This is a genomic window from Actinomadura opuntiae, assembly GCF_030283205.1.
Taxonomy (GTDB): Bacteria; Actinomycetota; Actinomycetes; order Streptosporangiales; family Streptosporangiaceae; genus Spirillospora.
Window position 1 is genome coordinate 56,397 of sequence record NZ_JASNWF010000026.1, and the last position, 55,551, is coordinate 111,947.

Annotated in this window: 55 protein-coding genes and 1 tRNA gene (2 of these 56 running past the window's edge); 33 read left to right on the forward strand and 23 right to left on the reverse strand. The window is 74.0% G+C overall.

The genetic code is table 11. The annotated features are described in order from the left end of the window. The 3 genes from QP089_RS40935 to QP089_RS40945 form a co-directional block, all read left to right on the forward strand. Positions 1-1,011 carry the 3' portion of a cysteine desulfurase gene (locus QP089_RS40935; protein WP_285919637.1) on the forward strand. It extends 273 nt beyond the left edge of the window, so 1,011 of the gene's 1,284 nt are visible here — the last part of the coding sequence; its start codon lies beyond the left edge, outside the window; the stop codon is at positions 1,009-1,011. A 62-nt stretch (positions 1,012-1,073) separates the two neighbouring features. Continuing rightward, positions 1,074-1,532 carry a Fe-S cluster assembly sulfur transfer protein SufU gene (gene sufU, locus QP089_RS40940; protein WP_285919639.1) on the forward strand — a complete coding sequence of 153 codons (459 nt, stop codon included), beginning with the start codon at positions 1,074-1,076 and terminating at the stop codon, positions 1,530-1,532. Beyond that, positions 1,529-1,882 (forward strand): metal-sulfur cluster assembly factor, encoded by a 354-nt coding sequence (locus QP089_RS40945; protein WP_285919641.1) that lies wholly within the window; start codon positions 1,529-1,531, stop codon positions 1,880-1,882. The genes sufU and QP089_RS40945 overlap by 4 nt, the downstream gene beginning before the upstream one ends. A gap of 42 nt (positions 1,883-1,924) precedes the next feature. On the opposite strand, the gene QP089_RS40950 is transcribed toward QP089_RS40945, so the two are convergent. Then, a complete protein-coding gene (locus QP089_RS40950) occupies positions 1,925-2,497 on the reverse strand; it encodes a Uma2 family endonuclease (RefSeq protein WP_285919643.1) in 573 nt (190 codons plus the stop codon). A gap of 64 nt (positions 2,498-2,561) precedes the next feature. On the opposite strand from QP089_RS40950, the gene QP089_RS40955 reads away from it, so the two are divergent. After that, a complete protein-coding gene (locus QP089_RS40955) occupies positions 2,562-3,350 on the forward strand; it encodes a class I SAM-dependent methyltransferase (RefSeq protein ID WP_285919645.1) in 789 nt (262 codons plus the stop codon). Here QP089_RS40955 and QP089_RS40960 read toward each other — a convergent pair. Both QP089_RS40960 and QP089_RS40965 read right to left on the reverse strand, forming a co-directional pair. Continuing rightward, positions 3,313-3,891, reverse strand: a complete 579-nt coding sequence (locus QP089_RS40960) for a hypothetical protein (RefSeq protein WP_285919647.1) — start codon at positions 3,889-3,891, stop codon at positions 3,313-3,315. The genes QP089_RS40955 and QP089_RS40960 overlap by 38 nt on opposite strands. 4 nt (positions 3,892-3,895) lie before the next feature. Continuing rightward, positions 3,896-4,081 (reverse strand): hypothetical protein, encoded by a 186-nt coding sequence (locus QP089_RS40965; protein WP_285919649.1) that lies wholly within the window; start codon positions 4,079-4,081, stop codon positions 3,896-3,898. Between the two features lie 158 nt (positions 4,082-4,239). Between QP089_RS40965 and QP089_RS40970 the strand changes: the two genes are divergently transcribed. Together QP089_RS40970 and QP089_RS40975 are read left to right on the forward strand one after the other, a co-directional pair. After that, positions 4,240-5,430 carry a sensor histidine kinase gene (locus QP089_RS40970; protein WP_285919650.1) on the forward strand — a complete coding sequence of 397 codons (1,191 nt, stop codon included), beginning with the start codon at positions 4,240-4,242 and terminating at the stop codon, positions 5,428-5,430. Positions 5,431-5,444: 14 nt separating this feature from the next. Continuing rightward, complete coding sequence (locus QP089_RS40975) at positions 5,445-6,155, forward strand: response regulator (RefSeq protein ID WP_285919773.1); 711 nt, start codon at positions 5,445-5,447, stop codon at positions 6,153-6,155. Positions 6,156-6,186: 31 nt separating this feature from the next. Here the strand turns inward: QP089_RS40975 and QP089_RS40980 are convergent, their stop codons facing one another. After that, positions 6,187-7,314, reverse strand: a complete 1,128-nt coding sequence (locus QP089_RS40980; protein WP_285919651.1) for an EAL domain-containing protein — start codon at positions 7,312-7,314, stop codon at positions 6,187-6,189. Positions 7,315-7,418: 104 nt separating this feature from the next. Beyond that, positions 7,419-7,814: an ABC transporter permease gene (locus tag QP089_RS40985; protein ID WP_285919652.1), complete on the reverse strand. Its 396-nt coding sequence runs from the start codon at positions 7,812-7,814 to the stop codon at positions 7,419-7,421. A gap of 135 nt (positions 7,815-7,949) precedes the next feature. Between QP089_RS40985 and QP089_RS40990 the strand changes: the two genes are divergently transcribed. From QP089_RS40990 to QP089_RS41000, 3 genes are read left to right on the forward strand one after another with little or no spacing between them, the layout of a single operon-like run. Continuing rightward, on the forward strand, positions 7,950-8,588 hold the full coding sequence (locus QP089_RS40990) for an AIM24 family protein (protein WP_285919653.1): 639 nt from the start codon (positions 7,950-7,952) through the stop codon (positions 8,586-8,588). 55 nt (positions 8,589-8,643) lie between these two features. Next, the gene (locus QP089_RS40995) at positions 8,644-9,297 is read left to right on the forward strand and encodes an AIM24 family protein (protein ID WP_285919654.1); all 654 of its coding nucleotides are present in this window, start codon (positions 8,644-8,646) and stop codon (positions 9,295-9,297) included. A 3-nt stretch (positions 9,298-9,300) separates the two neighbouring features. Then, positions 9,301-10,062: an AIM24 family protein gene (locus tag QP089_RS41000; RefSeq protein ID WP_285919655.1), complete on the forward strand. Its 762-nt coding sequence runs from the start codon at positions 9,301-9,303 to the stop codon at positions 10,060-10,062. A 109-nt stretch (positions 10,063-10,171) separates the two neighbouring features. On the opposite strand, the gene QP089_RS41005 is transcribed toward QP089_RS41000, so the two are convergent. Then, positions 10,172-10,966, reverse strand: coding sequence for a VOC family protein (locus tag QP089_RS41005; RefSeq protein ID WP_285919656.1), 795 nt, complete (start codon positions 10,964-10,966; stop codon positions 10,172-10,174). Positions 10,967-11,235: 269 nt separating this feature from the next. Between QP089_RS41005 and abc-f the strand changes: the two genes are divergently transcribed. The 3 genes from abc-f to QP089_RS41020 all read left to right on the forward strand — a co-directional run bounded on the left by abc-f (position 11,236) and on the right by QP089_RS41020 (position 14,214). Further along, a complete protein-coding gene (abc-f, locus tag QP089_RS41010; RefSeq protein ID WP_285919657.1) occupies positions 11,236-12,834 on the forward strand; it encodes a ribosomal protection-like ABC-F family protein in 1,599 nt (532 codons plus the stop codon). A 116-nt stretch (positions 12,835-12,950) separates the two neighbouring features. Further along, on the forward strand, positions 12,951-13,163 hold the full coding sequence (locus QP089_RS41015; RefSeq protein ID WP_021596738.1) for a helix-turn-helix domain-containing protein: 213 nt from the start codon (positions 12,951-12,953) through the stop codon (positions 13,161-13,163). A gap of 196 nt (positions 13,164-13,359) precedes the next feature. Then, positions 13,360-14,214, forward strand: a complete 855-nt coding sequence (locus QP089_RS41020) for an enoyl-CoA hydratase/isomerase family protein (RefSeq protein WP_285919666.1) — start codon at positions 13,360-13,362, stop codon at positions 14,212-14,214. 109 nt (positions 14,215-14,323) lie between these two features. Here the strand turns inward: QP089_RS41020 and QP089_RS41025 are convergent, their stop codons facing one another. After that, positions 14,324-16,264 carry a Xaa-Pro dipeptidyl-peptidase gene (locus QP089_RS41025; protein ID WP_285919668.1) on the reverse strand — a complete coding sequence of 647 codons (1,941 nt, stop codon included), beginning with the start codon at positions 16,262-16,264 and terminating at the stop codon, positions 14,324-14,326. A gap of 248 nt (positions 16,265-16,512) precedes the next feature. Between QP089_RS41025 and QP089_RS41030 the strand changes: the two genes are divergently transcribed. Beyond that, positions 16,513-18,480, forward strand: coding sequence for an ABC transporter ATP-binding protein (locus QP089_RS41030; RefSeq protein WP_446474134.1), 1,968 nt, complete (start codon positions 16,513-16,515; stop codon positions 18,478-18,480). Between the two features lie 9 nt (positions 18,481-18,489). On the opposite strand, the gene QP089_RS41035 is transcribed toward QP089_RS41030, so the two are convergent. Further along, positions 18,490-19,476: a sulfotransferase family protein gene (locus tag QP089_RS41035; RefSeq protein ID WP_285919670.1), complete on the reverse strand. Its 987-nt coding sequence runs from the start codon at positions 19,474-19,476 to the stop codon at positions 18,490-18,492. 107 nt (positions 19,477-19,583) lie between these two features. Here QP089_RS41035 and QP089_RS41040 point away from each other — a divergent pair, with 107 nt between their 5' ends. The 4 genes from QP089_RS41040 to QP089_RS41055 all read left to right on the forward strand — a co-directional run bounded on the left by QP089_RS41040 (position 19,584) and on the right by QP089_RS41055 (position 23,662). Further along, positions 19,584-20,351, forward strand: coding sequence for an SIR2 family NAD-dependent protein deacylase (locus tag QP089_RS41040; RefSeq protein ID WP_285919671.1), 768 nt, complete (start codon positions 19,584-19,586; stop codon positions 20,349-20,351). A gap of 91 nt (positions 20,352-20,442) precedes the next feature. Continuing rightward, a complete protein-coding gene (locus tag QP089_RS41045) occupies positions 20,443-21,552 on the forward strand; it encodes a S66 peptidase family protein (RefSeq protein ID WP_285919673.1) in 1,110 nt (369 codons plus the stop codon). After that, the gene (locus tag QP089_RS41050) at positions 21,549-22,439 is read left to right on the forward strand and encodes a hypothetical protein (protein ID WP_285919675.1); all 891 of its coding nucleotides are present in this window, start codon (positions 21,549-21,551) and stop codon (positions 22,437-22,439) included. Before QP089_RS41045 ends, QP089_RS41050 begins: the two co-directional genes overlap by 4 nt. A 92-nt stretch (positions 22,440-22,531) precedes the next feature. After that, on the forward strand, positions 22,532-23,662 hold the full coding sequence (locus QP089_RS41055; protein ID WP_285919677.1) for a glycerate kinase: 1,131 nt from the start codon (positions 22,532-22,534) through the stop codon (positions 23,660-23,662). Positions 23,663-23,702: 40 nt separating this feature from the next. Here the strand turns inward: QP089_RS41055 and yczE are convergent, their stop codons facing one another. Next, entirely contained in the window at positions 23,703-24,335 is a 633-nt protein-coding gene (gene yczE, locus QP089_RS41060; RefSeq protein WP_285919679.1) for a membrane protein YczE, read from the reverse strand. Between the two features lie 99 nt (positions 24,336-24,434). Between yczE and yczR the strand changes: the two genes are divergently transcribed. Further along, a complete protein-coding gene (gene yczR, locus QP089_RS41065) occupies positions 24,435-25,898 on the forward strand; it encodes a MocR-like transcription factor YczR (protein ID WP_285919777.1) in 1,464 nt (487 codons plus the stop codon). Between the two features lie 200 nt (positions 25,899-26,098). On the opposite strand, the gene QP089_RS41070 is transcribed toward yczR, so the two are convergent. Next, the gene (locus QP089_RS41070; RefSeq protein ID WP_285919680.1) at positions 26,099-26,533 is read right to left on the reverse strand and encodes a CBS domain-containing protein; all 435 of its coding nucleotides are present in this window, start codon (positions 26,531-26,533) and stop codon (positions 26,099-26,101) included. Between the two features lie 274 nt (positions 26,534-26,807). On the opposite strand from QP089_RS41070, the gene QP089_RS41075 reads away from it, so the two are divergent. From QP089_RS41075 to QP089_RS41095, 5 genes are read left to right on the forward strand one after another with little or no spacing between them, the layout of a single operon-like run. Continuing rightward, positions 26,808-28,109: an NAD(P)/FAD-dependent oxidoreductase gene (locus QP089_RS41075; RefSeq protein ID WP_285919682.1), complete on the forward strand. Its 1,302-nt coding sequence runs from the start codon at positions 26,808-26,810 to the stop codon at positions 28,107-28,109. A gap of 14 nt (positions 28,110-28,123) precedes the next feature. Next, the gene (locus QP089_RS41080) at positions 28,124-29,398 is read left to right on the forward strand and encodes an ABC transporter substrate-binding protein (RefSeq protein WP_285919685.1); all 1,275 of its coding nucleotides are present in this window, start codon (positions 28,124-28,126) and stop codon (positions 29,396-29,398) included. Further along, complete coding sequence (locus QP089_RS41085) at positions 29,395-30,330, forward strand: carbohydrate ABC transporter permease (protein WP_285919687.1); 936 nt, start codon at positions 29,395-29,397, stop codon at positions 30,328-30,330. Before QP089_RS41080 ends, QP089_RS41085 begins: the two co-directional genes overlap by 4 nt. Further along, positions 30,330-31,160, forward strand: coding sequence for a carbohydrate ABC transporter permease (locus QP089_RS41090; protein ID WP_285919689.1), 831 nt, complete (start codon positions 30,330-30,332; stop codon positions 31,158-31,160). Before QP089_RS41085 ends, QP089_RS41090 begins: the two co-directional genes overlap by 1 nt. A gap of 9 nt (positions 31,161-31,169) precedes the next feature. Next, complete coding sequence (locus QP089_RS41095) at positions 31,170-32,339, forward strand: ABC transporter ATP-binding protein (RefSeq protein WP_285919691.1); 1,170 nt, start codon at positions 31,170-31,172, stop codon at positions 32,337-32,339. Between the two features lie 7 nt (positions 32,340-32,346). On the opposite strand, the gene QP089_RS41100 is transcribed toward QP089_RS41095, so the two are convergent. The 9 genes from QP089_RS41100 to QP089_RS41140 form a co-directional block, all read right to left on the reverse strand. Continuing rightward, a complete protein-coding gene (locus tag QP089_RS41100) occupies positions 32,347-33,960 on the reverse strand; it encodes a phytoene desaturase family protein (protein WP_285919693.1) in 1,614 nt (537 codons plus the stop codon). Positions 33,961-34,023: 63 nt separating this feature from the next. Beyond that, a complete protein-coding gene (locus QP089_RS41105; protein ID WP_285919695.1) occupies positions 34,024-35,841 on the reverse strand; it encodes an SDR family oxidoreductase in 1,818 nt (605 codons plus the stop codon). After that, positions 35,838-36,680, reverse strand: coding sequence for a M24 family metallopeptidase (locus tag QP089_RS41110; RefSeq protein ID WP_285919697.1), 843 nt, complete (start codon positions 36,678-36,680; stop codon positions 35,838-35,840). The genes QP089_RS41105 and QP089_RS41110 overlap by 4 nt, the downstream gene beginning before the upstream one ends. Positions 36,681-36,851: 171 nt before the next feature. Then, positions 36,852-37,787, reverse strand: a complete 936-nt coding sequence (locus QP089_RS41115; protein ID WP_285919699.1) for a metal-dependent hydrolase — start codon at positions 37,785-37,787, stop codon at positions 36,852-36,854. A gap of 178 nt (positions 37,788-37,965) precedes the next feature. After that, positions 37,966-38,778 carry a formate dehydrogenase accessory sulfurtransferase FdhD gene (fdhD, locus tag QP089_RS41120; protein WP_285919700.1) on the reverse strand — a complete coding sequence of 271 codons (813 nt, stop codon included), beginning with the start codon at positions 38,776-38,778 and terminating at the stop codon, positions 37,966-37,968. Positions 38,779-38,863: 85 nt separating this feature from the next. Beyond that, on the reverse strand, positions 38,864-39,490 hold the full coding sequence (locus QP089_RS41125) for a trimeric intracellular cation channel family protein (protein WP_285919702.1): 627 nt from the start codon (positions 39,488-39,490) through the stop codon (positions 38,864-38,866). A 37-nt stretch (positions 39,491-39,527) separates the two neighbouring features. Next, positions 39,528-39,719, reverse strand: coding sequence for a DUF3099 domain-containing protein (locus tag QP089_RS41130; protein WP_285919704.1), 192 nt, complete (start codon positions 39,717-39,719; stop codon positions 39,528-39,530). 91 nt (positions 39,720-39,810) lie between these two features. Then, positions 39,811-39,903: transfer RNA gene (locus QP089_RS41135), tRNA-Sec, on the reverse strand. A gap of 17 nt (positions 39,904-39,920) precedes the next feature. Then, positions 39,921-41,765: an AMP-dependent synthetase/ligase gene (locus QP089_RS41140; RefSeq protein WP_285919705.1), complete on the reverse strand. Its 1,845-nt coding sequence runs from the start codon at positions 41,763-41,765 to the stop codon at positions 39,921-39,923. Positions 41,766-41,942: 177 nt separating this feature from the next. Here QP089_RS41140 and selD point away from each other — a divergent pair, with 177 nt between their 5' ends. Both selD and QP089_RS41150 read left to right on the forward strand, forming a co-directional pair. After that, positions 41,943-42,935: a selenide, water dikinase SelD gene (gene selD / locus QP089_RS41145; protein WP_285919707.1), complete on the forward strand. Its 993-nt coding sequence runs from the start codon at positions 41,943-41,945 to the stop codon at positions 42,933-42,935. Between the two features lie 135 nt (positions 42,936-43,070). Further along, positions 43,071-43,340, forward strand: coding sequence for a GlsB/YeaQ/YmgE family stress response membrane protein (locus tag QP089_RS41150; protein ID WP_285919708.1), 270 nt, complete (start codon positions 43,071-43,073; stop codon positions 43,338-43,340). Positions 43,341-43,370: 30 nt separating this feature from the next. On the opposite strand, the gene QP089_RS41155 is transcribed toward QP089_RS41150, so the two are convergent. Both QP089_RS41155 and QP089_RS41160 read right to left on the reverse strand, forming a co-directional pair. After that, positions 43,371-45,257 carry a propionyl-CoA synthetase gene (locus QP089_RS41155; RefSeq protein ID WP_285919709.1) on the reverse strand — a complete coding sequence of 629 codons (1,887 nt, stop codon included), beginning with the start codon at positions 45,255-45,257 and terminating at the stop codon, positions 43,371-43,373. Between the two features lie 140 nt (positions 45,258-45,397). Further along, positions 45,398-46,840 (reverse strand): MFS transporter, encoded by a 1,443-nt coding sequence (locus QP089_RS41160; RefSeq protein ID WP_285919711.1) that lies wholly within the window; start codon positions 46,838-46,840, stop codon positions 45,398-45,400. A gap of 98 nt (positions 46,841-46,938) precedes the next feature. Between QP089_RS41160 and QP089_RS41165 the strand changes: the two genes are divergently transcribed. The 4 genes from QP089_RS41165 (at position 46,939) to QP089_RS41180 (ending at position 51,909) form a co-directional block, all read left to right on the forward strand. Continuing rightward, complete coding sequence (locus tag QP089_RS41165) at positions 46,939-47,472, forward strand: MarR family winged helix-turn-helix transcriptional regulator (RefSeq protein ID WP_285919713.1); 534 nt, start codon at positions 46,939-46,941, stop codon at positions 47,470-47,472. 241 nt (positions 47,473-47,713) lie between these two features. Then, positions 47,714-49,762, forward strand: coding sequence for a selenocysteine-specific translation elongation factor (locus QP089_RS41170; RefSeq protein WP_285919715.1), 2,049 nt, complete (start codon positions 47,714-47,716; stop codon positions 49,760-49,762). A gap of 106 nt (positions 49,763-49,868) precedes the next feature. Further along, the gene (locus QP089_RS41175) at positions 49,869-51,062 is read left to right on the forward strand and encodes an RtcB family protein (protein ID WP_285919717.1); all 1,194 of its coding nucleotides are present in this window, start codon (positions 49,869-49,871) and stop codon (positions 51,060-51,062) included. Between the two features lie 4 nt (positions 51,063-51,066). Further along, on the forward strand, positions 51,067-51,909 hold the full coding sequence (locus QP089_RS41180; RefSeq protein ID WP_285919719.1) for a hypothetical protein: 843 nt from the start codon (positions 51,067-51,069) through the stop codon (positions 51,907-51,909). On the opposite strand, the gene QP089_RS41185 is transcribed toward QP089_RS41180, so the two are convergent. Then, complete coding sequence (locus QP089_RS41185) at positions 51,910-52,716, reverse strand: alpha/beta hydrolase (RefSeq protein ID WP_285919721.1); 807 nt, start codon at positions 52,714-52,716, stop codon at positions 51,910-51,912. Between the two features lie 140 nt (positions 52,717-52,856). Here QP089_RS41185 and moaA point away from each other — a divergent pair, with 140 nt between their 5' ends. The 3 genes from moaA (at position 52,857) to QP089_RS41200 (ending at position 54,858) form a co-directional block, all read left to right on the forward strand. Then, complete coding sequence (moaA, locus tag QP089_RS41190) at positions 52,857-53,846, forward strand: GTP 3',8-cyclase MoaA (RefSeq protein WP_285919723.1); 990 nt, start codon at positions 52,857-52,859, stop codon at positions 53,844-53,846. 65 nt (positions 53,847-53,911) lie between these two features. Further along, positions 53,912-54,499: a molybdenum cofactor guanylyltransferase gene (gene mobA / locus QP089_RS41195; RefSeq protein WP_285919778.1), complete on the forward strand. Its 588-nt coding sequence runs from the start codon at positions 53,912-53,914 to the stop codon at positions 54,497-54,499. A 50-nt stretch (positions 54,500-54,549) separates the two neighbouring features. Further along, entirely contained in the window at positions 54,550-54,858 is a 309-nt protein-coding gene (locus QP089_RS41200) for a DUF6457 domain-containing protein (RefSeq protein ID WP_446474133.1), read from the forward strand. Positions 54,859-54,874: 16 nt separating this feature from the next. Here QP089_RS41200 and QP089_RS41205 read toward each other — a convergent pair whose 3' ends face one another. Then, complete coding sequence (locus QP089_RS41205; protein WP_285919725.1) at positions 54,875-55,102, reverse strand: hypothetical protein; 228 nt, start codon at positions 55,100-55,102, stop codon at positions 54,875-54,877. A gap of 77 nt (positions 55,103-55,179) precedes the next feature. Between QP089_RS41205 and QP089_RS41210 the strand changes: the two genes are divergently transcribed. Beyond that, positions 55,180-55,551 carry the 5' portion of an MFS transporter gene (locus QP089_RS41210; RefSeq protein WP_285919728.1) on the forward strand. The gene runs 1,107 nt beyond the window's last position, so 372 of the gene's 1,479 nt are visible here — the first part of the coding sequence; it begins with the start codon at positions 55,180-55,182; its stop codon lies beyond the right edge, outside the window.

Here is a 55,551-nt window from a genome sequence, read left to right on the forward strand (position 1 = left end):
GCCGAGATCGTGTTCACCAAGAACGCGACCGAGGGCATCAACCTGGTGGCGTACGCGATGAGCAACGCCGCCACGGCGGGCCCCGAGGCCGAGCGGTTCAGGGTCGGCCCGGGCGACGAGATCGTGGTCTCGGAGATGGAGCACCACGCCAACCTCGTCCCGTGGCAGCAGCTGTGCCAGCGGACGGGCGCGACCCTGCGCTGGTTCGGCATCACCGACGAGGGCCGCCTCGACCTGGAGGACCTCGACGAACTGGTCAACGAGCGCACGAAGATCGTCGCGCTGACGCACCAGTCGAACGTCCTCGGAACGGTCCCGCCGATCAAGCTGATCGCCGAGCGGGCGCACGCCGTCGGCGCGCTCGTCCTGCTGGACGGCGCGCAGTCGGTCCCGCACCAGCCGGTGGACGTCGCCCGGCTGGGTGCTGATTTTCTGGCGTTCTCCGGGCACAAGATGCTCGGCCCGACCGGCATCGGCGTGCTGTGGGGCCGCTCGGAGCTGCTGGAGGCGATGCCGCCGTTCATCACCGGCGGATCCATGATCGAGGTCGTGCACATGGAGGCGACCACGTTCATGCCGCCGCCGCAGCGGTTCGAGGCCGGCGTCCCGATGACCGCGCAGGCGATCGGGCTCGGCGCGGCCTGCGACTACCTGGCCGAGATCGGCATGGACCGCGTGCACGCCCACGAGGAGGCGCTGGTCGCCTACTCGCTGGAGCGGCTCGGCGAGATCCCCGGCGTCCGGATCATCGGCCCGGGCACCACCGAGGCGCGCGGCGGCGCGGTGGCGTTCACGGTCGAGGACATCCACCCGCACGACGTCGGCCAGGTGCTGGACGAGCTCGGCGTCGAGGTGCGCGTCGGGCACCACTGCGCGTGGCCGATCTGCCGCCGCTTCGGCATCCCGGCCACCACCCGCGCGACGTTCTACCTCTACAACACGCTGTCGGACATCGACGCGCTCGCCGACGGGGTCAGGCAGGCGCAGAAGTTCTTCGGCACCGTCTCGTGACGGCCGCAGGAACAGCCCGCGCCGGGACCGGGTTGTAGCGAGAAAGGCTGGGAAAGGACGCCATGCAGCTGGAGGCGATGTACCAGGAGGTCATCCTGGACCACTACCGCAACCCCCTGCACAAGGGGCTGCGGGAGCCGTACGAGGGCGAGGCGCACCACGTCAACCCGACCTGCGGTGACGAGGTCACGCTCCGCGTCCATCTGGACGGCGACGGCCAGGACGCCACGGTGGCGGACGTCTCCTACGACGCCATGGGCTGCTCGATCAGCCAGGCCAGCGCGTCGGTGATGTCCGATCTGATCATCGGCAAGTCCGTCAAGGAGGCGATGGCGGTCCAGGAGGAGTTCCTGGCGCTGATGCAGTCGCGCGGCCGGGAGGCCGAGCCGGACGAGGACGTCCTGGAGGACGCCGTCGCCTTCGCCGGGGTCTCGAAGTACCCCGCCAGGATCAAGTGCGCCCTGCTCGCCTGGATGGCGTGGAAGGACGCGACCGCCCGCGCACTCGGAGAGGCATCATGAGCGACACCGCACCGGAGACCGCCGACGGCACCGCCGCGGCGGGCACCGTCCCCGAGGAGGAGATCCTCGAGGCGCTGAAGGACGTCGTCGACCCCGAACTCGGCATCAACGTGGTCGACCTCGGCCTGGTCTACGGGGTGGACCTGGCCGACGAGGTCGCCACCCTGGACATGACCCTCACCAGCGCCGCCTGCCCGCTCACCGACGTGATCGAGGACCAGGCGCACAGCGCGCTGGAGGGCCTGGTCAAGGACGTCAGGATCAACTGGGTCTGGCTGCCGCCGTGGGGCCCGGACAAGATCACCGACGAGGGTCGCGACCAGCTCCGCGCCCTCGGCTTCAACGTCTGACCCGCACGCCTCCGAGGCCGCGCCCCACCCCGGGGCGCGGCCTCACGTGTACCTGAGGAACTCCGAGGTGTCGAGGTCGGCCCCGTCCATGCACAGCACGCCCCGGATCGGCTCACCGAAGTCGGTGGTCACGATCTCCTTGTAGGTGCCCTCGGCCTTGACGGGCTCCGTGTAGAGCAGGCAGACCCCGTCACGCGGATCCACGAGCAGGTACTGGGGCGCACCCGACATCGCGTACCGCCGCCGCTTGCCCTCGTAGTCCTCGCGGTAGTTGCGCTGCGAGACGACCTCCACCAGGAGCTCGGTCTCGTGAGCCCACGGCTTCGCGCCGGGCGCCAGAGGTTCCGGCACGATGATCAGATCGGGTATCGGCTCGCGGGGCTCGGAAGTGAGCTGCAGGTCGACGTTCGTGAGCTGGCAGAAGATCCCCCGGGGCACCTGCCTCTTGATCAGTGCGACGATCGCGTCGTGCTCCCAACGGGTGCCCGCGAGCATGACGATCTCGTCGCCGAGCGACTCGAACTTGGCGAACGTGAAGCCCTTTGCCTCGGCGAACTCCGATAGCTGCTCCAGTGCTTTGGCGACGGTGTCCGCCTCGAACACATGCCCGTCCATACCGCCCACCTTAGTCAGGGTACTGAGCGGGGGCCTCTTCCACGGGCGCTTAGGGTGGGGCGGTGTGAAGGATGCCTTTCCCGACAGTGAGCCCGGTTTGGTGGCCCGGCGGGCCTCGTCGTTCGGCGGGAGCGCGGCGGCGTACGCGCGGGAGCGGCCGGACTACCCGGACGCGGCGGTCACGTGGGCGCTGGAGCCCGTGGCGGGGCGGACGCCGCTGCGCGTGCTGGATCTGGCGGCCGGGACCGGCAAGCTGACGCAGGTGCTGGTCCGCAACGGGGTCGAGGCGGGCCGTCTCGTCGCGGTGGAGCCGGATGCGGCGATGCTGGACGAGCTGCGGCGCGCGGCGCCGGGTGTGCGGGCGCTGGAGGGCAGCGCGGAGGCGATCCCGCTGCCGGACGGCGCGGTCGACGCGGTGCTGGTCGGGCAGGCGATGCACTGGTTCGACCTCGACCGGGCGCTGCCGGAGATCCACCGGGTCCTCGCGGACGGCGGGGTGCTCGCCGGCCTGTGGAACACCGACGACGACCGGGTGCCGTGGGTCGCGGAACTGAAGCGGATCTCCCGCAGCAGCGTGTCGTTCCGGAACTGGCGTCCGAAGGGGCTGCCCGAGAGCGACTGGTTCCCGGCGTTCGAGCGGGCGGAGTTCCCGCACGCGCAGCGCCGGACCGCCGAGTCGATGGCGGCCACGATCGGGACCCACTCGCACATGCTGGTGCTCGACGAGCCGGAGCGGGCGGCCGTGACCGAGAGGATCATCGGCTACCTGCGGGCGACGCCGGAGACCGCCGACGGCGAGTTCGACCTGCCGATCGTCACCTTGGTCGCGCGCGCTCGGCGGGCGGGCGCCTAGCCTCGGGCCTCTTCGGCTTGGCCGGCCAGAGCGTGTGGGTGATCGGCCACAGCGACCAGACCGCGAGGACCAGCCCCAGCCGGGCCAGCCAGCCGGTCAGGGCGGCGGTGCGGTCGGGGTCGCCGACCAGCGCGATCATCGCGAGCAGCAGGCCGCAGCCGACGGCGGTGGCGATCGCGGCCTTGCCGAATTCGACCCACTCGTAGCGGATGCGGGCCCGGCCGTACCGCGGCTTGCGGCGCGGCGGCGGGCCGCCGGCGAAGCGGTGCGCGAACCGCTCGTCGGCCCAGCGGACCATGCTGTGCCCGAACGCCACCGAGTAGCCGAGGTAGGCCGCCGCCAGACCGTGCGGGAAGCCGGCGGTCGTCCCGCTCCGCAGGTCCACCACGGTGGCCGCCAGCAGCACCAGGTCGACGAGCGGAACACACAGCAGGAGCGCCGCACCGGTCCTGCGCATCCGCAGCGGATAGCGGGCCAGCAGGCCCGCGGCGAGGACGACCCAGAAACCGATCTCGCAGCCCGCGATGACGCCGACGAGCATCGCGTCACCGGTCCCGGGACAGGGCCGCGCCCGTGGCGGCGACGAGCAGCCCGGCGACGCCGACGCCGAGGCCGGCGAGCGGCTGGTGGCCCTCCGACCACTTCATCAGCTCGATGTTCTCGCCGCCCGTGTAGTGGTACGCGGCCGAGATGAACCCGACGGCGGCGACGATGACCCCGATGGTCCGCATGGCGTGCTCCTCTCGGTAGAGCCTGCCTTTCGATGGTCGGGGACGCGGCGGCGGCCCGGCCTCGTCGGCGATGAGGTTCCGCGGGTCCTCCGAAGGATGTACGCGCCACCCTCAGCGAGGTGGACGAGGCGGTCCCGGCGGGATGCTGAGATGGGTGCGTGCTCTCGAAGGTCCGCCGTCTCACCACGCCGCAGGACGCGCTCATCGTGGCGGGGTCCCTGGCCGCCGGGCTGGTGCTGCTGGCGGCGCACGGCTACAGCACGTGGACCGACCACTGGCCGCCGTTCTGGGCGAGACTGATCCCGCTGCTCGGGCTGTGCGCGGCGATGCTGCTGCGGCGCACCGCGCCGCTCACCGCGCTGGCGGTCTCGACGCCGTTCAACTTCCTGGACGTGGCGTTCGGGCCGTCCATCGCGACCGCGATGATCTACGGGGACGCGCTGTACGCGGCGAGCCTGTACGGGCGGCGGCGGAGCACCGCGGAATGGCTGCTCGGCGCGACCATCGGCGCGACGGCGGCGGCGACGGTCGGCACGGCCGTGGCGGCGCGCGACCTCGCCCTCGGCGTCGTCGCCGGCGCGCTCGCCGCGGCGGTGTGGGCGACGCCGGTGCTCACCGCGATGCTCGTCCGGGAGCACCGGTCCCGGGCGGAGGCGGAGCGGCAGCGCGCCGAGCAGGTGGCGCGGCTGGCCGAGCTGGACCGGCGCGCCGCCGTCGGCGCCGAGCGGGCCCGGATGGCGCGCGAGCTGCACGATGTGATCGCCAACCATCTGAGCGCCGTCGCGCTGCACTCCTCGGCCGTGCTGAAGGTCCGCGACCTGGACCGCGACGGCCTGGACCGGGCCATGACGGTGATCCGGGAGAACAGCGTGCAGGGCCTGGCGGAGATGCGGCGGATGATCGGGCTGCTGCGCGAGGGGGAGGGCGACGACCCGGCGGAGGCGCCGCGGCTGGCCGGCCTCGGCCCGCTCGTGGAGCGGACCGCCCGCCCGGACCTGTCGGTCCGGCTGCGGCCGGCCGGCGAGCTGCCGGAGCTGCCGGCGCCGGTGGAGCTGGCGGCCTACCGGATCGTCCAGGAGTCGCTGACCAACGCGCTGAAGCACGCCGGGCCGGGCAGCGCGGAGGTGTCGGTCCGGTACGCGGGGGGACGGGTGGTGATCGACGTGCTGAGCCCCCTCGGGGACGGCGCCGGGCTGCCGGGGTCGGGCAGCGGGCTGATCGGCATGCGGGAGCGGGCGGCGATCCTCGGCGGGGAGTTCTCCGCCGGGCCCGACGGCGGCCGGTGGCTGGTGCACGCCGAGCTTCCGGTGGACGCCGAGCCCGCGCGCGGCGGGGAGGGGGCCCTGTGAACGCGGGCGACGGCATGATCGAGGTGCTGGTGGCCGACGACCAGGCGGCGGTGCGCGCGGGCCTGGTGCTGATCCTCGGCGCGGCGCCGGACGTGCGGGTGGTCGGCGAGGCGGCCGACGGCGAGCGGGCCGTCGAGCTGGCCCGGGAGCTGCGCCCGGACGTGGTGCTGATGGACGTGCGGATGCCGCGGCTGGACGGCATCAGCGCCACCCGGGAGATCGCCGGGTTCGCGGACGTGCTGGTGCTGACCACGTTCGACCTGGACGAGTACGTGTTCGGCGCGCTGCGGGCGGGCGCCGCCGGGTTCCTGCTGAAGGACGTGGACGCCGACCGGCTGGTGGAGGCGGTGCGGACGGTCGCGGCCGGGGACGGGATCATCGCGCCGCAGGTGACGCGCCGGCTGATCGGCGCGTTCGCGGCCCGGCCGGAGCCGCCGGCGCCGGACCCGGCGGCGCTGGCCGAGCTCACCCCGCGCGAGCGGGAGGTGCTCGGCTGCCTCGGCGAGGGACTGTCGAACGGGGAGATCGCGCGGCGCCTGGCGATGGCGGAGACGACCACGAAGACGCACGTCAGCCGCATCCTCGGCAAGCTCGGGCTGCGCAGCCGCGTCCAGGCGGCCATCCTCGCCCAGGAGATCGCCGGCTCCGGCCTCCCGGCGGCCCCCGGCGAGCACGGACCCCCGGGCGGGCCCCGGCCCGGCAGCGACGATCTCAGCGCCGGATGAGCCGTCCCCGCGAAGCGCGAGGAGCCCCAGGTCAGGGGGACAGGCTGCGGATCAGGTCGGCGACGCGGACGATCCCCAGGCAGCGGCCCACCTCGTCGACGACCACCAGGTCGTCGTAGACGCGCTCGTGCTCCTGCCCCGCCGCGCGCAGCGCCGCGACCGCCGGCACCGTGCGCGGCACCGGACGCGGCGGATCGGCCAGCCGCGCGGCGGGCCGGTGCGCGTGCAGCGCGTGCCCGTAGGCGCCCGACAGCCGCAGCAGGAAGCGCGTCCGGTCCACGGTGGCGCGCGGCCGCTGCCGCTCGTCGACCAGCACGATGCTGGTGATGCCCGTCTCGGCGTTCAGCGCGTTCAGCACCTCGTCGGCGGTCGCGGTGTGCGGCATCGTCACGCCGGGGAGCGTGAACTCCGACACGCGGGGCCCGAGCTCGGGGCGCTCGCGCGGCGCGGGCGCGCCGCGCGCGGCGACGGGCACGGTGATCGGCATGCCGGGCCGCCACTCCGGCGGCGCCAGCGCCGGGCCCTGGACGAGCCGGACCCCGAGCTCGCGCAGGTGCAGCACCTGGTCGCCGGTCTGCAGGCCCGGCGCCAGGACGTGCGTCTCCAGCCGGTGCGCCAGCTCCACCAGGCTCGCCACCAGCGCCGACCGGCGCGGTTCGGCGGGCGCCCGGCGGGCCAGCACCGGATCGAGCTTGAGCAGGTAGGACGCGCCGTCGGCGAGCAGGTCGAGCGGGGCGTGCGCGGCGCCGACCCCGCCGAGCCCGACCAGGTACCCGGCCCGCCGCAGCGCGGCCAGCGCCGCGGTCACCGGCGCCCGCTGCGCCGGCGGGAAGCCGCCGGTGACGCAGATGATGATCTCCTGGGGGCGGCGGCCGGTCCCGGCGAAGCCCTGGTGCAGCTCGCCGAGCACCGGGTCGCCGAAGGCGAGGGTCTCGGCGCGCAGGCCGATCTGGAGCGGCAGCGGCGTGCGCAGGCCGGCCGCCGCGCGGGCCGCCTCGGCGGCGCGCCGCAGGTCCTCGGACACGGGATCGACGCGCGGCGGCGCCGGCGCGGCGGGCGGCCCCGCGTGCGCCTCCACGGCCACGACGGTGCCGGTGCCGAGATCGACGACCGGATGGAACACCGCCCGCGCCGGGACCAGGACATCAACGGCGGACACAGCGGCATCATGCCGCCCCGAAGCGCCCGGAACCGCTCTTGTCAGGAGAAGTTAACGCACAATTCGCCGCAGGTCGCGGCGTGGATCATGGCGCCGGGCGCCGCTCACAGCCCGCGGCCGCCGACCATCGCCGTCAGCGCGTAGGTGACCCCGGCGACGGCGGCCAGCCAGACGTAGGCGGTGATGTCGCCGCCGCGCAGCGCCTGCACGACGAGCCCGCCGATCACCGCGATCGTCAGCACGTCCCCGGTCATCGCCGAGGCCCGCAGGTGGGTGCGGGCGCGGTGGCCGGTGCCGAAGCGCTCGCTGACCGGCAGCGCCGGCTCGTTGCGCCGGAAGGCCAGGTAGCCGGCGTAGCAGGCCAGGGCGGCGAACGCGATGAGGGCCGTGCCGTAGCGTTCGTCGGCGGCGAGCACGGCGCCGACCACCACTCCGGCGCCGAGGACGAGCCCGGGCACGGCCCACCGGCTGAGGCTGCGGCGTTCGGGAGCGATCCACATGGTCACATCCTCTCCGATCGGCGGACGCGGGGGACCGGCAACGCGCCGGTCCGCCCGCGATGAGTCCGCCGCGACCGCCGCGGGCCCCGCGGATGCCCGGACCGCGGCGGGTTCCGGCCGGTATCTTCTCCCATCGTGGCGCAATTTCGACTGAACGGCTCGAAGATGCTGGCCGTCGATCTCGCCGGCGAGACGATCAGGGCGCTGAACGGCGCCATGGTCGCCTACGAGGGGCGGATGGCGTTCAAACGGGAGGGGATGACCGGGGGAGAGGGGCTGCGCGGCGCGCTCAAGCGCAGGATCGCCGGCGAGGGCATGACGCTGATGGAGGTCAGCGGCGAGGGCACCGTGTACCTGGCCAGCGAGGCCGCCGAGGTGACGCTCGTACACCTCACCGGCGACACCCTGTTCGTGGAGTCGGAGAGCCTGCTGGCGCTGGAGGGCGGGCTGCGCACGGGCGTGCAGTTCGTCGGGCTGCGGGGGATGGGGACCGGCCAGGGCCTCGCCACCACCAAGGTCGAGGGGCACGGCACGGTCGCGATCGTGTCCGACGGCCCGGCGATCGCGCTGGAGGTGACGCCCGAGACGCCGCTGTCGGTCGACCCGCACGCCTACGTCGGCCATCACGGGCAGTTGCGGCAGGACGTCGTCACCGACGTCAACTGGCGGACGGTCATCGGCCAGGGGTCGGGTGAGAGCGTCCAGTTCCGGTACCAGGGGCACGGCTTGGTCTACGTACAGCCGGCCGAACGCGGCGGGATGTTGGAGATCTGATGACGACGAAGTCGCGCGGGGGGCGCGGGGGGTCGTCCCCCCTCGGGAGGTACTGATGCCGGGCTACCAGAAGATCACCTCCAAGATGCTCCAGGTGCCCGTCGGGCCGGGGCGGGAGGTCTACAGCAGGCGCGGCGCGATGCTCGCCTACACCGGGGCGGTGTCGTTCGCGCCGTCCACGACGGCGGGGCAGAGCGTCGGCGGCGCCATCGGACGCGCCGTCGCCGGCGAGCGCAGCGCGATGATGCACGTCACCGGGCAGGGCGAGGTCATGTTCGGGCACGCGGGGCTGCACGTGTCCGTCGTCGACCTGGCCGGCGCCGACACCCTGTTCGTGGAGGCCGACCGGCTGCTCGTGCACGACGCGTCGCTCCAGGTCGGGACGATGTTCATGGGCGAGCAGGGCGGCGTTCGCGGCATCGTGCGCGGCGCGGTCACCGGGCAGGGGCTGTTCACGACCACGCTGACCGGGCAGGGCTCGTGCGCGCTGCTGTCGCACGGCGGCGTCATGGAGCTGCCGATCGGCCCGCAGCGTCCCGTCCACGTCGACCCGCAGGCCTACGTCGCCCACCGCGGCCAGGTGCAGAACAGGCTGACCACGGCCGTCGGGCTGCGCGACCTCATCGGACGCGGCTCCGGCGAGGGCTTCCAGCTCGAGCTGAGCGGCTCCGGCGTCGTCTACGTCCAGGCCAGCGAGAGGAAGATCTGACCCGTGAGCAGTTTCGGCGCGCAGACCTGGAACGCGGCCACCCTCCCGTCCAACGACAACGTCAATCCGTACGCCTTCAGCGTCGACCTCGACGGGCAGTGGTTCGCGCAGAAGGGCAAGATGATCGCCTACTACGGGCAGGTCAGGTTCGAGGCGCTGTCGGCCGGGCCGCTGGACTCCCTGGTGGCGCACACCTTCAACTCCCCGCTGTACGCCCAGGACTGGATCGTCGCGCAGGGGCGCGGCAAGCTCCTGCTCGCCGACCGCGGGTTCGACGTGAACTCCTTCGACCTCGACGACGGCAACCTCACCGTCCGGGCCGGGAACCTGCTGGCGTTCGAGCCGGGCCTGGAGCTCAAGCAGTCGATCATCCCGGGGTTCCTGACGCTGATCGGGACGGGCCGGTTCGTGGCCGCCTCCAACGGGCCCGTCCACTTCGTCGAGCCGCCGATCCGGGTCGACCCGCAGGCGCTGCTCGGCTGGGCGGACTGCCCCTCGCCCTGCCACCACTACGACCACTCCTACATGCGCGGCGCGTTCGGCGCCGCGCGGATGGTCTTCGGGATCGGCGGGTCGTCGGGCGAGGAGCACCAGTTCGACTTCACCGGCCAGGGCACCGTGCTGATGCAGTCGTCGGAGGCCGTGATGAACGAGGACGTCCTGCTGCGCGACCTCGAAGGGCAGATCGGCCTGGTCGGCACGTCGGGACTCCAGCGGCTCCACCAGACGATCAGCCGGCGGCTGTCGGCGGAGCGGCAGGGCTGACGAGCGGCAGGACCGACGGGCGGCTGACGCGGGGGCCCGGGCGATCCCGGGCCCCCGCGGCCCCACCGCCCCGCGGGGGCCGTCTAGGGGACGGCCCGCTGCGCGCGGGTCATCCCTGCTCGGGTGCGGGCTTCATGACATGGAACGGCACGCCGAACGGGTCCCGCACGGCCGCGGACCGGCCGTAGGGGCTGTCGGCGGGACCGGAGTCGAGCGTGCCGCCGCCCGCGGTGACCTTCGCGACCGCCTCGTCGGCGTCCTCGACCGCGAAGTAGGTCGTCCAGGACGGGACGCGGGTCCGGCCGTTGCCGAGCAGCAGGTCGGCTCCGCCGAGGATGCCGCCGATGTAGCGGCCGTCGCCGGCGCGGCGCAGGACGGTGTAGTCCATGTCGCCCGGCATCGGCTCCAGCTCGTAGCCGAACACCGCCTGGTAGAAGTCCCCGGCCGCCTTGGCGTCGGGGGTGACCAGCTCGTTCCAGACGAACGAGCCCGGCTCGTTCACGATGCCCGAGCCGTGGTGGTCCCGCCCCTGCCACAGGCCGAACTGGGCGCCCTGCGGATCCCTGACGATCGCCATCCGGCCGAGGCCCATCACGTCCATGGGCGGAACGACGGCCTCGCCGCCGGCGTCGGCGGCGCGCTTGACGAGCGCGTCGCAGTCGTCCGCGGCGATGTAGACCGTCCACCAGTACTCGTCGGGCTGGTCCTCCGGGTTCTGCATCATCCCGGCCACCGGCTCGCCGCGCAGCCTGCACTGGTTGTAGTGGCCCGCCTCCGCCCCGGCGTCCTCGAACTGCCAGCCGAAGAGCGTCCCGTAGAACGTCTTGGCCCGCTCGAGGTCGGGGAGGCCGATGTCGAGCCAGTTCGGTGTGCCCTCCGGCACGTTGCTCGTGACCTGGGTCATCCGACTCACACTCCTTTGTGCAGGGGCCTCGCGGCCCCGGCGTCCTCCGCCGCCCGCCGTACCCCCATCCTGGCCCCGGTCAGGGCTTTCACACATCGCGGCGCGGCGGATCGGCATGGCCGGGACCGGCCTGCGCTTCACGTACACTGGGCTGATGGTTTCGCTCCCGAGTTGACAGGCCGCCCAGCGCGCCCCGGTCGGATGGACCGCGCGGCGCGCTGTTTCGTGCGCCTGTCCATCGAGCCGTCCGTCAGGGGAGCCCTGTCACTGTGATCATCGCGAAAGACATCGAACTGCGCGCCGGGTCCCGGCTGCTGATCGAGTCCGCCTCGTTCCGGGTCAACCCCGGCGACCGGGTGGGCCTCGTCGGCCGCAACGGCGCCGGCAAGACGACCCTCACCAAGGTGCTGGCCGGGGAGGCGATCCCGGCGCAGGGCGGCGTGACGTCCTCGGGCACCATCGGCTACCTCCCGCAGGACCCGCGCGGCGTCGACCTGGACGAGCTGGCCCGCGACCGCATCCTGTCGGCGCGCGGGCTGGACGAGGTCGTCCGCAAGCTGCGGGCCGCCGAGGAGGCCATGGCCACCGCGACGGGCGAGGAGCGCGACAAGGCCGTCCGCCGCTACGGGCGGCTGGAGGAGCGGCTGCACGTGCTCGGCGGCTACTCCGCCGAGGCCGAGGCCGCCTCGATCGCCTCCAGCCTGGGCCTGCCCGACCGGGTGATGGGGCAGCCGCTCGGCACCCTGTCCGGCGGCCAGCGGCGCCGCGTCGAGCTGGCCCGCATCCTGTTCTCCGGCGCCGACACGCTGCTGCTGGACGAGCCGACCAACCACCTGGACGCCGACTCGGTCGTCTGGCTGCGCGACTTCCTGAAGTCCCACCAGGGCGGCCTGGTGGTGATCAGCCACGACGTGGACCTGCTGGGCGTGGTGGTCAACCGGGTGTTCCACCTGGACGCCAACCGCAGCGTGATCGACATCTACAACGTCGGCTGGAAGAAGTACCTGGACCAGCGCGAGACCGACGAGCGGCGGCGCAAGCGCGAGACGGCCAACGCCACGCGGCAGGCCACGGCGCTGCTGTCGCAGGCCGACAAGATGCGCGCGAAGGCCACCAAGGCCAAGGCGGCGCAGCAGATGGACCGGCGGGCCCGGCAGCTGCTCGCCGGTGTCGAGGGGGAGCGGCAGGCCGACAAGGTGGCCAAAATTCGCTTCCCGGACCCGGCACCTTGTGGCAAAACCCCCCTTACCGCCGAAGGTTTGTCGAAATCGTACGGATCTTTGGAGATTTTCACCGACGTGGACCTGGCCATCGACCGGGGCAGCCGGGTCGTCGTGCTGGGCCTGAACGGCGCGGGCAAGACGACCCTCCTGCGCATGCTGGCCGGGGTCGACAAGCCCGACACCGGCACCGTCGTGGCCGGGCACGGGCTGCGCATCGGCTACTACGCCCAGGAGCACGAGACGCTCGACGTGGAGCGGTCGGTGCTGGAGAACATGCAGTCGGCCGCGCCCGGCCTCGCGCCCGTCGAGGTCCGCAAGATCCTGGGCTCGTTCCTGTTCTCCGGCGACGACGTCGACAAGCCCGCCGGCGTGCTGTCCGGCGGTGAGAAGACCCGGCTGGCGCTGGCGATGCTGGTGGTCTCCAGCGCCAACGTCCTGCTGCTCGACGAGCCCACCAACAACCTCGACCCGGCCAGCCGCGCGGAGATCCTCGGCGCGCTGCGCACCTTCGCCGGGGCCATCGTCCTGGTGACCCACGATGAGGGTGCGGTGGACGCGCTGCGGCCGGAAAGAGTGATTTTGCTGCCGGATGGTGTCGAAGACATCTGGAGTGACGAGTTTGCCGATCTGGTGGCACTTGCGTGACCTGCAGAGTGCCTTCCGCAGATCTTTTCTGGCCGAGTGGGTAGCCGAACGCGCGGGAATGACTGATCATGGCGGGGGATAACGCAGCGGTCACCACATCACTACGGGAGGTACTCGTGGCCGAGACCCTCAAGAAGGGCACCCGCGTGACCGGTGCCGAGCGCGACAAGCTGGCGGCGGACCTCAAGAAGAGGTACGACTCCGGCGAGAGCATCCGCGCCCTGGCAGCCGCCACCGGCCGCTCGTACGGCTTCATCCACCGGATCCTCACCGAGTCCGGAGTCAACCTGCGCGGTCGCGGCGGCGCGACCCGGGGCAAGAAGTCCTGACCGGACGAAGGTCCAGAACGGACACGGGTCCCGAACGGACGCAGGTCCCGGACGGACGACGGCCCCCGGATGAGCGCACCGCCTGATCCGCCGCCGCGGCCCACCGAGTAGGGTTCGGTCGCGGCGGCGGGCAGGTCGGGTCCCGCCCCGTGGACGGCGGGGCGGGCCCGCCGCGCTCGTCGGAAGGGGAACGTCGATGGCGGACGCCAGGGTGGGGAACGGGCCGGAAGCGGCCACCGGGCCCGCCGGGTCCGGGCCCACCGGGTCCGGGACGGCCGGGGAACGGCCGCTGGAGGAGCGGCTGGCCGAGGCCGGGCTGCGGCTGGAGGTCGACGGCGCGGTCGCGACCGTCACGCTGAACCGGCCGGAGCGGCGCAACGCCATGACGTTCGCCACCTGGCGCGGGCTGGCCGCGATCGGCCGGTCACTGCCGGACGGCGTGCGGGTGGTCGTGCTGCGCGGCGCCGGTCCCTCGTTCTCGGCGGGCATCGACCTGTCGATGTTCTCCGGCGACGGCGGCGAGGGCTTCGCCGACGGCTCCGACGCCGAGGCCACCGACCGTTTCATCGCGGAGCTGCAGGAGGGCTACACCTGGCTGCGGCGTCCCGACATCGTCACCGTCGCGGCGGTGCACGGGCATGCCATCGGCGGCGGGTTCCAGCTCGCGCTCGCCTGTGACATCCGCGTCGCCGCAGACGACGTCAAGTTCTGCATGAAGGAGCCCGCGCTCGGGCTCGTCCCCGACCTCACCGGCACCAAGCCGCTGGTGGAGATCGTCGGCATCGGGCGCGCCCTCGAGCTGTGTCTGACCGCCCGGACGGTGCTCGCCGAGGAGGCGGCCCGGCTCGGCATCGCCGAGATCGTGGTGCCGCGCGACGGCCTGGACGCCGCGGTCGACGGCCTGGTGGCCTCCCTCCTCGCGGTGAACCCCGGCGCCGCCGTGGCGACCAAGCGGCTGCTGTGGGAGGCCGCGGAGAACACCCTCGAACAGCAGTGCGCCGCCGAGCGCCGCGAGCAGATCGGCCGCCTCCGCGACCTCTTCGGCAAGTGACCTGACACCCTTCCCGCACGCGTCGAGCCGCGGTCATCGTTGACTTGCGGCGAGTCGTCGTCATGCGCCCGGCCATAACGACGACTCGCCGCAAGTGAACGTGGTTCGGTCAGCCGAGGGCCTCGCGGCCGCCGCGTGCGAGCGGGAGGTCGACGCGGCTGACGCCCGTCCGCGTCGTGACCACGGTGCCGGCGGGGTAGCGCAGCGTGTAGTCGTAGTCGGTGGACAGCAGGATCACGCCGAGCCGGTGACCGGCCTTGACGGTGTAGTCGGTCGGCTGGAGGTCCCAGCGGAACGCGTAGGTGCGTCCGGGCGTGATCGGGTCGGTGCGGCTGAAGCTGTGCCGGTTCCGGGCGTCCAGCCAGCCCCGCGTGATGATCTTGTACGGGGCGGTCTGCATGGCGAGGGCCTGCCGGGTGGTGCAGCCCTCATCGCCCGGCACGCTCTGCCCGTAGCAGACCTTCTGCCCGGTGTCGACGCGGGCGCCGGTCGGCCGGCTGTCCGTGCCGTAGTCCACCAGGAGCGCCGTCAGGTAGGGCGACCGGCCGTCCAGGGACGCGCGCAGCGACATCGACGGGGTGCCGTCGATGCGGACCGGCCGGTCCAGCGCCGGGGTGAGGTAGGCGAGCCGGTTCGGGTCGGCCCGGCCCTCGTTCGCCAGCAGGTCCTCGGCGGTGCGGGTCTTGCCCTGGTCGGTGAACGACTGCGTCGCGGGCCGTCCCGGACGCAGGCCGAGCGTGCCCGGCTGCCCGGACGGCCCGGCGTTGAGGCTGACCGGGACGGTGCGGGTGCCGGGGACCGGCCAGTCCTTCGCCGTCTCCCACGTCCCGTCCGCGTGCTGGACGTCGACGCGCGGCTCCTTGTCGATGCCGTTGCGAATGCCGTAGAGGTACCGGTCGAACCAGTGGAGCGTCTGCCGCAGCCACTCCTCCACGCGCCAGCGGAACGGCGTGGAGTGGTTGCCCTGGTGCAGCCAGAGCTTGCGCGGCACGCCCGCCTTCTTCAGCGCGTTCCACCACTGGACGGAGTTCTTGAGCTTGACGTTCCAGTCGTTGAGCCCGTGCACGACCATGACGGCCGCGTGCACGTTGCGCGCCTGCCCGACGTAGTCGCGCTCGGCCCAGACCTTGCCGTAGTCGCCGGTCTCGCGGTCCTGGGTGGCCTCGATCTGATCGATGACCTTCTGGCAGACCTCGGGGTTCTTGCGGGTCAGCACGGCCTTGGCCAGCACGTCCAGGTCCTCGCCCTGGTAGCCGCCCGGCGCGACGACGCCGCCGCCTGCGCGGTAGTAGTCGTACCAGCTGCTGATCCCGGCGATCGGGACGATGGCCTTCAGCCCCTCGACGCCGGACGCGGCGGCCATGTTCGGCAGCGTCCCGTCGTAGGACTGGCCGATCATGCCGACGTTCCCGGTGGACCAGGTGGCCTTGACCGGGGTGCCGTCCGGCGCCCAGCCGCGGGCCCGGCCGTTCAGCCAGTCGACGGCGGCCTTGGCGCCGGCCTGCTCGCTGCGGTCGCCGGACGTCGGGCAGCCGGTCGAGCCGCCCGTCCCGATGCTGTCGAGGTCGGCGACGGCGTAGCCGCGCGGCAGGAAGTAGTTGTCGTAGTAGCCGGGGAACATCTCGGCGAGGTTCCGCTGCGTGGTGGTCAGCGCGCGGGCCTGCGCGTCGCCGATGTCCACCGGGTGGTTCGGGACGTCGTTGATGCCGGCCCAGTACGGGCTCGGCTCCATGATCGTCGGGACCCGGAGGCCGGCGGTGTCGGTCTCCTTCGGCCGCATGATCCGCAGCTGGACGCGGTCGCGGACGCCGTCGCGGTCGCTGTCGGCCGTGGTCTCGATGTTCACCGTCTGGGTGACGGCGTCGGCGCGGGAGAACACCGGCTGCGTCTCGCCGCCGCCGACGGTGAGCCGGTGCGGCGGCGCGGCGGGCGCGGACCTCGCGGACGCGGACGCGGCGGGCAGTGCGGCGGTGAGCAGCGCGGCGGCGGCGACCAGTGCGGCACCGGTGGTCGGTGCGGCGGCACCGGCGCCCGCTCGTGGCGGGCGCATGCGCGGGCGCTGTGGTGAGCGCTGGGACACGGGGGCTCCTGGGGGGTGAGAGCCTGACGTTGTTGATCACATTAACCACCGGTTCGGGCGGGAAGTCCAGAGCCGTTACGCCGTGAGCGGAGCCGGGAAGCGCGGCGGGCGGACGCGCGTTGTCCCGGCCGGATACTGAGATGCTTACTTGATTACGTTTCACGCGCGCCCTTCCCCGCGCCGGGCGCGCGGCGACCCCCTCGGAGGTACTGGTGGGCATGCCGGGAATGCCGGGCAACGGCTGGCAGGTGATGGCCTCGTTCCGCCGCGACGAGTCGGTCACCCAGCAGCGGCTCAAGCCCGGCACGTTCAAGCGGATCGCGGGCTACGCCCGCCCCTACACCCGCGACCTGGTCCTGTTCCTCGGGCTGAACGCGCTCGCCGCGGTGGTCGTCGTCGCCAACCCGCTGCTGCTCAAGTCGATCATCGACACCGGCATCGGGCACCACCGGCAGGACCTGGTGGTCTGGCTCGCCGTCGCGGTCGCCGGGCTCGCCCTGCTGGACGCGGTGCTCGGGCTCGCGCAGCGCTGGTACTCCGCGCGCATCGGCGAGGGCCTGATCTACGACCTGCGCAGCCAGGTGTTCGGGCACGTCCAGCGCCAGCCCGTCGCGTTCTTCATGCGGGCGCAGACCGGGTCGCTGGTCAGCCGGCTCAACAACGACGTCATCGGGGCGCAGCGGGCGCTCACCACCACGCTGTCGTCGGTGGTCTCCAACGTGATCAGCCTGGTCCTGGTGCTGGTCACGATGATGATCCTGTCCTGGCAGGTGACGCTGATCGCGCTGCTGCTGCTCCCGGTGTTCATCCTGCCGGCCAAGTGGGTCGGCAAGCGGCTGTCGCGGATCAGCCGCGAGCAGATGGTGCTGGACGCCGAGATGAGCTCGCTGATGACCGAGCGGTTCAACGTCGCGGGCGCCATGCTGGCCAAGCTCTACGGCCGTCCCGCCGAGGAGGAGGAGAACTTCTCCGGGCGCGCCGCGCGGGTCCGCGACATCGGGGTCGTCTCCGCGATGTACGGGCGGGTGTTCTTCACCGGCCTGACGCTCGTCGCCGCGCTGGCCACCGCGATGGTCTACGGCGTCGGCGGCTACCTGGTGGTCGACGGCAACTTCCAGCTCGGCACGCTCGTCGCACTGGCCACCCTGCTCACCCGGATGTACGGGCCGCTCACCGCGCTGTCCAACGTCCACGTGGACGTCATGACGGCGCTCGTCAGCTTCGACCGCGTCTTCGAGGTGCTCGACCTCAAGCCGCTGATCCGCGACCGCGACAACGCCCGGACGCTGGGCGAGGCGCGCGAGGCCGCCACGACGAGCCTGGCCAAGGGCAACGGGCACGGCACCCCCCGGCGGGAGGCCCCGGCCGTCCGGTTCGAGCACGTCAGGTTCGCCTACCCGTCGGCGGACGAGGTGTCGCTGGCGTCGCTGGAGTCGATCGCCCGCGCCGACCACGCCCCCGGCAAGGAGGTGCTGCACGACGTCGACTTCACCGCCGAGCCAGGGCAGCTCGTCGCGCTGGTCGGGCCGTCCGGCGCCGGGAAGTCGACGATCACCCACCTGGTGTCGCGGCTGTACGACGTGTCGGGCGGCGCGGTGAAGATCGGCGGCGTGGACGTGCGCGACGTCACGCTCGACTCGCTGCGCGCCGAGGTCGGCGTCGTCAGCCAGGACGCGCACCTGTTCCACGACTCGATCCGCGAGAACATGCGCTACGCCCGCCCGGACGCCACCGACGAGGAGATCCTCGCCGCGCTGGACGCCGCGCAGATCGGCCCGCTGGTCGCGGGCATGCCCGAGGGCCTGGACACCGTCGTCGGGGACCGCGGCTACCGGCTGTCGGGCGGCGAGAAGCAGCGGTTGGCGATCGCGCGGCTGCTGCTGAAGGCGCCCTCGGTGGTGGTGCTGGACGAGGCGACCGCGCACCTGGACTCCGAGTCCGAGGCCGCTGTGCAGGAGGCGCTGCGGACCGCGCTGGCCGGCCGCACCTCGCTGGTGATCGCGCACCGGCTGTCCACCATCCGGGAGGCCGACCAGATCCTGGTGATCGAGGAGGGCCGGGTCGCCGAGCGCGGCCGGCACGAGGAGCTGCTGCTGGAGGGCGGCCTGTACGCCGAGCTGTACCGCACCCAGTTCTCCCACCAGAAGGACGAGGAGCGCGCCACCGAGCCGCTCGGCGCCGAGTAGCCGCCCGCGTCAGGCGTCGGTGCTGAGGCGGTAGCCGAGGCGCTGCAGCTCCGTGCCGGCGACCTTCTCGACCTGGGCGAGCTGGCGGGGCGTCAGGCGGTCCCGCCAGGCGCCGACGCCGTGGTCGGCGCCGCCCGCCTCCGGCCCGCCGCGCGCCCCGGCCCGGACCAGGCCGGACAGGGTCGTCTTCGACAGGTCCGCGTCCAGGTACCGCGAGACGTCGGCGGCGACCCGGCGCGGCCGGGCGACCAGGTCCTCGTACCGGACGGTGAACAGCTGCTCCTCGGGGACCTGCTGCCGCAGCCGGGCGCTGAGGCGCACCGAGCCGCGCCAGCGCAGCGCGCACTTCACGGCGGTCGCGGCCTGCGGCCAGCGGTTGCGCTCGGTGTGGTCCTCCACCCCGAAGAACGGGTTGGGGAACACCGTGTCCAGGTTGGCCAGCCCCGGCTTGAACCACGCCAGGCACCGGTCGTCGGCGAGCATGTCGGCGACCGCGTCCCGGCCGTCGCGGATCAGCTGGACGAGCTGGGCGTCGGGGAAGGCGTCCAGCAGGACGTCGGCGCTGTAGATCAGGTCGGGGGAGGCGTCGGCGTACCGGGCGATGCCGCGCGGCTGCACGCACGGCCCCTCGGTGTCGCCGTCGTGCACCGGCCGGTCGCGCAGCACCGCGGGCCGCGGCGGCAGCCCGGCCAGCTCGCGGCACTCGTCGGGGCACTCGGCGCAGGCACGCGCGGAGATCTGCCAGGCCTCGGCGTAGGCGTCCCGGATCACCCGGGCCGCGCCGGCGCCGCGCTCGGTCGCGATGGCGGGCCGCCGGGCGAAGGCGTAGACGACGCGCAGCACGCCGGGGCGGCCGGTGGTGAGGTGGAAGCCGGCGGACCGCTTGACGGCGCGCGCGAGGAGATCGGCACCCGAGTGCGGCGCGCCCAGGATGAAGACCGGGCGGTGGACCTTGGTGCCGTTGATCACCAGGATGTGCGGCGTCGTCGACCTCATACCCGGCCAAGTTTGTCACCTTTTGAGAGCCGGTCGGGCCGTGACGCACCGTAGCGGCCGCCCGAAACCGGGACGCGGCCCGGTCGTTCGGCCCCTAATCTTGAGGAATGGACGCACCCCTCACGCTCGCCGGGCTGCTGCCGGAGGCGACGTCGATCACCGTCCTGACCGGCGCCGGCATCTCCACCGACAGCGGCATCCCCGACTTCCGCGGCCCGCAGGGCGTCTGGACCAAGGACCCGTCCGCCGAGGCCATGTCCACCATCGGCGCCTACATCGCCGACCCGGAGGTGCGGCGCCGCTCCTGGCGCACCCGCCTGGACCACCCCGCCTGGGAGGCCGAGCCGAACGCCGCGCACGCCGCCCTCGTCGACCTGGAGCGGGCCGGCCGGCTGCGCGCGCTGATCACCCAGAACATCGACGGGCTGCACCAGCGGGCCGGGTCGTCCGCCGGCACGGTGATCGAGATCCACGGCACCATGCGCGAGGCGGTCTGCCTGTCCTGCGAGCTGCGCACGCCGATGCCGGAGATCCTCGCGCGCGTCGAGGCGGGCGAGGACGACCCGCCGTGCAGCGCGTGCGGCGGCATCCAGAAGTCCGCGACGATCTCCTTCGGGCAGGCGCTGGAGCAGGACGTCCTGGACGCGGCGATCACCGCGGCCCGCTCCTGCGACCTGTTCCTCGCGGTCGGCACCTCGCTGACCGTCCAGCCCGCCGCCGGGCTGTGCCTGGAGGCCGTCGACCACGGCGCCCGGCTGGTGATCATGAACGCGGAGCCGACCCCCTACGATGGGCTGGCGGACGCGGTGCTGCGCGAGCCGATCGGGGAATCGCTGCCGCGGCTGGCCCGCATCGCCCTCGGCACCGGGCGGTGATCCGTTGGCGGGTCGTGACCGGCCGCCCCTTCCACTGGCGGCCGGATCCTGACAAGCTCTATCCGTCGCGGTGCGAGGAGGGATCGGGTTGATGAGCGGGGGCGCCCGCGCGGAGGGGGTCGAGGGGCCGTCCGACGCGCCCGCCGCAGGCACGCCCGGCGAACGGGCGGCACCGGGGGAGATCCGCAGGTACGGGCGGCTGCGCCCGGGGGACCGGGTCGCGGTCGTCGCGCCCAGCGGGCCCGCCGAGCCGGCCCGGCTCGAGGCGGGCTGCGCGGTCCTGCGCGACCTCGGCCTCGACGTCGTGGTGGGCAAGCACGCCCTCGACCGGGCCAACCTCGGGGCTCCGGAGCCCGTCCGCGACGACTGGCACCGCCTCGCCGGCACCGACGCCGACCGCGCCGCCGACCTGCAGGCCGCCTGGTGCGACCCGCGCGTGCGCGCCGTGATCTGCGCGCGCGGCGGCTACGGAGCCACCCGCGTGCTCGACCACCTCGACTGGGACGCCCTCGCCGCCGCGACGCGGGCGTCCGGGGCCGCGCCGAAGATCCTGCACGGCTCCAGCGACGTCACGGCGCTGCACGCCTGCTTCGGCGCCCGGCTCGGCGTCAGCACCTCGTTCGGCCCGATGCCCGCCGGCCTGATCGCCGACCTCGGCGCCACCGACGCCCCCGGCGCCCCCGGCGCCCCGGCCGCCACCCTGGACGGCCTGCGCACCGCGCTGTTCGGCGGCCCCGTGGCGCTGCCCGGCACGCACGTCCTGCGCCCCGGACGCGCCGAGGGCCCGCTCACCGGCGGTACCCTCAGCCTGATCACCGCACTGCTCGGCACCCCGTACGCCCCGCCGCCCGCGAAGGGCCGCATCGTTTTCCTGGAGGACGTCACGGAGGCGCCGTACCGGATCGACCGGATGCTCGTCCAGCTGCTCCAGTCGGGCTGGCTCGACGGCGCCGCGGGCTTCGCGCTCGGCTCGTGGGAACGCTCCGGCGACCCCGCCGAGCTGGACGCCGTGCTCGCCGCGCGGCTCGGCCCGCTCGGCGCGCCCGTCCTCGCCGGGGTGCCCGCCGGACACGGCGCCCGGCAGGGCACGCTCGAGCTCGGCGCGCCCGCCGTGCTGGAGGCGCCCGGCGCGGCCGGTGATCTGAACCCCCGGCCGGGCTGCGGCGTACTGACCCTGGAAGCGCCGGGAGGTGTGCGATGAGCGGCCGGCACGCCCGTCCCGACCCGTGGGACGACGGAACACTGGACTCGCTGCTGGTACTGGTGGCCGAGAGCCTCGGCTACGCATGCCGCCGCGCCCCCGGCGAGGTGATGCTGCTGGAGGGCGCGAACCGGCTGCACGTCAGCATGCGCGACCTGCGGCAGCTGGCCCGGCTGGTGCCGCGCGACGACTGGCCGGCGCTGGTGTCCGACCACGTCACCACGATCGTCACCGCGGTCGAGGAGCCCCTCGACCTCAGCGACTTCGACCTCGCCCAGCACCTGCTGCGCACCCGGATCTACCCGGCCGAGGCCGACAACGGCGCGCTGGCGGCCCGGCCGTTCGCGCCGGGGCTGATCGAGGCGGTCGTGGTCGACACCCCCACCACCGTCCGGACGGTCACGACCGAGGAGATGAACGGCTGGCCGGTCTCCGGCGACGCGCTGTTCATGCTGGGCCGCGCCAACGTCCGCGCGGACGGACCGCTCCAGCTCGACGAGCAGGACCTCGGCGGCGTCCGGGTGTCGGTGCTGCACGGCTGGACGTTCTACGCCGTCACCCACCTGGCGTGGCTGGAGGAGTACCTGCCGATCGGCCCGCACGGCGCGCTGGTCATCGCCCCCAACCGCAGCCTGATCGTCGCGCACGCGCTGCGCATGTCGGAGGTCCACCCGCGGGCCCGCTACCGCGCCGCCGTGGCGGCCGCCAACGAGCTGCAGGCGCAGGCGCACCGCGCCTACGAGGAGGGGCCGGGGTCGCTCAGCCCGCACCTGTACTGGTGGCGCGCGGGGGAGCTGACCTACCTGGAGACCCGGTACGAGGGCGACTCGCTCGTCCTGCCGCGCGACTTCACGTCCGTGCTGGCCACGTCCCCCGCGGAGTACTGAGCGATGACCGCGGCGGAGGGCCGGCGGAGCGAGGACCGTCGCCCGGCACGTTTCGGAGGTCCGGGGGCCGCTCCCCGGGGGAGGCGCCGAGCGTGAAGATCGTCATCGCGCCCGACTCGTTCAAGGGCAGCCTGTCGGCGGCGCAGGTGTGCGCCGCGGTCGAGGCCGGGGCGCGGCGGGCCGTGCCCGGCGCCGAGCTGGTGAGCGTGCCGATGGCGGACGGCGGCGAGGGCACCCTCGACTGCTTCGTGGCCGCGCGCGGCGGCGACCTGGTCGAGGTCGCCGCGACCGACCCGGTGGGCCGGCCGGTGAAGGCGCCTTACGCGCTGTCGGGCGACGGGCGGTCCGCCGTCGTGGAGCTGGCCGCCGCGTCCGGGCTGCCGCTGGTCGAGGACGTCCCGCCCGACCCGCTGGGCGCCGGCACGTCCGGCACCGGCGAGCTGATCGCCGACGCGGTCCGGCGCGGCGCGCGGGACGTGCTGGTCTGCATCGGCGGCAGCGCCAGCACCGACGGCGGCGCGGGGCTGCTGCGCGCGCTCGGGGTGCGGTTCCTGGACGCTTCCGGCGCCGCGCTGCCGCCCGGCGGTGCCGCGCTGGCCCGGCTCGACGCGATCGACGACTCCGGCGTCCCGGACGCGGTGCGCGCCGCGCGGTTCCGGGTCGCCTGCGACGTCACCAACCCGCTCGTCGGCCCGGACGGCGCCGCCGCCGTGTTCGGGCCGCAGAAGGGCGCCGACCCGGCCCAGGTCCGCGAGCTGGACGCGGCGCTCACCCGGTTCGCCGACGTGCTCGCCGACCGGTTCGGCGTCCGCGTCCACGACCTGCCCGGCGCCGGGGCGGCCGGCGGCACCTGCGGCGGCCTGGTCGCCGTGCTGGGCGCCGAACCGTCCGGCGGGGCGCAGCTGGTGGCCGAGGCGGTGGGCCTGCGCGAGGCGCTGGACGGCGCCGACCTGGTGATCACCGGCGAGGGCCGGGTGGACGGGCAGAGCGCCGCCGGCAAGGTCGTCTCCGCCGTCGCCGCGCTCGCCAGGGACCGGGCGATCCCGGTCGTCGCGCTGGCCGGCGGCGTCGTCGGCCCGTTGGACGAGCTGCACGGCCTCGGGCTCACCGCGGCGTTCAGCATCGCCGACGGCCCGCGCACGCTGGACGCGCTCAAGGCCGAGGCCGCGCCCCTCCTGGCCGGCCTGGCCGAGCAGGCCGTCCGGCTCGCCGCCACGCGCTGACGGCACAGACGGCACAGACGGCGCGGGCCGGGCCCGCCCGTCAGGCGTGGGCCGGTTCGGGTTCCGGCTCCGCGGCGGGCTCCGCGGCCTCAGGGGTCCTGATCCGCAGCGCGGGCAGGAACACGTGGGCCAGCGGCCCGATCGCCACGGCGTACAGCACGGTGCCGACGCCGACGGTCCCGCCGAGCAGCCAGCCGATCGCGAGGACGCCCAGCTCGATCCCGGTGCGCACGACCCGGATCGAGTGGCCCCGCGCGGCCAGGCCGGTCATGAGACCGTCGCGCGGGCCCGGCCCGAGGCCGGCGCCGATGTAGCAGCCGGTGGCGAACCCGCCGGCGAGCACGCCGAGCACCAGGAACGCCCAGCGGGCGGCGAGGGCGTCCGGGGCCGGCAGCAGCCACAGGAACAGGTCGGCGAAGGCGCCGACGAGCAGGACGTTGCTGATGGTGCCGAGACCGGGCCGCTGCCGCAGCGGGATCCACGCGAGCATCACCACCGCCCCGGCGATGATGATCCACGTGCCGATCGACAGCCCGAACCGGCGGGACAGGCCCTGGTGGAAGACGTCCCAGGGGTCGTTGCCGAGCCGCGAGGACACTTGCAGCGCGATCCCGAGGCCGTACAAGGCCAATCCCACATACAGCTGGACGAGCCGCCGCGCCATCAAGGCCATTTTCTGCTCCACTTGAAGTCCGATCAGGTTCCTGGTCTATCCTGCGGAGAAGTGGCCTTGTTGTGTAAGGGCCAATAGGGGAAAGTGGTCTGTGTGAGCATGCGATACGTCAGCGGCACCCAACTGGCCCGGCTGCTGGGCGACGTCCCGCGCGAGCGTCCCGTGTACGCCGCCCTGGCCCGCGCCGTCCGGACCCTCGTCCTGGACGGCCGGCTCGCGCTGCGCACCCGGCTGCCCGCCGAACGCGACCTGGCCGCCGCGCTCGGCGTCAGCCGCACCACCGTGACCGCCGCCTACGACCGGCTGCGCGAGGAGGGCTACGTCGAGAGCCGGCAGGGCGCGGGCAGCTGGACGGCGCTGCCGCCGGTCCGGATGTCGTCGGCGGAGCCGCTGCCCGCGCCGCCGCCCGGCGGCCGGTACGGCATGGCGCACCCGGTGCCCGACGACCCGGCGTTCGTCGACCTCGGCTGCGCCACCCCCGGCGCCCCGACGATCTTCAACGAGGCCGTCGCCGCCGCCGTGGACGAGCTGCCCCGCTACAGCGGCGGCCCCGGCTACGAGCCGGCCGGGCTGGCCGGGCTGCGCGAGGTGATCGCCGCCGGGTACGAGGCGCGCGGCGTGCCGACCCGGCCCGACCAGATCGTCGTCACCACCGGGGCGCAGCACGCGTTCACCCTGCTGACGCACACGCTCGTGGAGCCCGGCGACCCGGTCATGGTGGAGCGCCCCACCTACCCGCACGCGCTGGGCGCGCTGCGGCGGCGCGGCGCCCGGCTCGTCCCGGTCGGGGTGAACGAGGGCTGGGACATGGAGCTGGTCGCGGGCAGCATGCGGCAGGCCGCCGTCCGGATGGCCTACACGATCGCCGACTTCCAGAACCCGACCGGCCATCTGATGACGGCGGACGACCGGGCCGCGCTGGTCGACGCGGCGCGCCGCGCGGACGCCTTCGTCGTCGTCGACGAGACCTTCGCCGACCTCGCGCACGACCCGGACGCGCCGCGGCTGCCGCCGGTCGCCGCCTTCGACACCGGCGGGCGCGTCGCCACGATCGGGTCGGCGTCCAAGCTGATGTGGGGCGGCCTGCGCATCGGCTGGATCCGCACCACGGGGCCGCTGGCCCGCCGGCTGGTGCTGGCCCGCGAGCCGTTCGACATGGCGAGCCCGGTGCTGGACCAGCTGATCGTCCGGGAGCTGCTGCTGCGGATGGAGGAGGTGCGGGCCGAGCGCGCCGCGATGCTGCTGCGCGGCCGGGACGCGCTCGCCGCCGCGCTGCGGGAGCTGCTTCCCGGCTGGGACTTCCGGCTGCCGGACGGCGGCATGTCGCTGTGGGCGCGCCTGGACGCGCCGGTCGCCAGCATGCTCGCCGAGACCGCCGAGCGGCTGGGCGTCCGGGTCGTCGCGGGGCCGGTGTTCGGGGTGGACGGCGTCCTGGAGGACTACGTCCGGCTGCCCTACGTCCTTCCGCCGGCCGTGCTGCGGCACGCGGTCGAGCGGCTCGCGCTCGCCTACCGCGAGGTCCAGGCGGCCCCCGCCCCCCGCCCGCTGCCCGCCTACGTGTAAATTGCAGTGCCCTTGGCGGTCGGGCCCTGGGGGCCCTCCCTTCGGCGGGCACTGCGTGCGATCGCTGCATCGCTTCGACTCGGCCCTGGGGGCCTCGCTGCGCGATCGGATTCTCGCTTCGCTCGGATCCGGCTTCGCTCGCGAACGCGACGGCCGGGGTCCTGCGTGGCCGGGGCAGGGCGTGGTTTCCGTCGGCCGCGTTACGGCGCTCGCTGGATGTAGTCGACGAGGTGCTCGCGCTCGCTCTCCAGTTCGTCGATGGCGCTCTTGACGACGTCGCCGATGCTGACGATGCCGGCCAGCCGCCCGTCGTCGAGGACGGGGACGTGCCGGAACCGCTGCTCGGTCATGGTGCGGCGCAGGTCCTCGACCTTGTCGGCCGGGCCGCAGGTGCGCACCTCGGTGGTCATGATGTCGGAGACGGGCTGGTCGAGCAGCGCCGCGCCGCGGTCGTGCATGCGCCGCACGACGTCGCGCTCGGTCACGATGCCGGCGATGGCGGCGCCGTCGGGCGACACCACCGCCGCCCCGATGTTGTGCTCGGCCAGGACGGCGAGCAGTTGTCGCACGGTGGCGTCGGGCTCGACCGTCGCCACCGCGTCTCCCTTCCTCCGCAGGATGTCGCGAATCCGCATGCCTCACGCTCCGGTGCCGGTCTCGGACCCGCGGCGGGCGTCCGCCGGGGGGCTTGTTCCTGACAAGGTCGCACAGGTTCACCGCCCGGGAAAACCCCGGCACGGTACATCATTTCCGGACCGGCGGCGGGCCGGTGACGCGCCGGGGGATGCCCGGCGCGTCCTGACACGTCGTGTTCACCCGACCCCGGTCCGTGGAAGTGGATCATCGGTCACGTAGTGTGGTCTCCTGATCACACAGTGAACGACGTCGATGGTGACCAGGGAGCCCGCCGTGCCCGTATCCCGCATCGTGATCGTGGGCGCCGGCTTCGCCGGCTACAACACCGCCCGCACGCTGGAGCGCCTGCTCCGGCCCGCCAAGGCCGAGATCGTCATGATCGCGCCGTTCGGCTACACGCTGTACCAGCCGCTGCTGCCGCAGGTGGCGGGCGGGCTGCTGGACCCGCGCGCCATCGCCGGGCCGCTGCACCGGCTGCTGCGCCGCACCCAGCTGCTGCCCGGCAAGGCGCGCGGCGCCGACCTGCACGAGCGGGTCATCGACGTGGAGAAGATCGACGGCACGAAGGTGTCGCTGCGCTACGACCGGCTGGTGCTCGCGGCCGGCAGCGTCACCCGCACCTTCGACATCCCCGGGCTGAAGGAGCACGCGCACGGGCTGAAGAACCTCGCCGAGGCGGTCTACCTGCGCGACCACGTCATCGCGCAGCTGGAGCTGGCCAACGCCAGCATGGACGAGGGGGAGCGGGCCGCGCGGCTGGGGTTCCTCGTCGTCGGCGGCGGCTACTCCGGCGTGGAGACCTGCGCGAACCTGCAGCTGCTCACCACCAAGGCGCTGCGCCGCTTCCCGCGGCTGGACCCGGCGCTGCTGACCTGGACGCTGATCGACATCGCGCCGAAGCTGCTGCCCGAGCTGGGCGAGCGGCTCGGCCGGGACGCGATGCGGCTGCTCGGCCGGCGCGGCGTCGACATCCGGCTCGGCACCACGCTGGAGCGGCTGGAGCCGCACTGCGCGCACCTCACCGACGGGACCGCGCTGCCGTGCCGCACCGCGATCTGGACGGCCGGGGTGACGCCGAGCCCGGTGATCTCCACGCTGAACCTGCCCGCCGACCGGGGCCGCGTCAGGGTCGGCGCCGACCTGCGGCTCGCCGGCTTCCCCGAGGTGTTCGCGGTCGGCGACGCGGCCGCCGTCCCGGACCTGGTGCGCGGCGGCGACGCGATGTGCCCGCCGACGGCGCAGCACGCCGTCCGGCAGGCCCGGGTCGCCGCCCACAACGTCGCCGCGTCGCTGCTCGGCCACGAGCCGCGCGAGTACCGGCACAAGGACCTCGGCCTCGTGGTCGACCTCGGCGGCGCGCAGGCGGTCGCGCGGCCGTTCGGGAAGGAGCTGACCGGCGTGGTCGCCCAGGCGGTCACGCGCGGCTACCACCTGGCGACGGTCCCGTCGATGTCGGCGCGGGCCCGCGTGCTCGGCCAGTGGCTGATACACGCGACGGCCGGCGACGACCTGATCCGGCTCGGGCTGCTCGACCCGCGCACCAGCAGCCTCGTCGACGTCGAGCACAGCTTGTGACGAGGGCGCTGCCCATGCTGCGGGCATTCTTCCCGGCGGACGCGCCGGCCGGGCGCCGTGCGGCGGCGGTGCTGGCGGCCGCCCTCACCGCCGGCCTGGCGGCCGGCTGCGCGTCGGGCGCCTCCGGAAGCCGCGTCGTGAACCTGTACAACGCGCCGCAGGAGAGCATCGGCGCGATCGCCGCCCGCTGCAACCGGGAGGCGCGCGGCCGGTACCGGATCGTCGTCAACACCCTGCCGCGCGGCGCCGACGACCAGCGCGAGCAGCTGGTCCGGCGGCTGGCGGCCCGCGACTCCGGGCTGGACGTCCTCGGGCTCGACGTGACGTGGACGGCGGAGCTCGCCGAGGCCGGCTGGATCCGCCAGTGGACCGGCCGGTACGCGCGGGAGGCCCGCGAGGGCACGCTGCCCGGGCCGCTCGGCACCGGGACCTGGCAGGGCGGGCTGTACGCGGCGCCGTACAACACCAACGTCCAGCTGCTGTGGTACCGCTCGGACCTGATGCCCGACCCGCCGTCCACCTGGGCCGGGCTGATCAGGGAGTCGGAGCGGCTCGCGGCCGCGGGCAGGCCGCACTACGGCGAGGTGACCGGCGCGCAGTTCGAGGGGCTCGTCGTCTGGTTCAACAGCCTCGTCGCGTCCGCGGGCGGGCGGATCCTCAGCCCCGACGGCCACCGGGCCGACCTCGGGCCGTCCGCGCTGACGGCGCTGCGCACGATGCGGCAGTTCGCCCGGTCCGCCGCCGCAGACCCGTCGATGTCCAACACCAAGGAGGACGACGCGCGGCTGGCGGTGGAGTCCGGGCGCGGCGCCTACGAGATCAACTGGCCGTTCGTGTACGCCTCGATGGCCAAGATGAAGCCCGGGCTGCTGAAGAGGTTCAGATGGGCGCCCTACCCCGGCATCGCCGGGCCGGGCCGCGCGCCGCTCGGGGGGGCGAACTTCGCCGTCAGCGCCTACTCCGCCAAGCCGGACGCCGCGTTCCAGGCCGCGCTGTGCCTGCGCGACCGGCGCAGCCAGCGGACCGCCGCCATCCGCGACGGGCTGCCGCCGACGATCGAGGCGGTGTACCGGGCGCGCGGGATGGCGAAGGCCTACCCGATGCGGCAGGCGATCCTCGACGCGCTCAAGACCGCCGCCCCCCGCCCGCTGACCCCGACGTACCAGAACGTGTCGACGGTGGCGGCGGAGACGCTGTCGCCGCCGTCGGCCATCGACCCGCCCCGCACGCTGGGCACGCTGCGGGGCCTGATCGAGGACGCGTTGCAGAGCAAGGGGGTGCTTCCATGAACGAGGAGCTGAGCAGCGCGGAGGCCATCCCGGTGGTGGGCCGGCAGGCCCCCGCGGCGAGCGCGAACCGCCGCTCGGAACGGCGGCTCGGCTGGATGCTGTGCGCGCCCGCCGCCGTGGTGATGGTGGCCGTCACCGGCTGGCCGATCGTGTACTCGGTGCTGCTGTCGCTGCAGCGCTACGACCTGCGCTTCCCCGCCCGCAAGGCGTGGATCGGGGCGGACAACTACGCCACCGTGCTGAGCAGCCCGTTCTGGTGGAACGCGTTCGCCGTCACGGTGCTGGTCACCGCCGTCAGCGTGGCGGTCGAGCTGGTCCTCGGCATGGTGATCGCGCTGGTGATGTACCGGACGATCGTGGGCCGCGGCCTGGTGCGCGCCGTCGTGCTCATCCCTTACGGGATCGTCACCGTGGCCGCCGCCTACGGCTGGAAGTACGCCTGGACGCCCGGCACCGGCTTCCTGGCCCGGCTGCTGCCGGCCGGGTCGGCGCCGCTCACCGACCACTTCCCGGCCATCGGGATCATCATCCTCGCGGAGATCTGGAAGACGACGCCGTTCATGGCGCTGCTGCTGATGGCGGGGCTGGCGCTGGTCCCCGAGGACGCGCTGAAGGCCGCGTCGATGGACGGCGCCACCGCCTGGCAGCGCTTCGTCCAGATCACGCTGCCGCTGATGAAGCCCGCGATCCTGGCCGCGCTGCTGTTCCGCACGCTGGACGCGTTCCGGATCTTCGACGACATCTTCGTGCTCACCAACGGCGCGCAGAACACCAGCTCGGTGTCGCTGATCGCCTACCACAACCTGATCGGCGGGCTGAACCTCGGCATCGGCTCCACCATGTCGGTGCTGATCTTCCTGACCGTCGCCCTGGTCGCGTTCGTGTTCGTCAAGGTGCTCGGCACGAGCGCCCCGGACGCGGGGAGGCGCTGATGGACCGGACCGCGGGCGGGATCACCCGCTGGAGCGTCGTCAACCTGCTCGTCCTGCTGTACGCGCTGGTCCCGGTGGTGTGGATCGCGTCGCTGTCGTTCAAGGACCCGTCCACCGTCACCGACGGCGCGTTCTTCCCGGGCCGGTGGACGTGGCGCAACTACCGCGGCATCTTCGACAACGCCGACTTCGTGCGCGGGCTCGGCAACTCGATCGGCATCGGGCTGGTCTCCACCGTGGTCGCGATCCTGATCGGCACGATGGCGGCCTACGCGGTGGCGCGGCTGGACTTCCCCGGCAAGCCGCTGGTGCTCGGGCTGTCCCTGCTGATCGCGATGTTCCCGCAGATCTCCCTGGTCACCCCGCTGTTCGAGATCGAGCGGACGCTCGGGCTGTTCGACACCTGGCCGGGGCTGATCCTGCCGTACATCACCTTCGCGCTGCCGCTGACCATCTACACGCTGTCCACGTTCTTCAGGGAGATCCCGTGGGATCTGGAGAAGGCCGCCAAGATGGACGGCGCCTCGCCGTTCCAGGCGTTCCGGCTGGTCATCGTGCCGCTGGCCACGCCCGGAGTGGTGACGACCGCGATCCTGGCGTTCATCGTGTGCTGGAACGACTTCCTGTTCTCGATCTCGCTGACCTCCTCCAGCCGGGCCCGGACCGCGCCGGCGACGATCTCGTTCTTCACCGGCTCCTCGCAGTTCGAGAACCCGACCGGGTCGATCGCCGCGGCCGCGATCGTGATCACCATCCCGATCGTGGTGTTCGTGCTGGTGTTCCAGCGCCGGATCGTCGCCGGGCTGACGTCCGGCGCGGTGAAGGGCTGAGGGGGCGCGATGGCTGAGATCGTTCTGTCCGGGGTGACCAAGCGCTACCCCGACGGCACCACCGCCGTGCAGGACCTGGACCTGACGATCGCCGACCGGGAGTTCATCATCCTGGTCGGCCCGTCGGGCTGCGGGAAGTCGACCACCCTGAACATGATCGCGGGGCTGGAGGACATCAGCGAGGGCGAGCTGCTGATCGACGGCCGCCGGGTCAACGACCGGGCGCCGCGCGACCGCGACATCGCCATGGTGTTCCAGTCCTACGCGCTGTACCCGCACATGACCGTCCGGGAGAACATCGGCTTCCCGCTGAAGCTGGCCCGGATGGACAAGGCGGAGGCCAACGCCAAGATCGAGGAGGCGGCGCGGATCCTGGCGATCGAGCCGTTCCTGGACCGCCGGCCCGCGCACCTGTCGGGCGGGCAGCGGCAGCGGGTGGCGATGGGCCGCGCCATCGTCCGCAACCCCAAGGCGTTCCTGATGGACGAGCCGCTGTCGAACCTGGACGCCAAGCTGCGCGTGCAGATGCGCACGATGATCTCGCGGCTGCAGAACCAGCTCGGCACGACCACCGTGTACGTCACCCACGACCAGACCGAGGCGATGACGCTCGGGGACCGGATCGTGCTGATGCGGCGCGGGGTCGTCCAGCAGGTCGGCACGCCCGAGGAGCTGTACGACCATCCGCACAACCTGTTCGTGGCGGGGTTCATCGGCTCGCCGGCGATGAACTTCCTGCCCGCCGAGGTCTCCGGCGGCGCGCTCCACTCGGTGCTGGGCGACATCCCGCTGTCGGAGCGGATGCGGCGGGCGCTGGCGGCGCACCGCTCGCCGGACCGGGTCGTGCTGGGCGTCCGGCCGGAGGCGTTCGCCGACGCCCGGCTCGACCGCAGCGAGGGGGACGGCGGCCGGCTGACCTTCGGCGGGCGGGTCGAGATCCTGGAGTCGCTCGGCGCGGAGAAGCTCGCCTACATCGACCTGGAGCCGGGCACGACGGTCGACTCCGAGCACCTGGAGGACGCCTTCCAGGGCCATTCGCAGCGGCACGCCCAGATCGTCGCGCGCCTGGACCCGAGGTCGGGGGCCGGTGAGGGCCGGATGCTCGAACTGGAATACGACCCCGAGTCGATCCACCTGTTCGAGCCGGAGACCGGCCTCAACCTCACCGAGAACACCTGACCGCCGCTCAGGGGGCGAGAAGGCCGCTGAGGGACCGCAGCGCGGGGGTGAGGACGCGGCCCGCCGGGGAGGCGTGGGCGAGGGCGGCGCGGGCGGCGTTGGCTCCGCAGCCGCCGTGCACGCCGCCCCCCGGATGCGCGGACGCTGACGTCAGGTAGAGGCCGGCGACGGGCGTCTCGGCGCGGCCGAGGCCGGGGACGGGCCGGAACACCATCTGCTGGTGGACCATCGCGGTGCCGCCGTTCAGCGCGCCGTTCAGCAGGTTGGCGTTGTGCTCGGTGAACGCGGGCGGGGCGATGATCCGGCGGGCGACGACGCGGTCGCGGAAGCCGGGGGCTAGGCGCTCGATCACGTCCTCGACGCGGCGGGCCATGATGTCCTGCTCGTGCTCGTCCCAGGTGCCGGTGATGCCGTCGGGTCCCGCGTCGCCCTTCACCCGGTGCGGGACGTGCGTGTACGCCCACACCGACTCGGTGCCGGCGGGGGAGCGGGCGGGGTCGGCGGTCGTCATCTGACCGAGCAGCGCGAACGGCTCGGACGGCACGCGCCCGGTGGCGATCTGCCCGCTGTAGTCGGTCATCGCGTCCAGGCCGGGGGACAGGTGGACGGTTCCGGCGCGCGCCGCGTCCGGCGGGGTCCACGGGATCGGCCCCGACAGCGCCCAGTCGACCTTGAAGGTGGCGTGGTCCCAGGTGAACCGGCGCATGTCCTCGCGCAGCGAGGCCGGCAGGTCGGACCAGCCGACCAGGCCGCCGTACAGGGCGGGTGCGGACACGTCCGCCAGCACCGCCTTCGCGGCCCGCACCGGCTCGCCGGACGCGGTCCGCACGCCGAGCGCGCGCCCGTTCCGCACGATCACCGACGCGACGGGCGTGCCGCAGCGGACCCGCCCGCCGCGCGCCTCCAGCCGCCGCACCAGAGCGGCGGTCAGCTCGCCCGCGCCGCCCTCCGGCACCGGCCACCCGTGCCGCTGCCCGATCATCGCGAGCAGCCAGCCGAACACCGAGCCGCCCGTGCTCTCCGGGAACATGTCGGTGTGCAGCGTGGACCCGGCGAGCAGCAGCGGCCCGCCGGAACCGGTGAACTCCTGCTCGCCGAGGGTGCGGACGGGCGCCAGCAGCGAGCGCAGGACGCTCAGCCCGCCCGCCCGGCGCGCGGCCGCCGCCAGCGGCAGCGCGGCCCTGACCGGCGGGAACGGGGTGAACAGTGCGCGCAGCACCTCGTCGCCCATCTGCTCCCACAGCTCCCACAGCCGCAGCCACGCCTCGCCGTCGCCCGCGCCGAGCGCGTCGAGGCTCGCGGCGGTGCGCGACGGGTCGCGTTCCAGCACGGCGCAGGCCCCGTCCGGCAGCGGGTGCGCCAGGACGGCAGGCGCGTGCTTCCAGCGCAGCCCGTGCCGCTCCAGGTCGAGCGCCCTCATCACCGGCGACGCCACGCCCAGCGGGTAGAAGGCGCTGCACAGGTCGCTGACGTAGTCGGGGTGGACGCCCCGGTCGCTGCGCACCGCGCCGCCCGGGTCGGGCTGCGCCTCCAGGACCAGGACGTCCCAGCCCGCGTCGGCCAGCAGGTTGGCCGCCACGAGCCCGTTGGGTCCCGCGCCGACGACCACGGCGTCCGCCATCACGCACCGCCTCCCAAGATCACCCTAGGGCGTGTGCGGGCGTCCTACCCCGGCGCGGGCGCCCTAGCCCGCGTCGAAGCGGGCGAGCAGCCGCATCGCGCGCGGCGACAGCCGGGACGCCAGGTAGCTCAGCCGCGCCTCCGGGGTCACGGGCACGACCGCCTTGTCGTCGCGGACCGCCTTGACGATCTGCTTGGCGACGCCCTCCGGCCCGAAGCCGCGCAGCGCGTACGCCCGCGCCGCCTTCTCCTGGCTGCGCGCCTGCTCCTCCGCGCCGCGCCCGACGAACCGGGACGTCCGGGTGATGTTGGTGTTGACGATCCCGGGGCAGATCGCGCTGACACCGATGCCCTTGCCCTTCAGCTCCGCGCGCAGGCACTCCGACAGCATCAGCACGGCCGCCTTGCTGGTGGCGTAGGCGGGCAGCGTCCGGGACGGGGTGAACGCGGCGGCCGAGGAGGTGTTGACGATGTGGCCGCCCTGCCCCCGCTCCGCCATCTGGGCCGCGAACAGCCGCGACCCGTGCACGACGCCCCACAGGTTCACGCCGAGGACCTTGTCCCAGTCGTCCACCGTGTGGTCGAGGAACGACCCGGCCATGCCGATCCCGGCGTTGTTCACCACGACGTCCGGGACGCCGTGCTCGTGCAGGACGGACTTGGCGAAGTCCTCCATCGCGGCGGCGTCGGACACGTCCACCTGGTAGGGGTGCCCGGCGGGGCCGAGGAGCCCGGCGAGTTCGGCGGTGCGCTGCGCGGTGGCCATGTCGAGGTCGGCGGCGACGACCTCCGCGCCCTGCTCGGCGAACGCCAGCGCGGTGGCGCGGCCGATGCCGCTGCCCGCGCCGGTGACGACGACCAGCGAGCCGTCGAAGGGGCGCCGGTCGCGCTCGACGCGGGCGCGGCGCAGCGCGCGGGACTCGGCGGCGGTGAGCGGGCCGCCCTGGACGCCGGTGATGTGCTCGTGGATCCAGCGGGCGACGACGTCCGGGTGGCTGCGCGGCACCCAGTGGCCGGCCGCGATCGGGCGCAGCGACAGGTTCGGCACGCGCGCGCCCAGCCCGCCGACCAGGTGCGGCGACACGAACAGGTCCTTCGTCGGCACGATGACCTGCGTGGGCACGTCGGTGCGGCGGTCGCGCGGGCGGCGCAGCCGCTGCACCATGTTCGCCCGGTACAGGCCGACGCCGGACGCGCCGTCGCGCGCCATCGTCGGCGCCGGGTGCCCCGGGCGGGCGGGCACGCCCTCGCCGATCTCCAGGGCCTTGCCGAACGGCCTGGACAGCCCGGCGAGCCACATCAGCTCGGGCAGGAGGGGCGTCTGGAAGAAGTAGATGTACCAGGACCGCACGCCCTGGCCGGCGGCGCGCTTCAGGTTCGCCGGGGTGGGGCGGGCGAGGTTGCGCCGCGTCCAGTGCGCCACGTGGTCCAGGCACGGCCCGGAGATGGAGGTGAACGAGGCGAACCGCTCCGGCATGGTGCAGGCCGCCTCCCACGACTGGATCGAGCCCCAGTCGTGCCCGACGAGGTGCACCTTGCGGTCGGGCGCGGTGGCGTCCAGCACCGCCCGCATGTCCGACATCAGGTAGTCGAAGGTGTAGCGCTTGCGCCCGAACGGCCGCGTCGAGGCGCCCGCGCCGCGCACGTCGTAGCGGACGACGTGGTAGCGGCCGGCGAGCCGCGCGGCGACCTCGTCCCACACCGCGTGGGTGTCGGGGTAGCCGTGCATGAGCAGGACGGTCGGCCGCGACGGGTCGCCCTGCTCGTAGACGGCCAGGTCGACGCCGTCGCCGCGGACCCGCCGCCGCCGCACCGGCGCCGCGGCGGGGGTGCCAGGAGTACCGGGGGTGCCGGGGGTGCCGGGGGTGATCGTCTGCGTCATTGCGCCTCCCGTCGTGCCCACCGGTGCACGTGGGGCAGGTCGTCGTCGAGCCAGTAGGCGTCGTCCTCGGTGACCACGAGGATCTCCTCGAACTTCACGCCGACGCCGCGGAACCCGATGTGCGGTTCCACCGCCCACAGCCCGGGCGTCGGGGGGTGCTGGGACTGCGCGGCCCCGTTCCAGAGCGGGGAGCGGCCCTCCAGGCGCTCCTTGACCAGTTCGCGGCCGATGGTCTGCAGGAACCGTACACCGAACGGGAATCCGACGCCCTTGGGAAGGATTCCGCCGATGATCCCGACCTGGTGGCCGATGACCCGTCCGGGGTACTTCGCGTGCCGGTTCTCGTAGCCCTGCCGTTCGATCAGCGCGTCGACCTCGGCGTAGATGTCGGCGAACGTGCGGCGTTCGCGGACGAGGCCGAGGATGAGCCTCCGGTAGGAGGCGAGGTCGGCGTCGAGCCGCTCCCAGATGCGGTTCTCGCCGAGGACGCCGCCGTAGCCGATGTCGGCGGAGTAGCCGTCGCGGACGGGCGCCATGTCGAGGATGTAGGGCATGCCCTCCTCCAGCCGCGTCGCGCTGGGGAGGAACTGGGTCGGGACCTTGAAGCCCCGGAACGCCGACCGGTCGCCGAACCAGGCGAACGGGGTGTGCAGCCAGTCGTCGACGCCGTGCGCCCGCAGCCAGCGGCGCATGCGGCGGCACGCCTCGCGCTCGGTCACGCCCGGTTCGAGGGTGGCGGCGACCTCGTCGGCGCATTCGTAGCACAGGCGCTGGACGTCGCGGAATCGCTCCAGCTCCGCTTCATCGTGCGTGCGGGCGAGCGTCACTTTATTGGACACGGTGTTAATTAACCGCGCGAGCCGAACCGCGGTCAAGGGGGGCGTGCGTGACGCTCGCCACCCGGCATGCGCGAGGGCCCGTACGGCGCGGCGGTACGGGCCCTCAGGGGGAGGTCTCCGGGGAGCCTCCGGTCGCGGTGTCCGGTTGTCGGTCCCGTACCCGGTGTCGGGCTAGTACGGGTCGTAGCCCGCGGCCTGCGCCGCGGGCGACTGCTTCAGGTACTCCAGCGCGCGGGGCGTCGAGCAGACCTTGGACGGGTGGTGGTCCGGCCGGAGGTAGATCGGCGCCTCGCCGAGCAGCAGCTTGAAGATGCCGGGCACGTGCCCCTGCCGGACGGACCGGCGGTACGAGCGCAGGACGCGCAGCGGCGTGACCCGCCTGGTCACCGTCGGGTCCTGCTTCATGAGATAGAGCGAGCCGCCGATCAGCGCCCAGTACAGGAAGAACAGCGAGACCACCCAGGCCGCCACCCGGGTCGGGTAGCGCCCGCCCATCGCCTTGAAGACGTCGAACACCACCGACCGGTGCTCGACCTCCTCGGCGCCGTGCCAGCGCAGCAGGTCCAGCATCGTCGGGTCGACCCCGGCCTTCTCCAGCCGGTCGTTGTCCATGATCCACTGGCCCAGCACGGCGGTGTAGTGCTCGATCGAGGCGACCGCCGCCAGCTCGAACCGCAGCCGGCGCCGCCAGGCCCGCGGGCTCCTGCGCTTCAGCTCGGCCATCTGCTCGGGCCGCTCGGCGTTCCCCTTGGCCATCTGGTCGGTGATCTTGCCGACGTCGATCCCGTTGGTCTCGAGGATCTGGTCGAGGACGCCCTGGTGCGAGCGGGCGTGCACCATCTCCTGGCCGATGAACCCCCGGATCTCCTCCAGCAGCCGCTCGTCCTTGATGTACGGGCGGGCGTCCTTGACGCACTGGATGAACCACTTCTCGCCCTCGGGCAGGACGATGTGGAAGGAGTTGATGATGTGGGTGGCGAGCGGATCGCCCGGCACCCAGTGCAGCGGCGTGGACGACCAGTCGAAGGAGACCCGCCGAGGCTTGATCGGGGGGTGGCGCTCGTCGATGCCGGACGCCGCTCCGCCGCCTGTCAGGGGCCTCGTCATTCCGTAGTCCTCCGCTTCGCGCGCCCGGTGCGGGACGCGGCGTGCGCGCACGCCGGCGTCATTGCGTAGGGGGAGCAGTCAACTCCTGTGACGGGCCCGGTGTCTTGAGGGCGGGCCAACAAGTTACCGATTGGTTTTCGGTCCGAGATGACAAAGCGGCCGCCGAGCGGCCCGGATGTCAGAGGCGGATCCGCTCCGCTCCGGCGTAGACGTTCATCGTGTCCCCGCGCAGGAAGCCGACCAGCGTCATCCCGGCGTCCTCGGCCAGCTCGACCGCCAGCGACGACGGCGCGGAGACCGCCGCCAGCACCGGGATCCCGGCGGCCATCGCCTTCTGGGTCAGCTCGAACGACGCGCGTCCGCTGACCATGAGGATCTTACCGGCCAGCGGCAGCAGGCCCTCGCGCAGGGCCCATCCGACGACCTTGTCGACGGCGTTGTGCCGCCCGACGTCCTCGCGGACCGCCAGCAGGCCGCCGCCGGCGTCGAACAGGCCGGCCGCGTGCAGCCCGCCCGTCCGGTCGAAGACCCGCTGCGCGGCGCGCAGCCGGTCCGGCAGCACGGCCAGCACCTCGGGGGTGAGCCGGACGGGATCGGCGGCCACCTCGTACGGCCGGTCGGTCCGCAGCGCCTCGATGCTCGCCTTCCCGCACACCCCGCACGCGCTCGTCGTGGTGAACGCGCGCGTCATCGCGTCGTCGGGCGGCGCCACGCCGGGGGCCAGCGCGACGTCCAGGGTGTTCTGCTCGTGGGCGTCCGCGCAGTAGCGCATCGCGGTGAGGTCGGCCGCTCCGCGGATGACGCCCTCGGCCGCCAGGAACCCGGCGACCAGGTCGAAGTCGTGCCCCGGGGTGCGCATCGTGATGGTGAGCGGCTTGCCCGCGACGCGGATCTCCAGCGGCTCCTCGACGGCGAGGGTGTCGGGCCGGTGCCCGGCCGTCCCGCCGGTGCCGATCCGCAGGACCGGCTTGCGCACGGTGATCCGCCCCATGAACGCAACGGTACTCCCGCTGCCGCCGACTGACGAAGCGGTCCGGACGGAACGGGCCAGACGGAGCGGTCCAGACGGAGCGGTCTCAGTCGGGGACGCCGCGGGGGCGGGGCGTCCGCCAGCCGTGGCGCATCGCCATCACCCGCAGCGCGAACGCCAGGACGGCCGCGCCGGCGGTGACGGCGCCGCCGTGCAGCCCGGCCGACGAGGCGCCGGCGGTCACGGCGGCGCCGAGCATCGCCGGCAGCGCGTACAGCTGCCGGTCGTACAGCACCGCGGGGATCTGGCCGCTCATCATGTCGCGCAGGATGCCGCCGCCCACCGCGGTCACCACGCCGAGCAGCACCGAGTGCAGCGGGGAAAGCCCGTGGTCCAGGGCCTTCACCGTCCCGGTGGCGCAGAACAGCCCGAGGCCCGCCGCGTCGAACAGCAGAACCGCGGGCAGCAGCCGGGCGACCTGCGGATGCCAGAAGAAGACCAGCGCCGACGCGACCAGCGGCACCAGCACGTAGCCCAGGCTGGTGAACGCCGCCGGCGGGACCGCGCCGATGACCAGGTCCCGCAGGATGCCGCCGCCCAGCGCGGTGATCTCCGCGAGCACCACCATCCCGACGACGTCCAGCCGCTTGCGGACGGCGGCGAGCGCGCCCGAGACCGCGAACACGAAGATGCCGGCCAGGTCGAGCACCTGCGGGACGTCCGGCCAGCTCACCCGCGCCCCCGGGACGCGGCGGCCGCGCCGGTCGGGCTCAGTCGCGCCGGTCGGTGCGGTCGATGTTCCAGTTCGCCACCACCGCCGCGAACGGCGGGATGACCATCGCGAAAACCGACATCGCGATCGCGGCGGTCGTCGAGTACAGCCGGACGACCGTCCAGGCCAGGACGATGAAGGTGAGGCACGTCCCCATCATGATCCCGTACGCGAGCTTGCGCCGCCTCATACCCCCACCGTACGTCGCGCGCCGTACGTCGCGCGGCGTACGTCGCGCGGCGCCGGCCCCTCGGCGGGGCCGGCGGCCGCGGGCGTGCTCGCGGAGGCGCACGGGAATCGAACCCGCCGTCCCGAGATGCTCGGGACCAACGGTTTTGAAGACCGCGGAGGCCACCAGGCGCTCGCGCGCCTCCGCCGCGATACTAGTCGATCACCCGGCGTAGAGGGCGTCGATGGCCTCGGCGTACTTGCCGTGCACGACGCGGCGCCGCAGCTTGAGGGTGGGGGTCAGCTCCTCGCTCTCGGCCGTCCACTCGGCGGGCAGCAGCCGCCACTTCTTCACCTGCTGGACGCGGGCGAGCCGGGCGTTGGCGTCCTCGACGGCCTTGCCGACCTCCTCCAGGACGAGCGGGTGCTCGGCCAGCGCGGCGAGATCGGTGGTCTCGATCCCGTGCGCGGCGGCCCAGACCGGCGCGACCTCGCCGTCCAGCGTGATCAGCGCGACGACGTAGGGGCGGCGGTCGCCGAACGCGAGCGCCTGGCCGACCAGCGGGTGCTCCTTGAGGTGGTTCTCGATCATCGACGGCGCGACGTTCTCGCCGCCGGCGGTGATGATCAGTTCCTTCTTGCGGTCGACGACGGTGAGGAACCCGTCCTCGTCGAGGCGGCCGACGTCGCCGGTGCGCACCCAGCCGTCGGCGTCGATGAGGTCGGCGGTGGCCTCCGGCCGGTTCAGGTAGCCGGGCGTGCAGGTCGCGCCGCGCACGAGGATCTCGCCGTCCTCGGCGAGCCTCAGCTCGACGCCGTCGAAGGGGCGGCCGACGGTGCCGAGCTTGAAGGAGTCGGCGAGGTTGGCGGTGATCGCGCCGGTGGTCTCGGTCATCCCGTAGGCGTCGAAGATCTTCAGACCGAGGCCGGCGAAGAACCGGGCGACCTCGACCGGCAGCGGCGCGGCGGCGCTGGAGGCCTGCCGGACGCGGTCCAGGCCGAGCAGCGCCCGCATCGGGGTGAGCACGGCGGCGTCGGCGGCCTCGAACGCGGCGGTCACTTCGGGGGTGAGGGTGTTGCCGTACTCCTGGCCGGAGACGTAGGCGCGGCCGGCCTCCAGCGCGCCCGCGACGGCGGCCTTCTTCGCCGGGTCCTGCTCGGCCGACAGCACCGCCTGGATGCCCGCCATGATCTTCTCCCAGACGCGCGGGACGCCGAAGAACGAGTGCGGCCGCACCTCGGCCAGCACGGTGGTCAGCTGCGCGGGGTCCGGGCAGAAGTGCACGTGCGCGGCGAGCCGGACGGGCAGGTAGTAGCTGAGGACGCGGTCGGCGATGTGCGCGAACGGCAGGTAGGAGACGCCGGACGGGTGGTCGGGCAGCACCGAGCTGCGCTGCACCATCGCGGCCTCGTGCAGCACCATCGAGTGGGTGATGAGGACGCCCTTGGGGTCGCCGGTGGTGCCGGAGGTGTAGAGCAGGGTGACGGTGTCCTCGGGCTTCACGGCCTGCCAGCGGCGGTCGATCGCGGCGGGGTCGGCGGCGAGCTCGCCGCGGCCGAGCGCGGTGAAGGTGTCCCAGCTCATGTAGCGGTCGTCGTCGTCCGGGCAGGCGGCGGCGTCCACCACGATGATCTTGCGCAGATGGGGGAGCCGGTCCAGGACGGGCTGCCAGCGGGCGAGCTGGTCGGCGCCGTCCAGCACGGCGTACCTGGCCTCGCAGTGGCCGGCCACGTAGGCGACCTGGTCGGGCGCGAGGGTGGCGTACACGGTGGTCGGGATCCCGCCGGCGTGCACGGCGCCGAGGTCGGCCAGCACGTGCTCGGACCGGTTGGGCATCATCAGCGCCACCACGTCGCCGGGGGCGAGGCCGAGGGCGGCGAACCCGGCGGCGGTCTCCAGCGCCCGGGTCCGGGTGTCGGCCCAGGTGAGCGTCCGCCATTGCCCGCCGACGCGGTCGGAGTAGGCCGGCTTGTCCCCGTGCTCCGAAGCGGTGGCGGCGAGGCCGGTGCAGACCGTCTGCCCCTCGACGGCCCGGTCCAGCTCGTCCCGCTGCTCCTGGATCCCCATGTGGTCGCCCCTTGAGTAAGTGATGACTTGCAGAACAGGATCGCACCATGCCGAACGGCGTTCGGACAAGCCCTTCCGGCATTTTCCGCTGGTCGCGCCCGCCGGCGACCCCTGGGTGACCGGACCCGTACAGTCCGTTTGTTGATCATTTGTGGTGGTTGTGCGTTAAATCTCCTGGTGACCCGTCTCGTCCGCGCAGCCCGCCTCACCCAGTACGCCCACGGCGGCGGCTGCGCGTGCAAGATCCCGCCCGGCGAGCTGGAGAACGTCGTGGCCGGCCTCACCGGCGGCGGGGACCCGCTGGTGATCGGCGGCGCGGACGGCGACGACGCGGCGGTGCTGCGCCTGGCCGGCGGGCGCGCGGTGGTGTCCACCGCCGACTTCTTCACCCCCGTCGTCGACGACGCCTACGACTGGGGCCGGATCGCCGCCGCCAACGCCCTGTCGGACGTGTACGCCGTCGGCGGCGAGCCGCTGATGGCGCTGAACCTGCTCGGCTGGCCCCGCGACGCGCTGCCCGCCGAACTGGCCCGCGAGGTGCTGCGCGGCGGGCGGGACGTGGCGGAGCTCGCCGGCTGCGTCATCGCCGGCGGGCACAGCATCGACGACCCCGAGCCCAAGTACGGCCTCGCGGTGACCGGCCTCGCCGACCCCGACCGGCTGCTGCGGCTGGACGCCGGGCGGCCGGGCGTCCCGCTGTCGCTGACCAAGCCGCTCGGCCTCGGCGTGCTCAACGCCCGGCACAAGGCCACCGGCGAGGTGTTCGCCGAGGCCGTCGAGACCATGACGGCGCTGAACGCGGCGGCGGGCCTCGCCGCGCTGGAGCGCGGCGCCGTCTGCGCCACCGACGTGTCCGGGTTCGGGCTGCTCGGCCACCTGTACAAGCTGGCGCGGGCCAGCGGCGTCACCGCCGTCGTGGACGCCGCCGCCGTCCCGTACCTGGACGGGGCGCGCGCCGCCGTCCGCGACGGCTTCGTGCCCGGCGGCACCCGCCGCAACCTCGCCTGGGTCTCCCCGCACACCGACTTCCGCCGGATCTCCGAGGAGGAGCGGCTGCTGCTGGCCGACGCGCAGACCTCCGGCGGGCTGCTGGTGGCCGGCGAGATCCCCGGCGCCCCGGTGATCGGCGAGCTGGTCCCGCTCGGCCGCCGCCACCTCGTCGTCCGCTAGCCCGGATGCGTCGACTTGCGGCGAGTCGTTGTTATGGAGCGCTCCATAACAACGACTCGCCGCAACTCGACGAGGGCGCGGGGCCGTGTCGGGGGGCGGGGGGCGGGTAGGGCGGGGGAGACCGAAGGAGCGGGCATGACCATCGGGGGGATCGTCTCCGCCATCGTCCTGGGAGCCGTCGTCGGGGCGCTCGGCCGGCTGATCGTGCCGGGCCGGCAGAGCATGCCCGCCTGGCTGACCGTCGCGGTCGGCGTGGTCGCGGCCTTCGCCGGGACGGGCCTGTCCGCGATGGTCGGGCTGCGCACGTCCGGCTGGAACCTGTGGGAGACCCTCTTGCAGATCGGCGTCGCCGCCGCCGGCGTATGCCTCGTCCTGGCGTTCTGGCCGCCCACGACCCACCGCTAGGCGGGCCCGCCGCCGGGCGGGGCGCGCCGGTCAGGGCGCGGGCGGGCGCAGGACGGGCCGCAGCTCGTCCAGCACCGCGGTGTCCTCGATCGTGGACGGCACCGTCACCTCCTTGCCGTCGGCGATGCCCCGCATGACCCCGCGCAGGATCTTGCCGGACCGCGTCTTCGGCAGCGCCGCGACGACCTCGACCCGCTTCAGCGCCGCGACCGGGCCGACCTGGTCGCGCACCATCCGCACCAGCTCCTCGCCGAGCTCCCCGGGCTCGGCGAGGACGCCGCTCTTCAGCACGACGAACCCGCGCGGGACCTGCCCCTTCAGCGGGTCCTCGACGCCGATGACCGCGCACTCGGCCACCGCCGGATGCGCGGCGATGACCTCCTCCATCGTCCCGGTGGACAGCCGGTGCCCGGCCACGTTGATCACGTCGTCGGTGCGGCCCATCACCCACACGTAGCCGTCCTCGTCCACGTGGCCGCCGTCGCCGGTCAGGTAGTGGCCGGGGTGGCGGGTCAGGTAGGACTCCACGAACCGCTCGTCGTCCTGCCACAGCGTCGGCAGCGTGCCGGGCGGCAGCGGCAGCCGGATCGCGATGTCCCCGTCGGTGCCGGGCGGGACCGGCGCCCCGTCCGGGCCGAGGACCCGCACGTCGTACCCGGGCACCGGCACCGACGGCGACCCCGGCTTGATGGGCATCGGCTCCAGGCCGCGCAGGTTCGCCACGATCGGCCAGCCCGTCTCGGTCTGCCACCAGTGGTCGATGACGGGCCGGTCCAGCACCCGCGACGCCCAGTGGTAGGTGTCGGGGTCGAGCCGCTCCCCGGCGAGGAACAGCGTGTCGAGCGCCGACAGGTCGTGCCCGGCGAGCAGCGCCCCGTCCGGGTCCTCCTTCTTGATCGCGCGGATCGCGGTCGGGGCGGCGAAGAGCACCTTCACGCGGTGCTGCGCCGCGACGCGCCAGAACGCGCCCGCGTCCGGCGTCCCGACCGGCTTGCCCTCGTACAGGACGGTCGTGCAGCCGGTGAGCAGCGGCGCGTACACGATGTAGGAGTGCCCGACGACCCAGCCCACGTCGGACGCCGCCCAGAACACATCGCCCGGCCCCACACCGAACACGTTCTCCATCGACCACCGCAGCGCCACCGCGTGCCCGCCGTTGTCGCGGACGACGCCCTTCGGGCGGCCGGTCGTCCCGGAGGTGTAGAGGATGTAGAGCGGGTCGGTGGCGGCGACCGGCACGCACTCCACCGGACGCGCCGCCTCGACCGCCTCGTCCCACTCCACGTCCCGCGGCCGGACGAGGTCGGCGTGCAGCTGCTCGCGCTGCCGGATCACGCACCGCTCGACCTTGTGCTTGGCCAGCCCCAGCGCCTCGTCCAGCAGCGGCTTGTAGGGGACGACCCGGCCCCCCTCGATCCCGCAGGAGGCCGACACGACCGCCTTGGGCCGGGCGTCGTCGATCCGCACGGCCAGCTCGCGCGCCGCGAACCCGCCGAACACCACCGAGTGGACGGCGCCGAGCCGGGCGCACGCCAGCATCGCGATCACGGCCTCGGGGATCATCGGCAGGTAGATCACGACCCGGTCGCCGCGGTCGACGCCCTGCGCGCGCAGCGCCCCGGCGAACCGGGCGACCAGGTCGCGCAGCTCCCGGTAGGTGTAGCCGCGCGCCGTCCCGGTGACGGGGCTGTCGTAGATCAGCGCCCGCTGGTCGCCGCGCCCCTCGTCCACGTGCCGGTCGAGGGCGTTGTCGCAGGTGTTCAGCTCGCCGCCGGTGAACCAGCGGTAGAACGGCGGGGCGCCGTCGTCCAGCACCCGGTCGGGCGGGACCAGCCACCGGACGTCGCGCGCGGCCAGGCCCCAGAACCGGGTCGGATCGGCGATGCTGCGTTCGTACGCGGCCGCGTAGGCGCCCATTTCGTCCTCCCGGTGGCGGTGCCCGCCCCGATCCGCGTTTCGGGGCGCACCCCTATAGGGCATGGCGCGGGTGCCTTTCGTCAAGGCCCCGCGCCGCCACCTCCCGTTCGCGGACGGTCACCGCCGCCGCGTCCCCGGGATCACTCCGCGCGCTCGTGCGGGTGCCGGACACCGTGCACGACGGCGACCGCGGCCGCCAACACCGCGCCGGCCGCGACGATCCAGAAGCACAGCTCGTAGGCGCCGAGCGTCGGCACCTCCGTCCCGGCGATCACCTTCCCGGCCAGGATCGACGCGGTGACGGCGCCCGCGACGCTGCCGCCGGTGGTGCGGACGAGCGAGTTGATGCCGCTGGCGATGCCGCTCTGGTCCATCGGGACGTGCTGCACGGCGAGCGTGCCGAGCGCCGCGTAGGCGATGCCGAAGCCGACGCCCTGGATCGCGCTGAACGCCAGCATGTCGTAGCCGTGCGCGTTCGACAGCGCCAGCCAGGTGTAGCTGAGGCCCGCGAAGACCGAGCCGAGCGCGAGCGTGAAGGCCGGGCCGATCTTCTGGGCGACGATGCCGGACATCGCCGACGCGACGAGCATCGTGAGGGTGCTGGGCAGCATGTAGAGGCCGACGTCCAGCACCGAGCCGTCCAGCCCGTACCCGACCTTGCCGGACGGCGACTGGACGAAGCCGGAGATCAGGGTGAAGGCCGCGAACATGGCGAAGCCCAGCAGCGTCGAGGACAGGTTCGCCGACAGCGACTTCGGCCCGACCAGCAGGCTCAGCCGCACCAGCGGCTCGCGCACCCGCTGCTCGACGACGACCCACGCCGCGCACAGCACCGCGGCGGCGGCGAACAGCCCGATCACCCCGCCGGACGTCCAGCCCCAGTCGTTGCCCTCGCTGATGGCCAGCAGCAGGCAGACCAGCCAGCCGGCCAGCACCGCCGCGCCGGCGATGTCGGGCCGCCCGCCGGCGCGGGTGCCGCTGTCGTGCGCCGTGATCGCGACCAGGACCAGGCCCGCGGCGGCGAGCGCGGCGGTGATCCAGAACACCGGGTGGTGGCTGTCGGTGCGGTCGGCGATCAACCCGGTGACGATCATGCCGGCGCTGCCGCCGACGCCCATGGTGGCGCTGACGATGCCGATCGCGGTGGTGATGCGCTCGCGCGGGAAGGTGTCCCGGATCATCCCGATGGCCAGCGGGATCATCGCCGACGACACGCCCTGCAGGGTGCGGCCCACGATGAGCACGCCGAGCGAGCCGGACACCGCGCAGATCACCGAGCCGATGAACAGCAGCACCAGGACCAGCAGGATCATCTTCTTCTTGCCGTACATGTCGCCGAACCGCGACAGCAGCGGGGTGGCGACCGCGCCGGCCAGCAGCGAGGCGGTGAACACCCACGTCACGGCCGTGACCGAGACGTCGAAGCGGCGCATCAGCTCGGGCAGCAGCGGGATCACCAGCGTCTGCTGGACGGACACCACCATGCCCGCGATCGCCAGCGCGAACAGGGTGAGGCCGGTGCGCGGGGGGCCGGCGGGCCGCCGCCGGGTCGTGGCGGCGGCCGCCGTCGGGGCGCCGGTCATGAAGCCTCCTGGGGGGACGGTCCCGGTCGGGGGGAGCTCGGGAGGGCGCGGAGTATCTGCTTACTTAAGTTAAGTAAACGCATCGTACAATGGATCGCATGTCCACCCCGCCGCGGTCCGCCGCCCACCCGCAGACCGGCGCCGCGGCGCCGCGCGACATCGTGGAGATCGAGCGCGCGATCAGCCGCGTCGCGCACATGCTCACCCGCGCCAAGCAGCACGACCGGACGGTGGCCGTCGCCGGCGTGCCGGTCGACCGGGCCGCGGTGCCGCTGCTGCGCGCCCTCGCCGACGCGCCCGGGCCGCTGCGGCAGGGGGAGCTGGCCGCCCGGCTGGCCGTGGAGGCGCCGCACGTCACCCGGCAGGTGCAGCGGCTGGAGCGGACCGGCTACGTCGAGCGCGTGCCCGACCCCGACGACCGGCGCGCCCAGCGCGTCGGGATCACCGACGCGGGGCTGGAGGCCGTCGAACGGGTCCGCGCGGTCGGCCGCCAGTGGATGGCCGACGCCCTCGCCGGCTGGTCGGCGCAGGAGCGGGCGCAACTGGCGGGCCTCGTGCACCGGATGGTCGACGACTTCCTCGCGCACTCCGAGCACCTCGCCCGCTGCGAGGGCCGCGACGGCCTCAGCTAGCCCGCCCGAGCGCCGACGATTCATGGTCGCTTGTGGTTTACGCGAGGTTAGTGAGATTTATGATCACGCGGTGTGGGCCCGATCGGGTTTCGCTCCGGGGCCCGGCGTCCTTAGGGTTGCCTTCCGTGGACCTTCGTCTGCGTAACCCCCGCAAAGACGTCCCCGCAGGCGTCCCCTCCGCTCCGGTCGTGCCCGCCCCCTTCCCCGCGGCCCCGCGCGCCGCGGTCCGGGAAGGGCGCTGATGCAGGTCGTCGCGACCGCCGGCCATCACGGGCACGGCAAGTCCGCCCTGGTGCGCGCCCTGACCGGGATGGAGCCCGAGGAGCCCGGCGCCTGGACCGAGCTGCCCTCCGGCCGCCGGCTGGCGTTCGTGGACGTCCCCGGGCACGAACGGTCCGTCCCGGCCATGCTCGCGGGGGTGGGGGCGGTGCCCGCCGTGCTGTTCGCCGTCGCCGCCGACGAGGGGTGGATGCCGCAGTCGCAGGAGCACCTGGAAGCGCTCGCCGCGCTCGGGACCCGCGCGGGCGTGCTCGCGGTGACCCGCTCCGACGTCGCCGACCCCAAGCTCGCGCTGCGCCAGGCCCGCGACCGGCTCGCCGGGACGGCGCTGCGCGGCGTCGAGACCGTCGCGGTCAGCGCCGTCACCGGCGCCGGGCTGGACGAGCTGGCCGCCGCCCTGGACCGGCTCGCCGGCCGGCTGCCCGTGCCCGACCCGGACGCGCCGGTGCGGCTGTGGCTGGAGCACGCGTTCACCGCCGGCCGGCAGAGCGTCGTCACCGGCACCCTCGCCGAGGGCACCGTCGCCGTCGGCGACGAGCTGCTGCTCATGCCCGCCGGGCGCCGCGTCCGCGTCCGGACGATCGGCAGCACCGGCGGCCCCCGCGAGAACGCCACCGGCGTCTCCCGCGTCGTGCTCACGCTGCGCGACGCCGGGCGCGTCGCCGCCGGCATGGCGCTGGTCACGCCCGGCCGCTGGTCGCACACCACCTGCGTGGACGTGCGGACCCGGTTCGGCGCGGCGTCCGGGCGGCTGGCGCGGCGGATGACCCTGCACATCGGCGCCGCCGCCGTCCCGGTGCGGCTGCGCCCCCTCGGCCCCGACACCGCCCGGCTCACCCTCAACGCCCGGCTGCCCCTCCACATCGGCGACACCGCGCTGCTGCGCGACCCCGAGCGGCGCGCCATCGCCGGCGTCAGCGTCCTGGACGTGCGGCCGCCGACCCTCGTGCGGCGCGACGCGGGTGCGGCGCGCGCCCGCGAGCTGGCGACCTGGCCCGACCGCCCGGACGGCGCGCTGGTGCTGCGCCGGCACGGCGTGCTGCGCGCCTCCGAGCTGGACCTGATGGGCTGCGCCCCGCCGGACGGCGCCGTGGCGCTGGACGGCGGCTGGCTCGCCGACCCCGAGCACTGGGCGGCGCTGCACGAGCGCCTCGCCGAGGAGACCGCCCGGCACGCCGCGGCGACCCCGCACGCGCCCGGCTTCCCGCTGGAGACCGCGCGGCTGCGCCTCGGACTGCCCGCCCGCCACCACGTCGCCGCGCTCGTCCGCCCACCCCTGCGCCTGGAGGCCGGCCGCGTACACGGCCCCCCACCCGAACCGGCCACACCCGCGCCCGCGCCTATAACCGCAAGCCCACCCGACCCCGCACCCCCGACTGGAGCCGCACCGCCAACCACACCCGAGCCCCCGGTCGAAGCCGCACCCCCGCCTGGAACCGAGCCTCCGCCTGGGATCGAGCCTCCGCTTGGGGCCACATCCACGCCTGGGTTCGAGCCCCCGCCTGTGGGCGCATCCCCGCCTGTGGGCGCGTCTTTGGTTGGGGCTGCGTCTCCGGCCGAGGTCGAGCCCCCGGCTGGGGGCGCGTCATCGGCTGAAGGCGCAAGTGCGTCTGGTGTCGCTGGTTCGTCGCAGGGGCGGGCTTCGGATGAGGGCGGGCGGCGGCGGGCGGAGGGGACGGTGATGCCGCCCGGGATCGCCGCCGCTGTGGAACGGCTCCGTGTCGAGCTCGCGCGTGCTCCGTTCGACGCGCCCGCCGAGGAGCGTCTCGCCGAGCTCGGCCTGACCGGCGGCGCCCTCGCCACCGCGGAACGCGCGGGCGCGGTGCTGCGGCTGCGCGACGGCGTCGTCCTGCTGCCCGGCGCCGACCGCGAGGCCCTGCGCATCCTGTCGGCGCTGCCGCAGCCGTTCACCCCCGGGCAGGCCGGCGACGCGCTGTCCACCAGTCGCCGCGTCGCCGTCGCGCTGCTGGAGCATCTGGACTCCCTCGGCCTGACCGAGCGCCGCCGCTGACGAGACGGGGACGAACCTCCACAAGGGGCGGGAAAACCGGTTGAACCGCGGCGGGCGCCTCTGGCGTCATAGATCACGGTTCGGATCCCGTCGAGAAGGAGAAGGCATGCCGTACCAGACCCTGAAGGGCGGCCGCGTTCCCATCCGCATGTGGACCGACCCCGCCACCGTCGAGGACCAGGCGCTCGACCAGCTCCGCAACGTCGCCGCGCTGCCGTGGGTGGAGGGGCTCGCGGTCATGCCGGACGTCCACTACGGCAAGGGCGCGACCGTGGGCTCGGTCATCGCGATGAGGAACGCGGTGTCCCCGGCGGCCGTCGGCGTCGACATCGGCTGCGGGATGACCGCCGCGAAGTCGACGCTCACCGTCGAGGACATGCCGGACGACCTGTCCGGCATCCGGCACCGGCTGGAGAAGGCGATCCCGGTCGGCCGCGGCTCGCACAAGAGCGCCGTCGACCCGTCCACGCTCCCGAACCTGAAGGAGCGCGGCTGGTACGACTTCTGGAAGGCCTTCGAGAACCTGCACCCCGCGGTCCGCTCCGGCCTCGGCCGGGCCCGCGCCCAGATGGGCACGCTCGGCGGCGGCAACCACTTCCTGGAGCTGTGCGCGGACGACGAGGGCGCGATCTGGCTCGTCCTGCACTCCGGGTCCCGCAACATCGGCAACGTGCTGGCCGAGCACCACATCGAGGCCGCCCGCAAGCTCCCGCACAACCAGGACCTTCCGGACAACGACCTCGCCGTGTTCCTCGCCGGCACCGCGAGGATGGATGCCTACCGGCACGACCTGTTCTGGGCGCAGGAGTACGCGCGCCGCAACCGCGCGGTCATGATGGCGCTCGCGCAGGACGTCGTGACCAAGCGGTTCGGCGAGAAGCGCTGCAAGTGGAACCAGGTCATCTCCTGCCACCACAACTACGTGGCGGAGGAGGAGTACGGCGGCGAGGAGCTGCTGGTCACCCGCAAGGGCGCGATCCGCGCGGGCGCCGGGGACCTCGGCATCATCCCGGGCTCGATGGCGACGGGTACCTACATCGTCCGCGGCCTGGGCAACGAGACGGCGTTCAACTCCGCCTCGCACGGCGCGGGCCGGAGGATGAGCCGCAACAAGGCGCGCAAGAACTTCACGATCGAGGACCTGGTCGAGCAGACGAAGGGCGTCGAGTGCCGCAAGGACAGCGGCGTCATCGACGAGATCCCCGGCGCCTACAAGGACCTGGAGACGGTGATCGAGGCGCAGTCCGACCTGGTCGAGGTGGTCGCGCACCTGCGGCAGCTCGTCTGCGTGAAGGGCTGAGGCCGTGCGGGCGGTGCAGCGGCCGGCGAACGCGCGCGGCGCGGGCGACGGCATGAAGCTGCACCGCCGGACGGTCCGGCTCGGCGGCCGGGACCACACGGTCATCGGGCTGCGGCCCGGCACGCGGGTGCGGTTCAGCACGAACCGGTTCCACGAGACCTGGCACGTGCTGTCCGACCAGCACGGCGCCCGGGTGCTCGCGCGGCTGCTGTGGGGCCTGGCCTACCAGTCGCGGCCCGGCACGCTGCTGGTGATCGATCGGCCGTTCCTCGTCCCGACGCCGTTCGACGCGGACCCGGCCGACCCGATCGTCCTGGTCCCGGCCTGGCACACGCCCTTCACCGGCGCGACCGCCCGCGGGCTGGCGCGGCGGCTCCCGCTGCGGCGGCCACCGGACGGCACCGTCCGGTGGCGGACGCACGGCCTCGACGGCGCCCTCGCCGACCCGCGGGCCTGGTTCCGCGGCCGTCCGCCGGCGGAGTGGCCCGAGCGGGGCGGGGTGAAGCGGGTGCACGGCCTGATCGCGCTCCTGCCCGCCCGTCCCGTGGAGGCGCTGGCGTGGGCCGTGCAGGCGGGATGGCTCGACGCCGCCAATCCCCACGGCGTGGACCACGACTACCTGGGCGGGCAGTGCCGGTCGGCGTCCGGCGAGATCCAGATCTTCCGCGACTTCCACCGGCTGGTGAGCGTCGCCCGCCGCGCCCGCGCCGACGTGCTCGCGCGCCCCGGCGTCCCCGCCGATCCCGCCGAGCTGCGGCCGCTCGTCTGGGACCGGCACGGCGAGATCACCTGGGCGGAGGAGGCGGCGCGCCGCCGGGGCGCGGCACGGCGAGGCGCCCGCCGGTGATCAGCCCAGGACGCGGTCGACGAACGCGGTGACGTCGCCGAGCACCTCGTCGCGGTTGGTCTCGTTGAAGACCTCGTGGCGCGCGCCGGGGTAGATCCGCTGGGTCAGGTCGTCGCCGCGGATCGCCTCGATCCCGGCGAGCGTGCCGTCCAGCGGGACGAGCCGGTCGTCGTCGCCGTGCACGTGGAGGACGGGCAGCGCGCCGAGCGAGCCGTGCTCGTTGATCCGCCGGATGCAGGCGTCCAGCGCCCGGACGGTCGGCTTCTTGAACGGCCCGTGCCACACCAGCGGGTCCTCGGCGTAGGCCGTGCCGACGGCCGGGTCCCGCGACAGCGTCGCGGTGTCGATGGGCTCGTCGGGCATCTCGTCCAGCGCGAGCAGCGCGTCCACGGCGGCCCAGCGGCCGAGGACCGGCCCCGACAGCACCAGCGCGGTCAGGACGTCGCCGTGGACCTGCGCGTAGCGGGCGGCGATGAGGCCGCCCATGGAGTGCCCGATCAGCACGACGGGCAGGCCCGGGTGGTCGCCGCGGGCGGCCTCGACGACGGTGTGCAGGTCGGCGACGACGTCCTCGAAGTCCTCGATGAGCACCCGGTCGCCCGCCGACCGGCCGTGGCCCATGTGGTCGGGCCCGCACACGGTCGCGCCGTGCCGGACCAGCGCGTCCGCCACGTGCTCGTAGCGCCCGAGATGCTCGCCGTACCCGTGCGCCAGGACCGCGATGTAGCGCGGCTCGCCGTCCGCCCAGATCCGCGCCGTGATCGCGCCCCGCGTCCCCGCGAACTCCCATTCCCGTGCCGCCGTCACCCGTACCTCCCGTATCCGAACCGGCCAAGCCCGCCGCCCGCGATGCGACGAATCGGCGATCGCCGCAATAGGCTGGGCTGATCGACCGTAACCCGGACGGCCCGCCCAGCGCGCCGTCCACCCGGCAGGAAGGGGCGCCCGTGCTGGTCGACACCTTCGGTCGTACCGCGACGGACCTGCGGGTCTCGCTCACCGACCGGTGCAACCTGCGGTGCTCGTACTGCATGCCGCCCGAGGGGCTGGACTGGCTGCCGAAGCCGGAGCTGCTCACCGACGACGAGGTGGTCCGGCTCGTCGGGCTCGCGGTCGCCGACCTCGGCGTCACCGAGGTCCGCTACACCGGCGGGGAGCCGCTGCTGCGGCGCGGCCTGACCGACATCGTGCGGCGCACCGCCGAACTGGAGCCGCGTCCGGAGATCTCCCTGACCACCAACGGGATCGGGCTCGCGCGGCTCGCCGCGCCGCTCGCCGCCGCCGGGCTGGACCGGGTGAACGTCTCGCTGGACACCCTCGACCCGGCGACCTTCAAGCGGCTGGCGCACCGCGACCGGTTCGCCGACGTCCTCGCGGGCCTGGAGGCGGCGCGGGCCGCCGGGCTGGAGCCCGTCAAGATCAACGCGGTGCTGATGCGGGGGATCAACGACCACGAGGCCCCCGCGCTGCTGCGGTTCTGCCTCGAGCACGGCTACCGGCTGCGGTTCATCGAGCAGATGCCGCTGGACGCCCAGCACGGCTGGACCCGCGACGACATGATCACCGCGGACGAGATCCTGGAGCGGCTGTCGGCGGAGTTCGACCTGGCGCCCGACGCCGGCCACGACCGCGGCAGCGCGCCCGCCGAGTCGTTCGTGGTCGGCGGCGGCCCGGAGACCGTCGGCGTCATCGGATCGGTGACCCGGCCGTTCTGCGGCGCCTGCGACCGGGTCCGGCTCACCGCCGACGGGCAGGTCCGCAACTGCCTGTTCGCGACCGAGGAGTCCAACCTGCGCGACGCGATGCGCGGCGGCGCGACCGACGCGGAGATCATCGAGCGCTGGCGGAAGGCGGTGCGGGCCAAGCGGGCCGGGCACGGCATCGACGACCCGTCGTTCCTGCAGCCCTCCCGGCCGATGTCCGCCATCGGCGGCTGACCCAGGTGCCGTCGGACGCGGTGCCGCTCGATCCGGTGCCGTCCAGCGCAGGGCCGTCCAGCGCGGTGCCGTCCGACCCGGTTCCGTTCGATGCGGTGCTGCTCGCGGGCGGGCGGGCCCGGCGGCTCGGCGGCGCCGACAAGCCCGCCGCGCCGGTCGGCGGCCGCCCGCTGATCGAGTGGGTCGCCGCCGCCGCGTCCGGCGCGTCCCGGACGATCGTGGTGGGGCCGCCGCGCGACGTGCTGCCGGACGCGATCCGGGTCCGGGAGGACCCGCCGGGCGCCGGGCCGGTGCCCGCGCTGCGTGCCGGGCTGGCCGAGGCGCGCGCACCCTGGGTCGCGCTGCTGGCCGCCGACCTGCCCTTCCTGCGCCCCGCCCACGTCGCCGCCCTGCTGGACGCGGCGGGGGAGCGCGACGGGGCCGTCCTGGTGGACGGCGACGGCCGCGAACAGTGGCTCGCCGGATGCTGGCGCACCGCCCGCCTGCGCGACGCGCTCGCCGCGTACACCGGCACGTCCCTGCACGGGCTCCTGCGTCCCCTGGCCCCCGCCGCGGTCGCGCTTCCCGCCGGAGACCGGCCGCCCTGGTACGACTGCGACACGCCGGAGGATCTCTCGCGCGCCGACGGCCTCGCCAGGCCCGACGCGCTTTGACCGTGCGAGAGTGGGCATCGCGTACGTCGACGCGTTGAAGGGGGACGCCCATGTCGGTACTCGAGGACTGGATGAGCGCGGTCTGCGGCGAGCTGGGCCTGGAACGCGGTGACATCGACCGCGACCTCGTGCTGGACCTGGCCCGGGACGTCGCGCACGGCGTGGCGCGTCCGGGCGCGCCGCTCACCGCCTACCTGCTGGGCCTCGCGGTCGGCCGCGGCGTGCCGGCCCGGGACGCCGCCGCCCGGCTCACCGAGATGGCCGAGGCCTGGGACGCCGAACCGGCCGGGGACGAGGGGCCGGCGGCGAAGGGCGAGGTGCCCGAGCAGGCCGGCGAACCCGTCCTCGACGAGGCGTAGCGGCCGGGCACGGCGCTCAGGTGTCGCGGTCCTCGACCGGTACGACGTCCTTCAGGAAGTCGCGGCGGTCCAGGAACGCCGACAGGCTCTCGCGGTGCTCGTCGCAGGCCAGCCAGACCTTCCGCCGGTCCGGGGTGTGGATCTTCGGGTTGTTCCAGCGCAGGGCCCACACCGCTTCGGCGCGGCAGCCCTTGGCGGAGCACTGCGGTTCGTCGGGGCCGGGGCCCGGTGCGGAGTCGGTCATCCGGCAACTGTGGCACAGCGGCCCGGGCGCCCGGCGCGCCGGGTTTGGCCGGGTGATCTTCGGAAAGGAGATCGCTCGTGCGGACGGAGGCCACGGCGGGGGCCGATCAGGAGGGCCGGGTGGGGCGTCCCTGGCGGGCGCTGTCGGTCTGCCTCGTCGCCGCCTTCATGACGCTGCTGGACGTCAGCATCGTCAACGTCGCGCTGCCGTCGATCAAGCAGGGGATGCACGCCTCGGAGGCGGACCTGCAGTGGATCCTGTCGGGCTACGCGCTGACCTTCGGGCTGGTGCTGGTGCCGGCGGGGCGCCTCGGCGACGCGCGCAGCCGCCGCGCGGTGTTCATGGCGGGCCTGGCGCTGTTCACCGCGTCCAGCGCCCTCGCCGGGATCGCGCCCGACATGCGGTGGCTCGTGCTGGCCCGGCTGATCCAGGGCGTCGCGGGCGGCATC

Bases quoted from the DNA above. Each gene is read 5' to 3' on its own strand.
- sufU (WP_285919639.1), top strand. From the start codon at position 1,074: ATGCAGCTGGAGGCGATGTACCAGGAGGTCATCCTGGACCACTACCGC.
- QP089_RS40945 (WP_285919641.1), top strand. From the start codon at position 1,529: ATGAGCGACACCGCACCGGAGACCGCCGACGGCACCGCCGCGGCGGGC.
- QP089_RS40950 (WP_285919643.1), bottom strand. From the start codon at position 2,497: ATGGACGGGCATGTGTTCGAGGCGGACACCGTCGCCAAAGCACTGGAG.
- QP089_RS40960 (WP_285919647.1), bottom strand. From the start codon at position 3,891: ATGCTCGTCGGCGTCATCGCGGGCTGCGAGATCGGTTTCTGGGTCGTC.
- QP089_RS40965 (WP_285919649.1), bottom strand. From the start codon at position 4,081: ATGCGGACCATCGGGGTCATCGTCGCCGCCGTCGGGTTCATCTCGGCC.
- QP089_RS40975 (WP_285919773.1), top strand. From the start codon at position 5,445: ATGATCGAGGTGCTGGTGGCCGACGACCAGGCGGCGGTGCGCGCGGGC.
- QP089_RS40985 (WP_285919652.1), bottom strand. From the start codon at position 7,814: ATGTGGATCGCTCCCGAACGCCGCAGCCTCAGCCGGTGGGCCGTGCCC.
- QP089_RS40995 (WP_285919654.1), top strand. From the start codon at position 8,644: ATGCCGGGCTACCAGAAGATCACCTCCAAGATGCTCCAGGTGCCCGTC.
- QP089_RS41005 (WP_285919656.1), bottom strand. From the start codon at position 10,966: ATGACCCAGGTCACGAGCAACGTGCCGGAGGGCACACCGAACTGGCTC.
- QP089_RS41020 (WP_285919666.1), top strand. From the start codon at position 13,360: ATGGCGGACGCCAGGGTGGGGAACGGGCCGGAAGCGGCCACCGGGCCC.
- QP089_RS41025 (WP_285919668.1), bottom strand. From the start codon at position 16,264: ATGCGCCCGCCACGAGCGGGCGCCGGTGCCGCCGCACCGACCACCGGT.
- QP089_RS41030 (WP_446474134.1), top strand. From the start codon at position 16,513: ATGCCGGGAATGCCGGGCAACGGCTGGCAGGTGATGGCCTCGTTCCGC.
- QP089_RS41035 (WP_285919670.1), bottom strand. From the start codon at position 19,476: ATGAGGTCGACGACGCCGCACATCCTGGTGATCAACGGCACCAAGGTC.
- QP089_RS41040 (WP_285919671.1), top strand. From the start codon at position 19,584: ATGGACGCACCCCTCACGCTCGCCGGGCTGCTGCCGGAGGCGACGTCG.
- QP089_RS41045 (WP_285919673.1), top strand. From the start codon at position 20,443: ATGAGCGGGGGCGCCCGCGCGGAGGGGGTCGAGGGGCCGTCCGACGCG.
- QP089_RS41050 (WP_285919675.1), top strand. From the start codon at position 21,549: ATGAGCGGCCGGCACGCCCGTCCCGACCCGTGGGACGACGGAACACTG.
- yczE (WP_285919679.1), bottom strand. From the start codon at position 24,335: ATGGCCTTGATGGCGCGGCGGCTCGTCCAGCTGTATGTGGGATTGGCC.
- yczR (WP_285919777.1), top strand. From the start codon at position 24,435: ATGCGATACGTCAGCGGCACCCAACTGGCCCGGCTGCTGGGCGACGTC.
- QP089_RS41070 (WP_285919680.1), bottom strand. From the start codon at position 26,533: ATGCGGATTCGCGACATCCTGCGGAGGAAGGGAGACGCGGTGGCGACG.
- QP089_RS41080 (WP_285919685.1), top strand. From the start codon at position 28,124: ATGCTGCGGGCATTCTTCCCGGCGGACGCGCCGGCCGGGCGCCGTGCG.
- QP089_RS41085 (WP_285919687.1), top strand. From the start codon at position 29,395: ATGAACGAGGAGCTGAGCAGCGCGGAGGCCATCCCGGTGGTGGGCCGG.
- QP089_RS41090 (WP_285919689.1), top strand. From the start codon at position 30,330: ATGGACCGGACCGCGGGCGGGATCACCCGCTGGAGCGTCGTCAACCTG.
- QP089_RS41095 (WP_285919691.1), top strand. From the start codon at position 31,170: ATGGCTGAGATCGTTCTGTCCGGGGTGACCAAGCGCTACCCCGACGGC.
- QP089_RS41100 (WP_285919693.1), bottom strand. From the start codon at position 33,960: ATGGCGGACGCCGTGGTCGTCGGCGCGGGACCCAACGGGCTCGTGGCG.
- QP089_RS41105 (WP_285919695.1), bottom strand. From the start codon at position 35,841: ATGACGCAGACGATCACCCCCGGCACCCCCGGCACCCCCGGTACTCCT.
- QP089_RS41115 (WP_285919699.1), bottom strand. From the start codon at position 37,787: ATGACGAGGCCCCTGACAGGCGGCGGAGCGGCGTCCGGCATCGACGAG.
- fdhD (WP_285919700.1), bottom strand. From the start codon at position 38,778: ATGGGGCGGATCACCGTGCGCAAGCCGGTCCTGCGGATCGGCACCGGC.
- QP089_RS41130 (WP_285919704.1), bottom strand. From the start codon at position 39,719: ATGAGGCGGCGCAAGCTCGCGTACGGGATCATGATGGGGACGTGCCTC.
- QP089_RS41140 (WP_285919705.1), bottom strand. From the start codon at position 41,765: ATGGGGATCCAGGAGCAGCGGGACGAGCTGGACCGGGCCGTCGAGGGG.
- QP089_RS41150 (WP_285919708.1), top strand. From the start codon at position 43,071: ATGACCATCGGGGGGATCGTCTCCGCCATCGTCCTGGGAGCCGTCGTC.
- QP089_RS41155 (WP_285919709.1), bottom strand. From the start codon at position 45,257: ATGGGCGCCTACGCGGCCGCGTACGAACGCAGCATCGCCGATCCGACC.
- QP089_RS41160 (WP_285919711.1), bottom strand. From the start codon at position 46,840: ATGACCGGCGCCCCGACGGCGGCCGCCGCCACGACCCGGCGGCGGCCC.
- QP089_RS41165 (WP_285919713.1), top strand. From the start codon at position 46,939: ATGTCCACCCCGCCGCGGTCCGCCGCCCACCCGCAGACCGGCGCCGCG.
- QP089_RS41170 (WP_285919715.1), top strand. From the start codon at position 47,714: ATGCAGGTCGTCGCGACCGCCGGCCATCACGGGCACGGCAAGTCCGCC.
- QP089_RS41175 (WP_285919717.1), top strand. From the start codon at position 49,869: ATGCCGTACCAGACCCTGAAGGGCGGCCGCGTTCCCATCCGCATGTGG.
- QP089_RS41200 (WP_446474133.1), top strand. From the start codon at position 54,550: ATGTCGGTACTCGAGGACTGGATGAGCGCGGTCTGCGGCGAGCTGGGC.
- QP089_RS41205 (WP_285919725.1), bottom strand. From the start codon at position 55,102: ATGACCGACTCCGCACCGGGCCCCGGCCCCGACGAACCGCAGTGCTCC.